Raw genomic sequence first — 56,209 nt, 5'->3', positions numbered from 1 at the left:
GACCATGGCGGCTGCCACCAGAAACATCACGATGGCGCTGGTGCGGGCCGAGGACTGGAAGATGCCTGCCAACTGGCGCACGCCGATCTCGCGGTAGACGAACATCGCTACCAGCAGGGCATACACGGCCGCGACCACGGCCGCCTCGGTCGGGGTGAACACGCCCATGCGCAAGCCCACGAGGATGATGAGCGGCAGGCCCAGGGCCCAGACGGCTTCGCGCAGCGCCTTGAGCAGTTCGGCGCGTGAGGCTCTGGGCGGGGGCTGCACTTTCTCGTTGCGCACCAGCCACCACCAGGTGAGCGCGAGCGACAGGCCCAGCAGCAGGCCTGGCACGATGCCCGCGAGGAACAGCTTGCTGATGGACACGTTGGCGGCCACGCCGAAGATCACGAGGCCAATGGACGGCGGAATGACCGGGGCGATGATGCCGGCCGATGCGATCAGGCCGGCAGAGCGGGCCTTGTCGTGCCCGGCAGCCACCATCATCGGCAGCAGCAGCGAGGCGAGGGCTGCGGCGTCGGCGACAGCCGAGCCCGAGACGGCGGCCAGTAGCACGGCGGCCATGATGGTCACGTAGCCCAGGCCGCCAGGCATGTGGCCCACCAGCGCCAGCGCCAGCTTGACGATGCGCCGCGACAGGCCGCCGACATTCATGATCTCGCCCGCCAGCATGAAGAAAGGCACGGCCAGCAGGGGAAAGCTGTCGGCACCATTGATGACGTTCTGCGCCAGGATCTGCGCGTCGAACAGGTCCAGGTGCCACATCAGCGCAGCGCCGCTGAGCAGCAGCGCGTAGGCGATGGGAATGCCGATCGCCATGGCGAACAACAGGGAGCCGAGGAAGATGGCAACGGTCATGGGGAGGGTGTCCTGAGGGCGGCGCGGAGGATCAGGGGCGCTTGGCAGCTGCAGGCGCATCGCCCGCGTTGCGCTGGACCAGCGCGGACAGTTCCTCGCTCTCCTGCACCATGACCAGGTTCTGTTCGGACAGCGGGGTGAACAGCGTGCGCAGCAGGTCGCGCAGCAGGATGGCGATGCCCGAGGCACCCATGAGCACGCCGCTGGCATAGAAGATGGCCACCGAGGCACCGGTGACGGGGGCCTCGGTCTCCCAGTTGATGAGCATCTGCGCCCAGCTGCCCGACAGCAGCAGCCAGGAAACGAAGATCATCGCCACCTGCGCCAGCGCCAGGCAGGCGCGCTTGCTGGCGGGCGGCAGGCGCGAAACCAGCATGTCGGTGCCCAGGTGGCCGTGCTCGCGCAGTGCCACGATGGAACCCATGAAGGTGAGCCACACGAACAGCCAGCGCGAGAGCTCTTCGGAGATGGTAATGCCCGAGTTGAGCGCATAGCGCGCCACCACGTTGCCGAAGACCAGCACCACCATCAGGGCCAGGCACAGGCCTGCCAGCATGTCGAGCAGGCGGGTGTATCGCCCCAGCAGGCGGTCGGTCCATTCCAGCATCGCGAGTCTCCGGTCGTTGTGAGGTGAATTTTGTACGAACTGGTTAGTATTTAATCTGGGTACAAACCCTGAGCCCGGCATCTCCCGGGTGCCTGTGCTGCGACAGAGACACTCAGAGGTTGGGAATTTTTTGGCCGTGACCGAGGGGCGCGCCAAAACGCCTCGGATCGAGGAGGCTGTCGGACTTGGAAATCGTCGGCTGCAAATCGGCCGCAGCGATCCATCTTTCACCGCCTTTTTGCCCCATAGCCCGGCTATGGGGCTGCAAATCCGGCAAAAACTGTCCTCGCTGGGGCCGATTTTCGCTTTCGACGCTCCAAGTCCGACAGCCTCCTAGGCGCAAAGCACAGCCATAGCTCGGGCTATGGCGAGCATTTGCAACGACGAGCCGGGGTGTTTTGGCGTGCAAAGCGGGCATGGACGAAAGATTCCCAGCCTCTCAGGGACGCAGGAAGCGCACGATCATCTCGACGATGGAGTCACGCCGCTCGACCATGGCGGCGGGCGCATCGAGCGTGCGCTTGAAGATGGCGCCGAAGGTGTGCCGGTTGGAGACGTTGAAGAAGCACAGTGCCGAGATCGACATGTGCAGGTCGACCGGGTCCACGTCGGGGCGAAAGACCCCGGCGGCCACGCCGCGCTGGTAGACCTTGTGCACCGCATGGATGACCGGGATATTGAGCTCCTGGATGGTCGTGGAGCGGCTGATGTACTCGCCACGGTGCATGTTCTCGTTCATCACCAGGCGGATGAAGTCGGGGTTGGCCAGCTGGTAGTCAAAGGTAAAGCCCACCAGCGTGCGCAGGGCTTCCTCGGGCGCCAGGTCTTCCAGGTGCAGGTCCGATTCGATCTGCCGGATGCGGCGGTAGGCTTCTTCAAGCACCCGCAGGTACAGGCCCTCCTTGCTACCAAAATAGTAGTAGATCATGCGCTTGCTGGTACTGGTGAGCGCCGCGATCTCGTCGATGCGGGCGCCAGCCAGGCCCTTGTCCGCAAACTCTGCCGTGGCCACCTGCAGGATGTTGGCCATGGTGCGGTCCGGGTCGTTCACGCGCACACGCTCGGCGCCGGGCGTGGCCGCAGCCGCACGCGCAGCGCGCTGCCGCGCCGGGCGGCTGTCACCGGCGGAGGGCGGGGGGTTTTGAACCGTTTCGTCCATATGCGCCAAGCATACGGCAAGGGCAGGGCTTGGCCCCCTGCGGCGCGATCAGGAAGGCTTGGTGTCGGCGAAGCTCGGGCGCTGCATGAGCTTGTCCAGCAGCTTGCCCAGGTTGGGGTATTCGCTGCGCCAGGCCACGTCGGGGAAGCGGAACTCCAGCCAGCCCAGTGCGCAACCCACGGCGATGTCCGACAGGCTCAGGTGGATGCCGCTGCAGTAGGGTTTGTCGCCCAGGCCCTGGCTCATGGACTTGAGGCTGTCGTTGACCTTGCGCATCTGCCGGTCGATCCAGGCCTGGCTGCGCTCGCTGTCCTTGCGGTGGGCCCAGGTGGCTTCCAGGCGCGCGAGGATGGCCGCGTCCATCAGGCCATCGGCCAGGGCTTCCCAGGTCTTGACCTCGGCACGCTCGCGGCCCTGGCTGGGGATGAGCTTGCCCACGGGAGAGAGGGTGTCCAGGTATTCGACGATCACGCGCGAGTCGAACACGGCTTCGCCGCCCTCCATCACTAGGCAAGGCACCTTGCCCAAGGGGTTGGACGTGGCGATGGCCGTGTCGTCAGCCCAGACGTTTTCCTGCACGAACTGGTAGTCGAGCTTCTTTTCGGCCATGACGACGCGCACCTTGCGTACATAAGGGCTGGCGGAGGCTCCGATCAATTTCATGGGGTGGTTTCCAGTGCGCGGGATATGCTGACGTTACACGAGCGATTCTATCGGCTGAGACCCATGGCGCCTGCCCCGCAAGCCCCCCGCATGGGGGATACCGGGGAGCGCAGGAACTCCTGTAGCGGCGTGTCACCAGGGCCGCAGCGCCCTGGTGCAGATTTGCAACAGCTTGTCTGCGGCGCACCGGACCACCGGGTGCACCGGCCGGATGGGGGTTTCCCCGTGCGTGCAGCCTACAATCTGGCCCCATGAGCCTGTCCACCATCACCGCCCTGTCGCCGCTCGACGGCCGCTATTCCAACAAACTCGCCGCCCTGCGCCCGATCATGAGCGAGCACGGCTACATGCACCGGCGCGTGCAGGTGGAAGTGGCGTGGTTCATCGCGCTGTCGGACGCCGGATTTGCCGAATTCAAGCCGCTGACCACGGGCGCGCGCGCCTACCTGCTGGGCCTGGTGAAGAACTTCTCGGAGGCCGATTCGGCTGCCATCAAGGACATCGAGAAGACCACCAACCACGACGTGAAGGCCGTGGAGTACTGGATCAAGAGCAAGTTCGAGGCGCGCCCCGAGCTGGAAAAGGCCGCCGAGTTCGTGCACTTTGCCTGCACCAGCGAAGACATCAACAACACCAGCCACGCGCTGCAACTGCGCTCGGGCCGTGACCAGGTCGTGCTGCCGGGTCTGGACCGCGTGGTGCTCAAGTTGCGCGAGATGGCGCATGCCTACGCCGACGTGCCCATGCTCAGCCGCACGCACGGCCAGACCGCCAGCCCCACCACGGTGGGCAAGGAAATGGCCAACGTGGTGGTGCGCCTGCAGGCCGCCTGCGAGCGTATCGCCGGCGTGAAGATCCTGGGCAAGATGAACGGCGCCGTGGGCAACTACAACGCCCACATGTCCGCCTGGCCCGATTTCGACTGGGAAGCGTTCAGCAAGAAGGTCATCGAGACGCCCGAGCCCCTGGGCCTGGGCCTGACCTTCCAGCCCTACAGCATCCAGATCGAGCCGCACGACTACATGGCCGAGCTGTTCGATGCCGTGGCGCGTGCCAACACCATCCTGGTGGACCTGTCGCGCGACATCTGGGGCTATGTGAGCCTGGGCTACTTCAAGCAGCGCCTGAAGGCCGGCGAGATCGGCTCCAGCACCATGCCGCACAAGGTCAACCCGATCGACTTCGAGAACGCTGAGGGCAACCTGGGCCTGGCCAACGCGCTACTGCGCCACCTGTCGGAAAAGCTGCCCGTCAGCCGCTGGCAGCGCGACCTGACCGACAGCACGGTGCTGCGCAACATGGGCGTGGCCCTGGGCTATGCCGCCCTGGCCTATGCCTCGCTGCTGACCGGCCTGAACAAGCTGGAGCTCAACGAGGAAGCCCTGGCCGATGACCTGGACGCCTCCTGGGAAGTGCTGGCCGAGCCGATCCAGACGGTGATGCGCCGCTTTGGCGTGCAGGGCGCGTACGAAAAGCTCAAGGAGGTCACGCGCGGCAAGACCGTGACGGCCGAGGCGCTGCACGGCCTGATCCAATCGCTGGAGATCCCGCAGGCCGAGAAGGACCGGTTGCTGGCGATGACGCCGGGCAGCTACACCGGCAAGGCCGCCGCCCTGGCCCGCAGGGCCTGAGCGGTTTCTCCCGCAAGCCCTGTGAATCCGGGGCTGGGCATCGACGCGGACCCGGCACGCTCTCGACGAAAATCACCTGCGCCCTGGGGCGCGGGTGATTTCCTTTTTTCACGGCCTCTGTTGCCTGCGCGCAGGCGTAGGCAGTGGTCCATAGCTCAGTGAGGCGTCATGGCCATCAAATCCACCATCTTCAAGGCGAATCTGCAGATCGCCGACATCGACCACGGCTACTACGCAGACCACGCGCTGACGCTGGCGCGGCACCCGAGCGAGACCGACGAACGCATGATGGTGCGCCTGGCGGCGCTGGCCATCCATGCGCACGACCTCAACGACATCTGCAATGGCGACGGCACACTGGCCTTCGGCGCGGGGCTCTCGGACCCGGACGATCCGGACGCATCGCTGACCGATTTCACGGGCAGGAAGCGCGTCTGGATCGAGGTCGGCCAGCCCGAGGACAAGCCGCTGACCAAGGCCTGCAGCAAGGCCGACAGCGTGGTGGTGTACTGCTTCAACCATGCGGCCGAGATCTGGTGGAAGGGCATCGAGACCAAGCTCTCGCGCCTGGAAAAACTGCAGGTCTGGCGCATTCCCACCGAGGCATCGCAGGCCCTGGCGGCCCTGGCCGAGCGCAGCATGCAGCTGCAGGCCACGGTCCAGGAAAACGCGCTGACCCTGAGCAGCAACCTGGGCAGCGTGGTCGTGGAACCGGTGCGCTGGAAGTAAGCCACCACCACTGCCACCAGCGCGACTGAAGCACGGACGGCCGCCAGCTGCGCCTCGCGGCAAGGATCCGGTCAATCCAGCGGCATGAGGGCCCCGCAGTGCCAGCACTGCTCGAAGCCACCCTCCACAGTTTCACCGCAGCGGCAGACCCAGTGGCGCTGCGGCAGGTTCTGCAGGTCACGGAGCAGAGTGCGCGCGCGGCTGGCGTGCTCGTCGTATTCGAGCCAGATCTCGGGCAGGCACTGGTCGGGCGGCAGGTGGCCGGCGGCAGCGCCCAGGTACTGCCGCTGCACCGAGGCGGTCATGCCGGCCTCGCACAGGATGTCGGCCCAGAGCGTGGCAATCGCGATGTTGGGGGCCTGGGTCAGTCGCAGCATGGCCCCACCATACCGGTTTGGCCGCGCGACGTACAGTGGTGCAGCGACCTGGAGCTCAGGCTTGTGCCACCGAGACCTGCCGTGGTCCTGCGGAGGGCCCTTCTGCGGCCCGTTCGGAATAGCGGTTGAAGCGCCAGGCAGAGTGCTCCAGCGTGATGCGGCGCCACACGCTGCGCTTTTCGGCAGGCGTGTAGGCGAGCCAGTGCTGCACCTCGTCGAAGCTGCGGCCGCAGCCCTTGCACTGGTCGTCGCCCTGGCTGGTGGAGCAGATGGCGATGCAGGGGGTGTCGGGCGTGGTCTCGTACCAGCCCTGCCACGCCACCAATGCATCCTCCGGGAAATCCGCTTCATCGATCTCGTCCGCGTGCCGGTAGACCATCAGCGCATACACCCTGGCCAGGGCACGGGTGGCAGGCGCCAGCGTGAAGCCGTCGGGCGAGGGCGAGCGTTCGCGCCAGTGGTTGATGGCGGCCTCGATGTCGGTGATATGGATGCGGGAAGAGGGCATGGCGAAAAAAGGGCCCCCGCCAGCTTCTGCCCGGCGGGGGCCCGGAGGATAACCGGCATTGCCCGGCATGCGGGCAAGCGGGTTACTCAGTTGTTGCCCAGGGCAATGCCCTCGCGCCGCGGATCGGCCCCCCCAGCGTACGTGCCCGCTGCGGGGTTGCGCGAGAGCAAGCCGGCGCTGCCATTGGCGCGCAAGCCGTTGAACGTCACGCCGTGCAGGCCGCTGGCAAAGGTGTCGGTCTGCGCCACGGTATGGCCACGGGCCCTGAGGCCATCGCGGATGGCCGCCGTGTCGATGACCGAGCCCTTCTCGATGGAGGTGGTGGCATTGGTCTGCGCGCCGAAGTTGGGCAGGTTGATGGCCTGCTGCACGTTCAGTCCCCAGTCGGTCATGCCCAGAATGCTCTTGGCGGTGTACTGGATGATGGCGCTGCCGCCGGGCGAGCCGATGGCCCCTTCGAAGTCGCCGGTGGCGGCATTGAAGATGATGGTCGGCGCCATGGAGCTGCGCGGCCGCTTGCCGGGCTGCACGCTGTTGGCGATGGCTTTGCCGGCAGCGTCGGTGGCGGTGAACGAGAAGTCGGTGAGCTGGTTGTTCAAGAGGAAGCCGCGCACCATCTGCAGGCTGCCGAAGCCGTTTTCGATGGTGGTGGTCATCGACACGGCGTTGCCCGAAGCGTCCACGATCGACAGATGGGTGGTGGAGGGCAGGTTCAGCGAGCTGTCGGCACCGCGTGCGGCGACCACGCCGGGGGGCGTGCCGGCCACCGGCGTGCCGATGCTGCGCTGCATGTCGATCAGCCGCGCCCGGCCCTTGAGGTAGTCGGCATTGATCATGCCGGCCTGGGGCACGGCAACGAAGTCGGGGTCGGCCACATACAGGGCGCGGTCGGCATAGGCCAGACGGTAGGCCTCGGAGACGACGTGCACCGAATCGAGCGTGTTGGGCTTCATCGCTGCCAGGTCGAAGCTTTCGAGCATGCCCAGGGTCTGCAGCACGGCGAGGCCGCCCGAGCTGGGCGCGGGCATGCCGCAGACGCGGTACTTGGTGCGGTACACGCCGCACACGGGCTCGCGCACCTTGGCGGTGTAGTTGTTCAGGTCGGACAGCGCCAGCTTGCCGGGGTTGGTGGGGTGGCCCGTGACCTTGGCCACGATGTCGGCGGCGATGGCGCCTTGGTAGAACGCATCGGCGCCGCCAGCGGCGATGGTGCGCAGGGTGGCTGCCAGTTCGGGGTTCTTGAGCAGCGTGCCTGCGTCCTTGGCAGAGCCGTCGGCCTTGAGGAAGTAACTGGCGCCCGGCTCACCCTGGGCTTTGATACGGGCGGCCGAGCCGGCGATGGAGACGCTCATGCGCGGGGAGATGGCAAAGCCGTCTTCGCTGAGCTTGATGGCGGGATCGAACAGGTCCTTCCAGGGCAGTTTGCCGTGCGCCTTGTGCGCGGCTTCGAGCATGCGCAAAACACCGGGCGTGCCGACCGACAGGCCACCGTCCACCGCCGTCAGGAAGGCCAGCGGGTTGCCGTTGGCGCCGATGAACAGGTTGGGCGTGGCGGCCATGGGCGCGGTCTCGCGGCCGTCGTAGGCCAGCAGCCGGTTGGCACCCTTGTCGAAATGCAGCATGAAGGCGCCGCCGCCGATGCCCGACGACTGCGGCTCCACCAGGTTGAGCACCATCTGCACGGCAATGGCCGCATCGATGGCGCTGCCGCCCTTGGCCAGGATGGCAGTGCCGGTCTGCACGGCCAGCGGATTGGCCGCAGCGACCATGTCCTTGTTGGCATAGGCGATGGTCTTGGGCGTGTAGCCCGAGGGCGGCTCGGGCGGCACGTACTGCTCCACCGGCTCGGCGAGGGGGGTGTCGTCGTTGCCTCCGCAGGCAAGCAGTGCAGCCACGGCAGTGGCACTGAGCAGGGCGAGCTGCCAGCGGCGCCCGGTGGTGGAGATGGTCATGGGATGTCGATCCTCGATCCAGGGAAGAGCAGGGGGGATGCAGCATGCGGAATGGCGCAGGTGCACGGCGAAGCCCATGATAGTCACGCTTCTGTCACACCGTAAAGGCAAAAAATGGCACGCCGACATGCAGGGCGGATGTGCTGGTTGTCGCGGATGCTTGCCGTCCACCGTCTGCAGGGCTTGCGTTCAGGGCCCGGCGATGGTCCAATTGCGGCTTCGAAGGGGAGTAGCTCCCGCCACGCATGTACAGCGCGCGTGGCATCGGCCTGTCGTCAGTACGAAGCATCGCTTCCGGCAGCCCGGGTCCAGCGCGCACGCAAGGCGCGGGATCGAGCAAGACCTTTGATGGGCCCTTCTGTGGGCTGATCAAGGCTGCCTTCCCGATTCTCGAACCACCCGCGCAACGCGGGCGAGCCCTTGATCCTCCGACCGCAGGCCCTCTATCCCCAGGATGGACTTGGCGCTACATTGGCGCCAAGCCCTCCTTTTGCCCACTGATATTGAGGAATTTATGGACTTTTTGGCTTCGCCCGAATTCTGGCTCGCGCTGGGACAGATCATCATCATCGACATCCTGCTGGGTGGCGACAATGCGGTGGTCATTGCCCTGGCCTGCCGCAAGCTGCCCCCGGCCCAGCGCACCCAGGGCATCATCTGGGGCACGGCAGGGGCCATCATCCTGCGCGTGATCCTGATCGCCTTCGCGATGACCCTGCTGGCACTGCCGTTCCTCAAGTTCGTGGGTGCCATCCTGCTGGTGTGGATCGGCGTCAAGCTGCTGGCCCCCGATGAGGACGGGCACGGCGATGTGGCAGGCAGCGACAGGCTGCTGGCCGCCATCAAGACCATCATCGTGGCCGATCTGGTGATGAGCGTGGACAACGTGATCGCCATCGCCGGCGCCGCGCAGAACGCGGGCGAGCACCAGTTCCTGCTGGTGGTGCTGGGCCTGTTGATCTCGATTCCGATCATCGTCTGGGGCAGCCAGTTGGTCATCAAGCTGATGGAGCGTTTCCCGTTCATCATCACGCTGGGCGGGATGCTGCTGGGCTGGATCGCCGGCGGCATGCTGGTGACCGACCCGGTCTTCTCCAATCCTGACAAGTGGCAATGGATGCTCAAGATCCCGCAGACCGACATGATCAGGTATGGTGCGAGCGTGGCAGGTGCCCTGCTGGTGCTGGCGCTTGGCAAGATGATCCTGGCGCGCCGCGCTGCTGCTGCTGCCGCCGCCCCCCCCGTGGAACACGGTTGAGCGGACTTCAATGACCCCATGGGCTGACCGCGGGGCGCTCGCCGAGCGCCTTGGGCGGCAGTCCCGGACCAGGGAGCTTACGCATATGGACAAAGTCATCGTGTACGTGGACGACGCAGCCCATGCGCAGCAGATCCTCGCGCCCCTGTTTGCGCGCGGGTCGGCTGGCAATACGCACTGGGTACTGGTGGCGTGCGCGCCACGCATGACCCATCGCATCAGCAAGTGGGTCAGCCACAGCGCGCGCGAGAACTGGCGTGCCAAATGGGCCGACAAGCTGTTCGCCCAGGTGGTGCCCAGCCTCAGGGCCCGCCCCGACCACGTCACCACGGTGCTGGCCAAGGGTCCGCTGCCCGAGCTGACAGACAAGCTGCAGGCCGACATGGGCAGCACCAAGGCACAGGTGGTGGACGCGCGCCGCCCCAAGCTGGATGTGGCTGCCCCCGACACCGGCGCCGTGGTGCCGGCAGGCGGACGCTGGTCGCTGCCAGGCACGCTGAGCAGCCTGTTTGCCAGCGTGGGCTTGCTGATGGTGCTGGGCACCGAGTAAGCCGCCTGCAAGGCCCGGGGGCCGGGACCGTTCCGGCCCGTCGACGCCCCTCCTTTTGCCACAGGCCGATGCTATCCTGTGGGGCATGATCCGACTTCTTCTGAAATGGCTGCTCAGCGCTGCATCGCTGCTGTTCGTGGCCTATGTCTACAGCGGTGTGGTGGTGCAGAGCTTTCCGTCGGCGCTGATCGCGGCCTTCGTGATCGGCCTGTTCAACGTGGTGCTGCGCCCCATCCTGGTGGTGCTGACCTTGCCCGTGACCATCGTGACGGTCGGGCTGTTCCTTTTTGTCATCAATGCGCTCATGTTCTGGGCCGCGGCCAGCGTACTCGACGGCTTCCAGGTCACCGGCTTTGCCGCCGCGCTGATCGGCTCGCTGATCTATTCGCTCTTGGGCGTGGTCATCGAGTCAGCGCTCGGCGGCCTGTTCACGAAGAAGTGATTCCACGGCCTTGAGCCGGGTGTCGATGATCGACGCCTCGAAGTGGTCCGCCGCCGCGCCGCTGCGCCGGGCCAGGTCCTGTCCGGCCTTGAAACGGTCCACCGCCGCAGCATAGTCGTAGCGCGTGGCGTGCGCCTCGGCCTCGGCGCGGACAGCGCGCAGCGGCTGGCCGTTGGCCTGCCACACCGTGGCCAGCAGTTGCCATGCGGTGGCATCCCGCGGGTGGTTGGCGATCCAGGTCTGCAGCGCACCGGCCACCTCGCCCGAGCGCCCGGCCTTGAGCAGTGCGCGGGTGCGCAGCAGCAGCTCCGGCCGGTGCTCGCTGGCCCCGGCCGGCAGCGCGGCCAGGGCAGCGTCGGCATCGCCGGCGGCCAGTTCGATTTCTGCCTTGAGCAACTGCGCCAGACGCTGGGCCGCCGCATCGCCACGGACCTGCGTCTCCAGCAGTGCCCAGGTCGTGCGTGCCGCCTTGGCATCGCGCAACTGGCTGCTGCCCAGGGCCGAGGCATAGAGGATGGCGGCCTTGCGCGGCGCGCTCTGGCTGGAAAAGCCGGTGCTGCCCGGCTCGGCGATCCACTGGCGCAGGGTGTCCACCCCGGGGTTGGAAAGCACCCGCGCCCGCGCAGAGGCCATGGCATGCTCCTGCGTGGAGGCGGGCACGGGCTGCTGATACGCCTTGCCGGGCGGCAGGCGCGACTGCATGTCGGCCATGCGCTGCGTGGTCAGCGGGTGGCTGCGCAGGTAAGGCCAGGAGCCGTTGTCGTTGATGCGGTTGGCCTGCTGCAGCTTGTCGAACATGCTGACAAAGCCCTGGGGAGCGAAGCCTGCGGGCTCCATGAGGCCATAGCCGATGCGGTCGGCCTCGCGCTCCATGTCGCGCGAAAAGTTGAGCTGGTTCTGCATGGCCAGCGCCTGGCCACCCACCACCATGGCCTGCGCGGCACCCGGGTTCTTGCTGGCCGCCAGCGCCCCGAGGATCATGGCGCCCAGCAGCAGGGGCGTCTGCTTGCTCTGCTGCGCGATCAGCCGCGAGATATGGCGCTGCGTGACGTGGCTGAGCTCATGGGCGAGCACCGAGGCCAGCTCGTCGCGCGAAGTCACCACGCCGATGAGGCCCAGGTGCACGCCCAGGTAGCCGCCCGGCAGCGCAAAGGCATTCACCGTGCGGTCGCGCCCGAGCAGAATCTCCCAGGCAAAGCGCTCGTCCAGCTCCGGCGACAGTTCACCCCGCTTGCGCGCGGCGTCCATCAGCGGCAGCCACAGGCTCTGGACATACTCGGACAGCACGGCATCGTCGATGTAGTCGGGGTCGCGGTACAACTCGCGGATGATGCGGTCGCCCAGGCGCCGCTCGCCGCTGGTAGTGAGCTCGCTGCCATCGCCCAGGGTGGGGAGTTGGGCATGGGCCGAGCGCACAGGAAGAAGAACGGCCGCACTGGCCAGTGCGAGCACCACGGGTGCCAGCAACGCGCGCACGCGCGCACGCTCAAGTACGTCGGGGAGGGCTGCCCTGCTTGGGATTTTCCGCATGGACCGTATGATGCCCTGGCGCTCCAGTGTTTCCCCGGCGATTCAACTGGTTACCAAGAAATTGCCTGCCACCCATTCCATAGCAGCCCCCAGCGACCAGATCTCCATGTCCAAGCCCGACCCAACCACCACGCCAACCCTCACCCATTTCGACGCCCAGGGCCAGGCCCACATGGTGGACGTGGGCGCCAAACCTGCCACCCACCGCATCGCTGTCGCCACCGGCCGCATCGAGATGCAGCCCGCGACGCTGGCGATCATCGAAGCAGGCACCGCTAAGAAGGGCGATGTGCTGGGTATCGCGCGGATTGCGGGCATCCAGGCGGCGAAGAAGACCAGCGATCTGATTCCGCTGTGCCATCCGCTTGCGTTGACGCGGGTGGCGGTGGAGTTTGAGGTGGCTGGTGTGCGGCATCCCGGTGCGATCGGGATCGCCTGCACGGCGACGGTGGAGACCGTGGGCCAGACGGGGGTAGAGATGGAGGCGCTGACTGCGGTGCAGATTGCCCTGCTGACGATTTATGACATGTGCAAGGCGGTGGATCGGGGAATGCTGGTTACCGACATACGGGTGGTTCAGAAACGGGGCGGCAAAGGGGACAGCCAGCGCATTTAAAGTGGAGTCGCAGTCAAATTACCGGCATTCGGAGGGCGCATATTTGGCCATCAGAGTACCCAAAGGGCGATTTTTCAACCCCCGTGCCGCCGCATTGTCCGCACTTAGACTGGTGCATGCCCAGTCGACCGCACCCTGAGCTGCATCCGTTGGAATGGCCCCTTGGACATTGGGCGACATCAGGATGGTTTGCCCATTCAAACCAGTGGGTATTCCATTGCCGGCGTTAGCCGCCAGAGTAATTGTCACGGACCAAGGAGATTTCGCTCCAGGGATTTGGATGTCACTGACGTATTTGCTGGTTTTTTGACTTAACGGATAAGCATTGTAGGTCGCGGCAGCGGAATCCAAGCCTGCAGTGCCATTCGCCGTAAAAGCTTCACTCAGTAGTTCTTTTCCTATCGCACCGGCGATGACGGCCTCCGCCACCTTCGCCCGTATGGTGTAGTCTTGGTAGGCTGGAAGAGCGACTGCAGCCAGGATGCCAATGATTGCGACCACAATCATCAATTCGATGAGGGTGAAGCCTCTGTGAAGAACTTGTCGCATGGTTTGTACAGGTAGTTACCAGCCGATAAGCAAAGATCATTCCAACCTGCAAGTGACTGGAATTGCCTTCATCATCGAAGTGATGTCGCCCTGAGCAAAGGCAGTGCATGCTCTTTGACCGCCGTGGCGCCCTGGCTCTTCCGGTCTAAGTCAGCTAGTGCGAACGCACCACCAACCAACTTATCGGCAGATGAGCGTGCTGCATAGGATACTTGGCGTTCCCCATCTGACTGTGCGGCACCTTTCTTGCAGTCTTTTTCACTTTTTGGGATTCCGCACTGGAGCTTTGATTGATGAGCCTTTCCCGTAACAACTATCGTCTTGGGCTTCTGGCCATTTTTGTCTTATCAGGATTCGCTGGTCTGATCTACCAGTCAATTTGGTCACACTACCTGGGGTTGTTGCTGGGGCATGCAGCATACGCACAAGCTCTCGTACTGGCCATCTTCATGGGCGGAATGGCGGCAGGTGCCGCGTGGATCTCCAATGCAGGACACAAGTGGCGCAATCTGGTCAGAGGCTACGCGATCATCGAAGCGGTCATCGGTGTGTTTGGCCTACTTTTCCATTGGATCTTCATCAACATTGCCAAGGCAAGCTACGAATGGCTTCTTCCTATCTTAGGAACGTCTTGGTCCGTTGATCTTGCCCGGTGGGTCATCGCTGCCCTGCTGATACTTCCCCAAACGATTCTGTTGGGGATGACTTTTCCCTTGATGAGTGGCGGCCTGATCCGGCGCTTCCCTGGGCGCGACGGTACCGTGCTAGGTGGCCTGTATTTTACGAACAGCATTGGTGCGGCCCTGGGCGCATTGACAGCTGTTTTCGTGCTGCTTCCATGGGTGGGCCTGCCGGGCGCCATGCTGGCTGCAGCTTTGTTGAATTTTGTCGTCGCTGGTTTGGCTTGGTGGCTTGCTCGCGAGCCCGAGCCTTCAATTCCCGATCAAAAGCTGGTACTCAACAAAAATGATGCTCCGTCAGTAAGGAGCACTCACGAAAATTCGATACTGCGGGTAGTACTGCTAAGCACGGCTCTTTCAGGAGCCGCTTCATTCATCTATGAAATAGTATGGGTCCGCATGCTAAGCCTAGCGGTTGGAAGCACCATGCAATCATTTGAATTGATGTTGGCTTCTTTCATTGCGGGTATTGGTCTGGGTGGCCTCTGGGTTCGAAAGCAAGCAGACGATAGTGAAGCACCGCTGAGGGTAGTTGGCTGCATGCAAATCGGCATGGGTGTCGCCGCACTTGCTTCGTTGGCGGTTTATGCCAATGCATTCGACTGGGTTGGCTGGCTAATTGGAGCATTGGGGAAGACCGAAGGCGGCTATGTATTGTTCAATGCAGGCACCGCTGCTATTTCAATGCTTATCATGCTACCTGCTGCTTTTTTTGCAGGTACAACTCTTCCACTATTTACCGTCGCCCTCTTGCGGAAGGGACATGGGGAACGATCCATTGGCCAAGTCTATGCGTGGAATACTTTGGGTGCCATTCTTGGCGTTTTCGCTGCCACCCATTTCCTCATTCCAGCTGTCGGACTGAAGCTAAGCCTGTGTATCGCTGCCTTGCTAGATTTGGCGATAGGACTTTTCCTACTTCGCTGGCAAGCGGATACCAAACCCCGGGTGTTGTGGTTTACTGTTGCTGCCGGGTTTTCGGCAATAGCGCTCATAGCCGCCATTAGAATTCCGTTTGACCCAATGCAGCTTGCTTCTGGTGTTTTCCGGCATGGCAAATCGCTGATAGAAGCGGGAAGTAAGATTGTATTTTATGAGGATGGAAAGACATCCAGCATTTCGGTCACTGCAGCGCCCAACGGCAGCGTTAGCATTGCCACAAATGGAAAGCCCGACGCCGCCCTTATGATGCAGGAAGGGCGTGCGGCAACAGATGATGAACCGACAATGGTACTCGCCGCAGCGCTCCCGCTAGCAATGCTTGACGCCCCCAAGAAGGCAGGCGTGATCGGTTTTGGCTCTGGATTGACGACTCATACCTTGCTGGGCGACACCCGCCTAACGCAAGTGGATACCATTGAAATTGAAGAGTCAATGGTTAAAGGCGCGCGCGCATTTGGCCCGCGCGTTGAAAGAGCTTACAACGATCCTCGATCGAAAATTATCATTGACGACGCCAAGGCTTACTTCGCAGGTCAGAAATCAAAATATGACCTGATCATTTCCGAACCTTCAAATCCTTGGATCAGCGGTGTTGGCGCTCTTTTCTCTAAAGAGTTCTATCAATTCGTACCCAAGCATCTCAACAGCGGGGGGCTGTTTGTACAGTGGGTGCAACTGTATGAAATCAACGATGCTTTAGTTGGATCTATACTTAAGGGGCTCACACCTGAGTTCGAGGACTATTCTGCATGGATCAGCAATAGCTCAGACTTATTGATCATCGCCAGTCCAAAGGGACCACTTCCCCCGCTGAATTTTTCACACCTTCAGAATAGCGATGTGCTTCTGTCGGAACTAGCCAAGCTCGGAGTGACGGCTACAGAGCATCTTACCTTTCGAAAGGTTGCGGATGCAAAAACACTGCGCGCCTTGAGCAGGCTACACGATGCTCCTACTGCGAGCTCGGACTACCATCCTGTATTGGGTCTCGAAGCACCCCAAAGCCGCTTTCGAGGATCGGTTGCAGAAACAACCATGACCCTGCCATTCCTTAATGCCCTTCTTTTGGAGTCGTTGAGCGTGCGAGAGCCGCTACCCACCAGTATTCCGAAGACAGAAGTGCGTCTGTTTCCAGCAGAAATCTCCACATGGAGAGCTCGCGCCATGGATGCTGATTTGCGAGGGAATGGCACCTCATCCTTCCCATCTGTTGTGCTACTGAAGGCGACAGCCGCCGCATGTGCTAGTCCACCATCCCGGGAACAACTCGCCATGCTGTCGAGCAGCATCAAGGAAGTTGCAGAGCGCAGTATTCCGTTTCTGCCTGCCTCACAGGTGAAGGATGGATGGAAAAAGCCTCAATGGCTGAAGTGCACCGATCTACCACCCGATTTCAATCGCGTTTTTTCATTGCTGGATGCCCGAGCGCGCCGTGACTACGCAGAAATGAAGATCTCTGGCGAAAATTGGCTCCAATCCAAAACAACAGAATCTTATCTGAGTCGGGATTTTGATTCCATCGCACTCTCCAACATAATGTTGGCATTGGCTCATGCAAAAAACTGGAAGGAGCTTCTGAAAAAAGCATTCAGACTTATGGCAGCACCCCGTTAAAAGAGGAATATGAGTTTCAAAAGAAAATACTCGAGGCGATGGTGAAATCAGAATACTCAAGCAGTCAAAAATAAAGACTCAACTGAAGGGTGGGGACTTCAGCCCCACCTGATCAGATTTTTCCCGGAGTAACAAATCTATTCGATCCCTCAGCGCTGAGTGCTGATTGGGGGCTTTGGTGACTGCCTGGTCAAATATGAAGTCAAGTATCTGTGCCTCAGTAATTTTCACAAGGACTTCACAGCGCGCCCTTGTGGTCCTAATATTAATTAGCGCTTTTGAAGCAATGCCTAAACCATTGTTCCATTGCCATCTTGACCAGGCGAACTCCAAGCACCATTTGCCATGAGCATGCTCACAGCAAGCCGGCTGCCCACCACTATGTAGCCTGCGGTATCTTGGCCGACTGATTGATTGCATAGACTGCAAATACTACTATCCACTATTCTGTGGCCTAACAGGCTGAAGAAATACTGTTTTCGGATCGGAAATTTTGCCGTTTCGAGGGTGCCTTACCCCTTGCCAGCGTCAGAAAAGTCGCTTGTAGCGCGTTCTAAGAGGTCGAAGATTTTTGGGAAATGCTGGCCGGGAGGTATTTCTTCAGCCTGCTAAGGAACGTCTGCATAAATCCGTGTAGCCTGTGCTTGTCATCAACCCCGTCAGCTGAGACGATACCCGCATGAAGCAGCAAAGCTTGGAATTGGGATCATCGAGCAAACGCACGCGCAAGCGCGAGTTCCTAGGCGAGATGGAACGCGTTGTTCCTTGGGGTGATCTTGTCTCCTTGATCGCCCCCTACATGCCAGAAGGCCGGCGAGGACGGCCACCGTTTGCCATCGAGGCCATGCTGCCCCGAGTTCGACACCAAATGCTGTAAGCCGTTGATCTGTATAGAGCGAGCCTTTCGGCCTGCCACTACAGCAGGGTCATTTGAGGGAACCTCTAAAAACCTCCCCGCCTGATGCCACCCCAGCCAACGCGACAATCACCGCATGAGCAAACCCAAAGCGCAAGCGCGCAGCGCCATCAAGCTGGACCTCCCGAGTTCGACACCAAATGCTGTAAGCCGTTGATCTGTATAGAGCGAGCCTTTCGGCCTGCCACTACAGCAGGGTCATTTGAGCGTCGTTGGCTGGTTTCTTGATCTTGAGTGCGGCCAGCACTTCGGTCTGGCCGCAGGTGATGGTGGAGAGTCCCTGTATCGGTTGGGCGTCATCAATTTGGACGGTGTGGCGCTGAATGCGTCGCAGCTCAGACAGGGCGGCTTCCGGTGAGAGCAAGCTGCCTGCAAGCTTTAGCCGCGAGCGCATGACGCGGTACAGAATCAACGCCGTGAAGCAGATGCTCGCGTGCGCCTTGATGCGCTCGGGCAGGCGGTGGAAGACCGGGGCGATCTCGATCTCGGACTTCAGCACCCGGAATCCCCGCTCAATATCCGCCAGGCTCTTGTAGCGCGTGAGCACTTCGAGCGGCGTCATGTCTTTGACGTTGGTGACCAGCACCAGCTTGCCGTCCATCGCCTGGGCACGCGCCAGAGCGACTTGGTCGACTTCGTAGGTGAACAGATCGGACTTCAGGTCGACCTTGATGATGCGCGCCAGATGGGCATCGCTGACCTCGTGGAAGAAGCGGGCCTTGGCGCCTGAATCCGAGAGCTTGCGTCCGCGCTGCACCTTGCCCGCGTCCTGCGCGTCCTGCGCGTCCTGCTTGCCCGCGAGCTGCTCAGCACGCTGCAGCAAGGCGTCAATGCGCACTTGGCGCTGAGCCGTCTGCTCCAGCCCTTGCAGGGGATCGTGCGCCACCACCAAGCGATGGCCTTGCCACTGCACTTCCTGCACGACCTGCTCGGTCGCGCCAGCGCACCGCTCGCTCAAAGGCGCCAGGAGCTCTGCGAACTCGCCGTAGCGGCGCCCGGGCACCGCCAGGATGAATTCCAGCGCCTGCGGCCGGCCCCCCAGCGGCAACTTGCTCAACGCTTCAAGATTGTCCAAGGAGAGCAGGCCGCGGTCTGCCACCACCACCAAACGCTTGATGTGCGGGTAGCGCGCCAGCACCTTCTTGAGTGTGGGCTCCAGCGTGGGGGCCTCGGCCGTGTTGCCGTCGAAGACCTCGTGATAGATCGGCATGCCGTCGGCCGTCTGCACCACGCCCAGCATGAACTGGCGCGCGATCACGCCCTCCTTGGACATGCCGAAGTGGCGCACGTCGGCGTCTTGTTGGCTCAGGCCCTCGGCGCGAATCGTGGTCAGGTCGTAGAACACCACCGACAGTTCGTCATCGATGAGCGGACGCAGCAGCCCGGCGATGCAATCGTCCACCGCCGCTTGGTGATCCATCAAGGCATCCATGCTGCGCAGCAGTTGCTGGTGGGTCAGCGCCTCAGGATCGACGCCGGGCATGCTCACCGTCTGCAGCCAGCGCAGCACACCCAGCTTGGAGTCCGGGTCGCACAGCCGGTTGAAGACCATCACGCGTAGCGCCAGCTCGACCGGCGTGGTGAAGCGAGCGCGTCGGAACACTGCCGCCAAGCCATCAAAGCCCAGTTCGTGCCACAACTCGTGAAGCGCCCATACATCGCCCAGCGCCAGTGCTGATTCGAAGCGCAACTGCGGTGTAGCCCCCGTCGCGGCAGGACGACCCTTGGAGCGCAGCAGCCCATTGAGCAGGGCATCGACTTGGCCGCCGTTCTCGTCAACGCGACCCAGTGTGGCAACGGTACGCTGGCGCGGCTTGCCGTTCTCATCACGAAACGACTCCACCAACTGAGCGTAGGTGTGGCCGCCAGCGCGGGTGAGCTTGATGAACATGGCGAGAGTGTAGCGGCTACGCCAATGGCTGCCAACACGCTTAACAGCAGAGATTGCCACTACAGAAAATCAGAAAACCCGCTTCTAAGTGATTGATTCAAATGAAGCCAGCGTCGAGAAATCGACTCAAACCGCGATTTGGTGTCGAACTCGGGGGGCCAAGCCCATCCAGCATTTCGCGAACCGACCACGTAGCGAAGGACTCTATCGCCGCACAACGGAAGCTCTGAAGGCCAGCACTTCCACCACCGAAAGAAAATGGAGTAGCTCTGGTTGAGGGGACCTCTCAAAACCCCCGAAAATTCACATTTCGGTGTTGTAAGTCATTGATTTGTATGGGGCGCCAAATGCGGCGGGCAGGGTTTTGAGAGGTGCCCTTGAGTTGTATGGCCCACTCAGATATCAACCGCCCCCTAAAAACCGTCCAGAGGGGCAAATGCCCTTATGCGCGCGGTAACAGGATCCAAAATTACCACCCAATTCATGCTGGATCGGCTAACTAAAGGAAGCCAGCGCAGCTCATTTGGATCACCAGTTTCACCAACACTTCTTTTGCCAAGTGCAGACTCAATTGCCACTGAAATGATTTCTTGCCGAGTTGGATATTTAGCCTTCAGATCCGCAATAGATTTTGATTTCGCCAAAACCTGTGGAACGCTCAAGGAATACTCCTGCCACCAACTGGGGCGTTGACTAGGCTCTACCCCTTGGAGAGACGCATCGACACTGGCGATTTTCTCCTCAAGTGAACCCTGCCTTTCGTATTCCCATGGTACGCACATCGGACACCCCCCATACCTTAAGCCACTCAGGTATTTTCTCAGCCTCCGGTTCGTAGATGTCCGCGAAGCTGATCAAGCGAAAACGATCCACCTCATACACTAGTGCCAAGGGCCTTGCTTGACCAAGTGTATTCAATCCATAGACAAGTGCCCCGATTTGTAAAATTACAATGATGGAAAGATCAAACGCTATGGCCAAACGTGTCTTGCTTTTTGAATAGACAAGCCAAGTCAAAAACGGCCCTGACACGCAGTCAACGGCAACAATGATCCAGAATATCCTCAGCCCTCCGGCAATTTCTTTATATTCCCCCTGGAAACCATATAAAAAATACCAGGAATGCCACCGAGGCTGCCACGAGCAAAGACAGAAAAAAATGGGCAAGAGGTACCGACAAACCGAAGCGCGGCGGAGCAATTGAGGTCACACCTACAACATGATCATTCATTTCGGAACTCGAATTTGGCCTAAGCATCTACTCATGTCTTGAATAAAAAACGCCCGCAAAGCGGGCGTATTCTTCGAATTCGTTAACTTATTAACGGCATTCAGATGGAGCGTACTTTGCAAGCAGGTTGCCGGTGGGGGGCAGCAGTCAGTTTCAAGCCACAGGTACCAGAGGGTATCTGCAGCTTGCAGAAGCACCCTTTTCTTTCCCTCTCCCCTTCCCCCTCCTTCCCCCTCTCTCTCCCCCTCCCTCCCTTCCCCCCCTTCTCCTCCCTCCCCGGTGGTACTCGTGCAGGCCCAGTCAATGGCGCCTTGTGCGGTAGCCGAAGGAGTGGCCTTTTGGACGTTGGGCGAGAAATTCAGAACCTTGGCATTCAGGCCCGTGGGGATACCATTGCCCGCAGTAGCGGCAATCGATACGGTGATGTTCCATGGGGAAGCCGTTGCGATGACCACATCGTCAACATACTTGGATTGCTTCTGCGAAGAGCTAACCGCTGCATATGCAGTGGCTGCTGCCGTCAGACCAGTAATACCGTCCGTTTGGAATGCTTCAGACATCAGCGACTTGGCTGACGACGCAGCGATAACGGCTTCCGAAACCTTCGCGCGCACCGTATAGTCTTGGTAGGCAGGCAATGCCACGGCAGCCAGAATACCAATGATCGCCACAACGATCATCAATTCGATCAGGGTAAAACCCTTTTGTGCAAAACGCTTCATAAATCACTCCTCGGAGGTCAATTGCAATTCAAAACCTGCAGAAAAATTCTCCAGGCTGGCTCAGCAGAAGCAGGTTCTGTGCCACCCTGCCAGCCCTGCTGTATCGTGCCTGAACCCTCCCCCAAATGGGTCATTTGTCACCGAAGTGTTTCCCAGACCGCTATCCGGGCCTTTGCGCGACATTCTTGTCACACCACAAACGTCACCACCTGCAACACAGTGGTCAGAACACGAACTCGTCCCCGGCCTTGAGCCAATAAATGTCATGGGGCGCGGCGCCCAGTGGCCCTGCGCTTTCGTCGAAGCGGCGGATCTCCTCCATGATGAGCTCGGTCTCCGAGGGCTTGGTGTGGGTGATGTAGATGGGGCAGCGCTTGCCGGGGGTCAGTTGCGCCAGTTCCTGGGCCAGGGTGTGGGGCGACAGGTGCAGGCTACGCTGGGCCAGGGACGTTTCGCGGTTGCTGAAGGCGGTTTCGATGACCAGCATGGCGACGGGCAGGGCGTTGACGCGGGCCCAGAAGCCCGGGTTGCGGCCGGTGTCGCCGCTGAATACCCACCAGCCGGTGGTTCCGGCCACCGCGTAGCCCACGGCGGGCACCGTGTGCACGGCGGGCAGAACCTCCAGGTGAACCCCCTCGACATTCAGGCGCTCGCCCACCGAAATGGTCTGGTACTGCAGAAAGGGCTGGTCGGACGTGGGGATGCTGCTGAAGTCGGGCCAGATGACGTTGTTGAACACATGGGCCTGCAATGCGGCGATGGTGCCGGGCAGCGCATGGACCTGCACGGGGCTGCTGCGCATGGACGACACGGCATCGAGCATCAGCGGCAGCGCCGCGACATGGTCCAGGTGGGAGTGCGTGAGGAACACATGGTCGATGCGGCGCATTTCGTCCAGCGCCAGATCGCCCACCCCCGTGCCGGCATCGATGAGGATGTTGTCGTTGACCAGGAACGAGGTGGTCCGGCAGTCTTTGGCAATGGCCCCGGAGCACCCCAGTACGCGAACCTTCATGTCATGCAGTCCTGTTTGCTGTCGTCTCTTGGGTTGTCGGTGCAGGTTGCGGCCATTGTCCTACTTGGTGTCGAATTGGGTGGCACCGTCCCAATCCGGCTGAAAGGGTAACACCCGCAGGGCCTGAATGCGGCCCGAGTACAGCGAATACAGGATGTTTGCAGGTTCCGATGCGTGCAAATTCCGCAAAAGCAGGGCACAAGCATCCCATTCCTGGGCCCGGTAGGTGGCGAGGAACCGGTGCCACAGGGCCAGTTGCTGCTCCCGCTCGGGCGGCAGCGGCTCCGCCGCCGTGCCCACGGGCGTGTAGATGGTGACGGCCTGGGCCTTGCCCTTGACGCGCACGCGGTCCAGTTCCTGCCATATGAAACCGGGGGCCATGGCACGCGTCGTGTCGCTGACCACCATGGTCACGCCGTAGGTCTTGGACAGGCCCTCCAGCCGGGAGCCCAGATTCACCGCATCGCCGATCACCGTGTAGCTGCGCCGGATGTCCGAACCCATGTCGCCCACGCACATGGTGCCGGTGTTCAGGCCGATGCCCACCCCGATCTCCGGCAGGCCCTTGCTGCGGTGCTCTTCGTTGAGCTGGGCGATCGCCCGGGTCATGTCCAGCGCCGCTGCCACGGCCAACTGGGCGTGCCCGGGGGTGGCCACGGGTGCGCCCCAGAAGGCCATCACACAATCGCCCATGTACTTGTCGATGGTGCCCTGGCGGCGGCCCCGGATGATCTGGGTCAGGCGGCTGAACACGCCATTGAGCAGGGCCTGCAGTTGAAGTGGCTCCATGCGTTCGGAGAGCGCCGTGAAGCCACGCATGTCGCAGAACATCACCGTCAGCTCCTGGTTGGCGGCATCCATGGTGTAGCGCTCGGGCTCCTTGAGCATCTCGTCCACCAGTTCCGGGGGCACGTAGGTGCCGAACAAGGCAGCAAGCTCCCGCTTGGAGCGGCTCTCCACAAAGTACCCGTAGACCATGTTCAGCGTGAAAGCGGACAGCGCCAGCACCAGGGCCGTCGCCAGGGGCATCACCAGGCCATGCGACTGGTACAGCCAGAGATTCAACCCCACCAGCCCCGCGACCACCCCGGCGCTGAGCAGAACCGCCCAGCCCGCTGTCAGCAGGGGCAATGAAAATGCCAGTAACAGCCCCGTGGCCACCAGTTGCAGGACATCGAAATCGGGGGCGTAGTCCGGCTGGAGCACGTTCGCGCCGTCCAGGAAGGCGGACAGCAGATTGGCGTGCGTCTCCACACCGGGGTAGGTGCGCCCTACGGGCGTTACACGCAGATCGACCAGGCCTGGCGCCGTGGACCCCACCAGCACCAACTGGCCCTTCAGGCTGCCCTGCGGCAATCGCCCTTCCAGCACGTCACTGGCGGAGATGTAGCGAAACGAACCACCTGCAACGTCACCTGGGCCGCGGTAGGGCACCAGCGTCGCCAGGTTGGGATCGACCGGCAAACGGATCCGGCTCTGGCCTTGGCGCAGCAGGATGCCCTGCAACACGTCGTGGTCCAATTCAGACGACGCATAGATGGGCTCCACGTCCCTCACACCCGTCGCCACGCGCAGCATCGCCAAGGCCAGCGACTCGTAGTAGCGGCCCCGGAACTCGGCCAGCAGAGGCAGGGAGCGCACGACCCCATCGGGATCGGTGATCGAATTGAAGAAGCCCGCCGCAGGCGCCGCCTGTGCCAGCACACCGATATTGCTGCCATGGCCCTGCCAGGACGTAGCCCTCAGGGGCTTGCCACGCAGCCGATCCAGGGGCAGCGCAGGTTCGGGCAAGACGCCACGGGCCTGCCCGTCCCGGTCGCTCGTGAAATAGTAGCCCAGCACCACCGGCCGGCCCTGCAGCGACTGGGCAAACAAGGCGTCGTAGTCCAGCTCTGGCGCCAGCCGCGCCAGCTGTTCGGCAAACCCGGGATTTCCATTCAGCGGACCCTGCGCCAGGCGCTGCAGGCTGGCCAGCCCCGAACTGCCGTCGGGCTCGGCAAAGATCACGTCGAAGCCGAGCACGGACACCTGTTGGCGCTCGAGCAGTTCGCGTGCGAAGCGGGCCATCTTGTCCCGGCCCCAGGGCCACTGCCCGATGCGCTCCAGGCTGCGCTCGTCGATGTCGACGATGGTGACGCGCTCGTCCATGGTGCCCGGCATGGTGGCGCGCAGGCGGGTGTCGTAGATGATGTTTTCCAGCCGCTCCAGCACCTGCAGGTGCAGGACTCCGCCCACGTGAAGCAGGGCGAACAGCAGTGGCAACAGCGTGACGGCGATGCGGCGCCAGCGGCGCGCCAACCAGGAGCCAGGCCGTGGCCGCATCAGAATGCCTCAGCTCGGTGGTGCCCGGCGCTGGGCGGACAAGGGGCCGAGCCAGGCAAACGGCACAGCGCGCCCGTCAGGTCTGCTCGAACTGCATTTCGGTGCCGGCCAGCTCCAGCTTGTCGCCGTGCTTGAGCGGCACCGGCGACAGCCCGATGGCCGAGCCGTTGAGCAGCGGCATGTCCGGACCTTCCACGTGCGCCAGCACGAACCCGTGGTGGCGCTTGGTGATGGAGGCCACGGCCACGCCCGGCTTGCCGATGGTGGTCACCACCTTGAGCAGCGAGACCTCGCGCCCGGCGGCGGCGCCGGACATGACCTTGATCACCGCCGTGATCGGTGCGGGTGGCGGGGCACCCGGCAGCCCGGCCGGACGCGATACGGCGCCCAGCGGTGGCACCATGCCCGGCTTGAAGATCATGGTCTTCTCGAAGTTCTCGCCCTCGGCCTCGTGCAGAAAGCGGATCTTGTACTTGCCCACTTCCACCGTATCGCCATTGCGCAGCTCCTGGCGCTTGACGGCCTTGGCATTCACATAGGTGCCGTTGGTGCTGCCAAGGTCCTCGATCTCCACGTCATTCCCGACCATGTGGAAGATCGCGTGCTCGCCACTCACCGCCAGGTTGTCGATCACGATATCGTTGTATGGCCTGCGTCCAAGGGAGGTGCGGTCCTTGGTCAACTGAACTTCCTTGATGACGACGCCGTCGATCGAAACGATCATTCTGGGCATGATCCACTCCTGATTTGAGATTTGTTATGGGCCGGCACCGTCAGGCAGCGCCCAGCAGGCGGGACATCAGGCTGCGCTTCTTGCCCCCCGCGCCGGCCTGTACCAGCAGTACGCTAACGTTATCACGACCGCCGTGTGCATTGGCGGTATCAATAAGCAATGTGGTTTTTTCCTCCAGCGGGAGGGCTGCACGCACCATCTCCGCCAGATCGGCATCGGACACCATGTCCGTGAGCCCGTCCGAGCACATCAGGAACAGGTCGTGGGGTGCCACCTGGAACTCATTGACTTCCATGAGCACGTTCGGCTCCACGCCCAGGGCCCGGGTGACCAGGTTGCGGTTGGAGGAGATCGCCGCCTGGTGCGGCGTGAGGATGCCGGCATCCACCTGCTCCTGCAGCCAGGAGTGGTCGCGGGTGATCTGCTGCAGCACCCCGCCGCGCAGGCGGTAGCAGCGCGAATCGCCGATATGCCCCAGGATCAGCCGCGAGCCCTGGAAGATGCCCGCCACCAGCGTGGTGCCCATGCCGGCGTACTGGGGGTTCGACAGCGACGCCCCGAGAATGGCGTGGTTGGCATTTTCCACGCAGATTTCGAGCGCGCGGCGCACATCCGTCGCCTGGGGGGTGCTGCCGGCCTGGGCCAGCCAGCGGGCCATTTCTGTGCGGATGAAGGTCGTGGCCATGCCGCTGGCCACTTCGCCTGCGTTGTAGCCTCCCATGCCATCGGCCAGGATGGCCAGTTGGGCATCCCGGTCGATCGCGACGGCGTCTTCATTGTTGCTGCGCACCCGCCCCCGATCGGTGCGCGCAAAGAAATCGTAATTCATGGATTGAGCGGCACAGGCCTCACCGGGCGCTGGCTGGCGGCAGCGGGGAACCCCCATCTACAGGATATTCCATCACCGTTTCCTGAAAATCCGCCATGTCGTGCCCTGTTGCCTTGCGAGCCGCATCATAGACGACTGTCCGCTGGTTTGGGCCGGATTCCGTGCCCGCCAGCGCCGCCAGCGCACGCCGTATCTCGGCCGCAAACTGGCGCCCCGTCTGGTAACGGGCCTCGGGGCGCTTCATCATCGACAGCGCCACCACCTCGGCCACTTCGGCCGGCAGCTCGGGCCGCAGCGTGCGCACGTCGGGCGCGGGAACGCTGGCGATCTTGTGCATCAGCTCGGGCATGGAGGCCCCGCGCAAGGGCAGCGAGCCGGTGAGCATCTGGAACAGGGTCACCCCGAGCGAATACAGGTCCGAGCGCCCATCCACCTTCTTGCCCGCGAGCTGTTCGGGCGACATGAAACTCGGCGTGCCCAGCACCAGGCCCGTACGGGTCTTGTTCGAGTCGGTGAGGCGCGCAATGCCGAAGTCCGTCACCTTGACCGCATCGGTTGCCGCATCGAACATGACGTTGGCCGGCTTGATGTCACGGTGCACCACCTGGTTGGCATGGGCATAGTCCAAGGCCTCGGCCACGCGGGCCGCCACCGACAGGGCCAGCGGCACTGGCAGCAGGTTGCCCTCCTTGCAGAAGGGCGACAGGTCGGTGCCCTTGAGAAACTCCATGGAGATGTAGGCCAGGTCATGCTCCTCGCCCGCATCGAAGATGGTCACTATATAGGGATGCTGCAGCCGCCCGGCCGTCTCGGCCTCGCGAAAGAAGCGCGCACGGGCGTCGATCAGCCCATCGCCCTCGAACTCCTGCCCCAGGGCCAGCGTCTTGATGGCCACCATGCGGCCGATCTTGGGATCGCGCCCAAGGTAGACCACGCCCATGGAGCCCTTGCCAATCTCCTTGGTGATCTCGTAGCGCCCCAGCATGGGCAGGCCGATGGTCGCATCGCCTGGCAGGCGCGGCTTGGCGGACACGCTGGGCATGGGCATCGGAGCCGAACTGGGCGGCGCCGTGTCGGGCTGGCCCGAGGCGGACTTGGCCCGGGCGCGCATCTTGCGGTAGCGCAGCTTGGCATCCTTGTACTGGCGGTCGTGGCGCAGGATGCGCTCGTACACCAGCTTGGCCATGGCGTAGTTGCGCTTGCGCTCGAAATCCTGGGCCAGGTGGTACAGGTTGTCCTTGAGGGCCTCGGTCATGGGCAGGCGGCGAAAGTGCTCGAACGCCTGCTCCAGCTTGCCCTGGCCGTGCAGCGCCAGGCCCAGCATGCGCTTGGACTCGGCCGCTTCGGCCGACTTCGCGCGCGAAGCACCGCCCTGGCCGCGCAACTTCAGCGCCAGCATGGTGAGTTGCCCCACGGCCACCGCCAGCGCGGCGCCCAGCAGCGAGAACGACAGCAGCGCATGCTCCAGCGCCAGCCACTGGGCACCGACCAAGGCCAGCAGCAAGGCCACGCTCACGGCCAGGCCGGCCAGGGCGCTCACCTGTGGCAGTGCCAACGCCAGGTAGAGCACGGCGGCCGCAATGGCCAGCCAGGCCACCGGCGCCGCCCAGTCCGGGGCGGTCACGGCATGGCCCTGCCGGATGGCGGACACCATCTGTGCCAGCACCTCCACCGGGTACAGCGACTGGCCCCCCGGAGTTGCCATGGGCGCCGCCTGCGCGGCCGACGTGAAACCCACCAGCACCGTCTTGCCCTGGAAGCCGGAGGCGCCTGGCGCCGCAGTGAGCACCTGCGCGAAGGCCGTCCGGGCAAACACCGGCTGCCCACCGTCCTGGGCACGGAACAGGGGGCGCAGCACCGAGGTGCTGTCCGTGGCAATGCCCAGGCTGCCCAGGCGCAACCAGGGCGCGCTGGCCTGCAGGCGCAGATCGGCCTGTCCCAGCTGCAGGCTGCGCAGCGCCGTCAGCAGCGCGACCGATGGCACGGCCGCATTGTCATGGGCCAGCAACAGGGGCATGTGGCGCAGCACGCCATCCGGGTCGGGCGCCAACTGCAGGTGGCCAATCGCGGATGCCGCTGCCCCCAGGGTGGCGGAGGGATGCCGCCCGGAGGCTGCCGGCACGGCATGCTCGCCCGGATCGGGCAGCACGCTGCGGCGCACGTACGAGGGCAGCGGTGCCGCAGGGCCGGTGGCCGCGTACTGCGACACCAGCACCACATTGCCTGCACGCTGCAGGCTCAGGGCCAGCCGGGCATCGCCTGTCGGCGCGGCGATTTCAGCGCCCGACACGCCAGCGGCCGTTGGCTCGCCAGGCGCGGCGGGGATGGAGGCTGGCAAGGGGCGTGCCGGCGTTTCCGGCAGCGGCATGGTGTAGGCGATGGCCCGGGCACCGGCAGCCGTGAGTTGGTCCACGAAGCGTGCGTGCACCTCGGGCTGCCAGGGCCAGGGGCCCAGGGCCTTGAAGCTGCGCTCATCGATGCCGACCACGGCCAGATCGGCCGCAGGCTCGGCCGATGCACTGCCAACGGCCGCGTCGTAGATGGCCATGTCCAGCCGGTGCACCCAGCCCATCGCGCTGGCACCGGCCACCACGATGGCGGCCACCAGTGCGCAGACAAAGCCATCGGTACGCCACCAAACGAGCTGCTGTGCCGATGTTGTTCTGCCCACTTGCTATCGATCCACGGAGGTAATGAGATACCTTTAGAAGCAATTTCCAAGCCCGGCCCCGGCCGGCCCTTGGCGCGCCCCAGACCCCATGGTCGCGGCCCTAGCCTGCCGTTCTTGTCGCTGGCACGCAACGCCTGGCGCTGCAGGTGCCATTTTTGTCAGGTCGATACCGCGGCGCGGCTGGCGCGGCGTTGCCAGAGTTTGCCACCGCCCACCACCAGGATGGCACCCAATGCCGCAGCCACATAGTGCAGCGAAGGATGCGCGGCCACCAGGCCCTGCAGTGCGGTATCGCCAGCAATGGTCTCGCCCGCCACCCAGCCGATGAGGGCCGCGCCCAGCACCACGATCACCGGGAAGCGCTCCATCAGCTTGATCATCATCGTGCTGCCGAACACCACCAGCGGAATGCTGATGGCCAGGCCCAGGATGAGCAGCGTGGTGCTGCCCTGGGCTGCGGCGGCCACGGCGATCACGTTGTCCAGGCTCATGACGAGGTCGGCCACGAGGATGGTGCGCACAGCGGCCATCAGGCTGCCATAGGTCCTGGATTCGCCCTCGTCCTCGTCGCTGTCGCTCAGCAGCTGAAAGCCGATCCACAGCAGCAGGCAGCCGCCCACGACCTGCAGAAAGGACAGTGCCAGCAGCTTGGCCGCCACCACCGTGAGCAACACGCGCAGCACCACCGCCGCGCCCGAGCCCCAGAACACCGCCTTGCGCTGCTGCTCCGGGGGCAGCGAGCGTGCCGCCAGGGCGATCACCACCGCGTTGTCACCCGAGAGGATGATGTTGATCCAGACGATCTTGACCAGGCCGATCCAGAAATCGGCCGATTGCAGAAATTCCATAGCCATGACTCCACTGTTATGAATGCAAGAAGCGCCCGGAGCCGGTGTTCCGGTTCCGGGCGCTTCTCTTTTTTGGAGCGGCCAGTGTAGGGGGCGCTATCGCCCGGTGCGTCCGTAATTGTGCTTACGGACGACAGGCAGGCGTGCTTACTTCAGCTGGGCCTTGAGCAGCTTGCCCAGTTCCGAAGGGTTGCGCGTGATGATGAAGCCGGACTCTTCCATGATGGCCAGCTTGGCGTCGGCCGTGTCGGCACCACCGGAGATCAGCGCGCCGGCATGGCCCATGCGCTTGCCGGGAGGCGCCGTCACGCCCGCGATGAAGCCGACGATAGGCTTCTTCATGTTGGCCTTGCACCACTGGGCGGCTTCGGCTTCATCGGGTCCGCCGATTTCGCCGATCATGATCACGGCGTCGGTGTCCGGGTCGTCGTTGAAAGCCTTCATCACGTCGATGTGCTTCAAGCCATTGATGGGGTCGCCACCAATGCCCACGGCGCTCGACTGGCCCAGGCCCACTTCGGTCAGCATGGCCACGGCTTCGTAGGTCAGCGTGCCGGAGCGGCTGACCACGCCGATACGGCCCTTGCGGTGGATGTGGCCGGGCATGATGCCGATCTTGATCTCGTCGGGCGTGATCAGGCCGGGGCAGTTGGGGCCCAGCAGCAGCGTGCGCTTGCCACCGGCGGCTTCCTTGGCCTTCATCTTGTTGCGCACTTCGAGCATGTCGCGCACTGGAATGCCTTCGGTGATGCAGATGGCCAGGTCCAGGTCGGCCTCGACGGCTTCCCAGATGGCGGCAGCAGCGCCTGCGGGCGGCACGTAGATCACCGACACGGTGGCGCCGGTCTGCGTCGCGGCTTCCTTGACGGAGGCGTAGATCGGGATGTTGAAGATCGACTCGCCGGCCTTCTTGGGGTTCACGCCCGCCACGAAGGCGTTCTTGCCGTTCGCGTATTCCTGGCACTTTTCAGTGTGGAACTGGCCGGTCTTGCCCGTGATGCCCTGGGTGATGACCTTGGTGTCTTTGTTGATGTAGATCGACATGTGTGTTCTCCGGGCTTACTTGACGGCAGCAACGATCTTGGTCGCAGCTTCGGCCATGGTGTCTGCGGCGATGATGGGCAGGCCGGACTCGGCCAGCATCTTCTTGCCCAGCTCTTCGTTGGTGCCCTTCATGCGCACGACCAGCGGCACGTTCAGGTTCACGGCCTTGCAGGCCGTGATCACGCCGGTGGCGATGGTGTCGCACTTCATGATGCCGCCGAAGATGTTGACCAGGATGCCTTCGACCTTGGGGTTCTTGAGCATGATCTTGAAGGCTTCGGTCACCTTCTCGGGGGTCGCACCGCCGCCCACGTCCAGGAAGTTGGCCGGCTCGCCGCCGAACAGCTTGATGGTGTCCATGGTGGCCATGGCCAGGCCGGCGCCGTTGACCAGGCAGCCGATGTTGCCGTCCAGGCTGATGTAGGCCAGGTCGAACTTGGAGGCCTCCACTTCGGCTGGATCTTCTTCGTCCAGGTCACGGAAGGCCACGATCTCGGGGTGGCGGAACAGGGCGTTGGCGTCGAAGTTGAACTTCGCATCCAGGGCCATCAGGTCGCCCTTGGAGTCGCAGTTCAGCGGATTGATTTCCACCAGCGACGCGTCGGTTTCCATGTAGCACTTGTAGATCTTCGCGAAGATGTCCACGGCCTGGTCGACGGAAGCGCCGGTCAGGCCAATGGCGGCGGCAACCTTCTTGCTCTGCTCGGGGGTGATGCCGGTCAGGGGATCGATCATCTCGGTGATGATCTTCTCGGGCGTGGAGTGGGCCACTTCCTCGATGTCCATGCCGCCTTCGCTCGAAGCGATCAGCGCGACCTTCTGCGTGCCGCGGTCGGTGACCAGCGAGACGTACAGTTCGTTCTTGATGTCGGCGCCGTCTTCGATGTACAGGCGGCGGACCTTCTGGCCTTCAGGGCCGGTCTGGTGCGTCTTGAGCTGCATGCCCAGGATTTCGCCAGAAATGCGCTTGACGTCCTCGATGGATTTGGCGACCTTGACGCCGCCGCCCTTGCCACGGCCACCGGCGTGGATCTGGGCCTTGACGACCCACACGGGGCCGCCCAGTTTCTGGGCTGCTTCGACGGCTTCTTGCACCGTGAACGCGGGAATGCCACGCGGAACGGGCACACCAAAATTGCGCAAGATTTCCTTGCCTTGGTATTCGTGAATCTTCATGAGGTCTCTCTCAGGGAAGGGTGGTAGTTACCCGTTTACCATGAACAGTTGTCTGGCCGCGGGCTTGGGACATGGCAACCGGCGACTGTATCATGCTGCGACGCACCATCCCTTGTGCCTAACACGTACAGCGTTGACGTCCATCCATTCTTACCCCCGGCAGTCCACGCTGCCAGACCAGCAGGAGCATCCCATGTCCAGAGTCTTTATTGATGGCGAAGCCGGCACCACGGGCCTGCAGATCCGCGAGCGCCTGCAGGCCATGCCCGAGGTCGAACTGGTCAGCATCGCGCCCGAACTGCGCAAGGACCCCGCCGCCAAGCGCGACCTGATCGCCGGCGTGGATCTGGTCGTGCTGTGCCTGCACGACGACGCCGCGCGCGAGACCGTGGCCATGGTGGACGGCATCGAGCAATCCACCGGCCGCAAGATCAAGATCATTGATGCCAGCACCGCGCACCGCACCGCACCCGGCTGGGTGTTCGGCTTTCCCGAGCTGAGCGCCGGCCAGCCCGAGGCCGTGGCCGCCGCCACGCGCGTGGCCAACCCCGGCTGCTATGCCACGGGCGCCATCGCGCTGCTGCGCCCTCTGGTCGACGCCGGCCTGGTGCCGGCCGACTTCCCGCTGGCGCTGCCCTCGGTCAGCGGCTATTCGGGCGGCGGACGCACCATGATCGAGGCATACCAGAAAGGCGAGGCCCCGCTGTTCGAGCTGTATGCCCTGGGCCTGGCGCACAAGCACCTGCCCGAGATCATGCGCTACACCGGCATCACGCGCCGGCCCATCTTCGTGCCGTCGGTGGGCAATTTCGAACAGGGCATGCTGGTGCAACTGCCCCTGCACCTCGACACCCTGCCTGGCGCCCCCAAGGCCAGCGACCTTCACGACGCCCTGGCGGCGCACTATGCCAAGAGCAACACCCCGGAGCAATGGGTCAGCGTGCTGCCGGCCACCGCTGACAGCAAGCTCGATGCCCTGGCGCTCAACAACACCAACAAGCTCGAGTTGCGCGTGTTCGCCAACGAGACCTACCGCCACGCGGTGCTGGTGGCACGCCTGGACAACCTGGGCAAGGGTGCCAGCGGGGCGGCGGTGCAGAACCTCAAGCTGATGCTGGGCATCTAAACTTCATCATCCCCCGCGCCGCGCACCACGCGGCGCACCACGTCGCCCGAGAAGCCCCGCGCCATCAGAAAACGCACCTGCCTAGCACGCCCCTGCGGGTCGGCCGCAGGCTCGCCGAAGCGGCGGCGCCACACCTCGCGGGCGCGGTCCAGTTCCGTGTCCTGCAGTTGCGCCAGTGCCTGCTGCACGGCCTCGCCGCCGATGCCCTTGGCCTGCAGCTCCTGGCGGATGCGCGCCGCCCCCATGCGAGCCGCGCGCTGGTGCACCACCGAGGCCACCACACGCTCTTCGCTGATGAAGTCCCTGGCCTCCAGCTCGTTCAGCACGGCCTCGAGGTCCTCGCCCTCCTGCACATGCGGGCGCAGCTTGCGCAGCAGCTCGGCGCGCGAGTGCTCGCGCTGGCCCAGCAGCCGCAGCGCGCGGCCCTTCAGGGAAACGGTGTCAAAGCCCATGGGTTTGGTTGGCAGGCCGCCAGGCAATGGTCCAATGCACAGCGGCCATTGCCGCAACACTGCGCAATGGCCGCCCGGGTGTGATGCGCTGGCGCCCAATGCGCCGCCGCATCACTCGTCCGAATCGCCTGCCGGGGCAGCCGCTTGCAGCCCGTCGGGCAGCAGCGCAATGCCCAGCCCTTCGCGCACCTTGTTCTCGATCTCGCGGGCGAGGTCGGGGTTCTCACGCAGGAACTCGCGCGCGTTGTCACGGCCCTGGCCGATCTTCTCGCCGTTGTAGGCGTACCAGGCGCCCGACTTCTCGACGATCTTGGCGGTCACGCCCATGTCGATGATCTCGCCTTCGCGGCTGATGCCCTCGCCGAAGAGGATGTCGAACTCGGCCGTCTTGAAGGGCGGGCTCACCTTGTTCTTGACCACCTTGACCTTGGTCTCATTGCCGATGGCTTCATCGCCCTTCTTGATGGTGCCGGTGCGGCGGATATCGAGGCGCACCGAGGCGTAGAACTTGAGCGCATTGCCGCCCGTGGTGGTTTCGGGGCTGCCGAACATCACACCGATCTTCATGCGGATCTGGTTGATGAAGATGACCGTGCAGTTGGTCTTCTTGATGGTGGCCGTGAGCTTGCGCAGCGCCTGGCTCATCAGCCGGGCCTGCAGACCGGGCAGGGCATCGCCCATCTCGCCTTCGATTTCGGCCTTGGGCGTGAGCGCGGCGACCGAGTCGATGACGATCAGGTCCACGGCGCCCGAGCGCACCAGGCTGTCCACGATCTCCAAGGCCTGCTCACCCGTGTCGGGCTGGCTGATCAGCATGTCGGACAGCTGCACACCGAGCTTCTGGGCGTACTGCACGTCCAGCGCGTGCTCGGCGTCGACGAAGGCACAGGTGCCGCCCAGCTTCTGCATCTCGGCAATCACCTGCAGGGTGAGCGTGGTCTTGCCCGAGGATTCCGGGCCATAGATCTCGATCACGCGGCCGCGCGGCAGGCCGCCCACGCCCAGGGCGATGTCCAGGCCCAGCGAGCCGGTGGAGACAACCTGGATGTCCTCGATCACCTCGCCTTCGCCCAGGCGCATGATGGTGCCCTTGCCGAATTGCTTCTCGATCTGGGCGAGCGCGGCCGCCAGCGCCTTGGCCTTTTCGGTGTTGACGGGAAGGGCGGGGTTGGTGCCTTTGACTGCGACGTCCATGGGAAAACTCCTTGAGAAACAACGGGTTGGGTGTTTGCACTTCGTCTGCAGTTAACTACAGGCTGGATGCTTGAACAGTAGTTTATGCGAGGCAGTGAACGCCCGCAATCGACTATTTAGTCAGTTTGCCTGACAATATCGCATGCCTGATTTCTTGCCCACGGCACCGCCGCCCACCCCCGCCGAGGATGGCTGGCGCCAGACCCACCTGGGCCGCCTGCTCGGCCACGCCATGCGCCGCTTCGACGCCCGGGTGCTGCAGCTCATGGCGCACAACGTGGAGGTGCCGCTGGCCCTGTCCAACCTGGCCGCACGCGACCAGGTGAGCGCGGCGCACGTACACATCACGCGCCACCTGGCGTTGCAGGGCGACCGCCTGACCGACCTGGCCCAGCGCGCCGGCATGAGCAAGCAGGCCATGGCCACCCTGGTGGACCAGTGCGAGGCCTGGGGCCTAGTCCTGCGCACGGCGGACCCGCTGGACGCCCGCGCGCGGCGCGTGTGCTTCACGCCCACGGGCCTGGCGTGGCTGCAGGCCTTTCGCGATGCGGTGGCCCAGGCCGAGGCGGAGTTCCGTGCCGAGGTGGGCAAGGACGTGGCCACGGTGGTGGCCATCGGGCTGGAGGCCTATGCGGGCGGTGATGCCGCCGGCACACAGGCGCCGTGAGCCGCGTTCAACTGGCCGACGGCACCTGGGACCGTGCGGCCGCCACCAGCCTGGCGGCATCGACCCCCAGGGCGCGCAGCGTGCGCGCTGCCACGCCCTGCGGCATGCTGGCAACAACGGCCACCACGTGCGCCCCCAGCAAGGGGCCTGCCTGCTCCTTGCTCGATCGGGCGAGCGCCTGCACCAGTTCCTGGCCCGAGGGCTGGGCGCGGTACAGCCCGGCCGCCGCAGGAGCCTGCAGCACGGCCGCTGGCGGCAACGGGGCCTGCACCCCCACGGATTGCAGGGCGTCGCGGTATTGCCGCTCGATGGCCTCGCCCACCGCCGCCGGGTCGGCCCCAACACTCTCGAACGCCCGCCGCGCCGAGCCATCGGGCAGGTCGATGGCAGCGAGCAGGAAATGCTCGGCGCCCGGCACCGCCTGGCCACGCGAGCGAGCATGGGCCTCGGCACCCGTGCACAGCCGGCTCAGGGTGCGCATGCTCTGGAAACGGTGCTGCAGTTGGCGGAACATGGTGAAACTCCTTGTCTCAGGATCTGGGAACATGGGCGGACAGCCGCTTGTGCGCGGCCTGCTTGCTGACACCCAGGGCCTGTGCGATCTGCGCCCAGGACCAGCCCTGCGCGAGCGCGGCAGCCACCGCCCCCGCCTCCAGCCGGTCGGCCACCAGCCGCAAGGCCACCACGGCGGCCAGCGCGGCCTCGGGGTCTTCGGGCGAGGGAAGGGGGGAGGGAGCCTGCATGTTGTCAACTTTAGTTGACAACGCAGCGCCTGTCAACCATGGTTGACGAGTGGGAAAGCCCAGGTGCCTATGCAGGCGGCAGCGCGGCAGCGGATGCGGGCTCTGCGCAGGCCAGCAGCCACTGTCGGAACTGCTGCAGGGTCTGCAACTGGTTGCGCCCCTCGGGATAGCAGAACCAGTAGCCGACCTCGCTCTGGTAGCCGCAGCCGGGCAGGGGTTCGCGCACCAGGCCGCTGGTGATCTCGTCCTGCACCAGGCAGCGTGGCACCAGCGCCAGGCCCATGCCGGCCATCACCGCGCGGATCATCGACTGGAACTGGTCGAACTGCGGCCCCGCCAGCGGGTTGAGCCCCTGCACGCCATGCGTTTCGCTCCAGCGCAGCCAGGCCTCGGGCACCGTGACGTGGCGCAGCAAGGTGTGGCGCGCCACGTCGCGCGGGTGGTCGATGGCCCAGTCCGCCACACGGGTGCGCGGTGCGATCAGCGCCACGTCCTGGCCCGTGAGGTAGTGGGCATGCGCGCCGGGCCAGTGGCCGTCGCCGAAGAGGATGGCGCAGTCGAGCTCGGGGCGCTCGAAGTTGTAGCTGTGCACATAGGGCACGAAGTGCAGCGTGACCTGCGGGTGCTGCTGCTGGAACTGCGGCAGCCGCGGAATGAGCCATTTGGCCGCGAAGGTCGGCAGGCTCGACAGGTGCAGCGCGCCCCCGCCGTCGTCGCTGGTGATGAGCTCCAGCGTGGCCGCCTCCAGTTGCGCCAGCACGGCACGCACGGCCTTCTCGTAGCGCTCGCCCGCAGGCGTGAGCGCCAGGCGCTTGCGGCTGCGCTCGAACAGCGGCACGCCCACCCAGCCCTCCAGCTCCTTGACCTGCTTGCTCACCGCGCTCTGCGTCAGGTGCAGGGCTTCGGCCGCGCGCGAGACGCCGCCGAACCGGGTCACGGTGGAAAAGGCCCGCAGCAGGTGCAGGGGTGGCGAAAGGCGTCTGAGGGAGGACATCGTAAGTTCTCAAATCATTCCATATCGGAATGTTATCAGGCACATCCATTGCTTGGTAGAGGGTACCGGATCATTTAATCTCAAACCCCCTCCATAGGAAATCCACCCATGAAACGCCGTCACCTGCTCACCACCCTGGCTGCCGCATCTTTCGTTCCTGGAATGTCTTTTGCGCAAGATGCCAAGCCTCTGCGCATCGTCGTGCCCTTCCCGCCCGGGGGTGCCACCGACATCACCGTGCGCGCACTGCAGGAGTCGCTGGCGCGCATCCTCAAGCAGCCCGTGGTGCTGGACAACCGCGCCGGCGCAGGCGGCTCCATCGGCATGGCCGAGGTGGCACGCGCCCCGGCGGACGGCCTCACGCTGGGCGTGGCCACCCTGTCCACCCACGGTGTGAATCCCGCCGTCTACAGCAAGCTGCCCTACAACCCGATCAAGGACTTTGTGGGCGTGACCGAGATCGTCAAGGCCCCCGGCGTGGTCGTGGTGAACCCGACTGCACTGCCGGTCAAGGACTTCGCCGACCTGGTGAAGTACCTCAAGGCCAACCCCGGCAAGGTGTCGTTCGCGACGCCCGGCAACGGCACCATCGGCCACATGTGGGGCGAGCTGTTCAAGAGCAGCACGGGCACCTCCATGGTGCACATCCCCTACCGTGGTGCAGGCCCGGCCATCAACGACGTGCTGGCCGGCCAGGTGGCGGTGTACTTCGACCAGGTGGCCTCCTCGCTGCCGCACATCAAGGCCGGCAAGCTCAAGGCGCTGGCCGTCTCGTGGCCCACGCGGCTGGACGTGCTGCCGGACGTCCCCACCTATGCCCAGCTGGGCTTTGCCAACAGCAACGATCCCTCGTGGTTCGGCCTGGTGGCCCCTGCCGGCACGCCCGCCGCTGCCGTGGACCGCATCCAGCAGGCCGTGGCGCAGGCATTGCAGGAGCCGACCGTGCGCGAGCGCCTGGCCGGCCAGGGCCTGTACCCCTCGGGCACCACGCCCAAGGAGTTCTCGGCCCAGTTGGTGCGCGAGATCGAGAAGATGAAGCGCGTGGCGGCCTACGCCAAGATCGCGCTCGACTGACACACACCCCACCGGTCCGCTGAACAAGGGGGCCGGCAAAGGCCGCAGCCGGTGGAGCTGCGCAAGCCCTTTCAGGGATAACCATAGTCTCCAACCGGTCCGGGCGGCTAGGCCGGCCGCCCCTTATTGCGCACACTCTGCCTATGCATGCCGCTTTGAAACTGATCAACCGACGATTCCAGCAGGCCCAGCCCGGTGCCACCGGTTCCCCCGGCACCCCGCTGGCGCCTGCGGCAACCTTCACCTACCTGCCCGGCACCAGCGCGCTGGTGCTCGACTCGCCGCACAGCGGCACCCGCTACCCCGACGACTTCGGCTCCGCCTGCGACCTGCCCACGCTGCGCCGCGCCGAAGACACCCACGTCGAGAAGATCTACGACTTCGCCCCCGCGCTGGGCGTGGCCTGGGTGGAAGCCCATTTCCCGCGCATCTACCTCGATGCCAACCGCGACACCACCGAACTGGACACCACGCTGCTCGACGGCGAGTGGACCGACCCCATCTCCACCGACCCGCGCGTGCTCTCCAAGGTGCGCCTGGGCAAGGGCCTGATCTGGAAGTTCACCGACGAAGGCGAACCCATCTACAACCGGCTGCTGGGCGTGGACGAGGTGCGCGCACGCATCGACCGCTGCTGGCGGCCCTACCACGGCGCCGTGCAGCAGGCCATCGCCGCCGCGCACGCCCGCCACGGCTACAGCATCCACATCAACTGCCACTCCATGCCCGCCGTGGCCGCGAGCCACGCCACCGACTTCCCGGGCCTGGTGCATGCCGACTTCGTGGTCGGCGACCGCGATGGCACGACCGCCGACCCGGCCCTCTCGGCCCTGGTCTGCGCGCACCTGCGCGAGCGCGGCTACAGCGTGGAATACAACCACCCCTACAAGGGCGTGGAACTGGTACGCCGCTACAGCGACCCGGCCGCGCACCGCCACAGCATCCAGCTGGAGATCAACCGCAGGCTGTACATGGACGAGACCACCCTGGCCCAGCACCCGCAAGGCATGGCCCGGCTGCGCACCGACCTGCGCGCGCTGGTGGACAAGCTGCTGGCACACGACCCGCGGGCCTGACCGGGCACCAGCGGGCCGCTGCGCCCTGTCGGCGGCGCGCGCCTAGAATCCAGGGAAAGGCCCGGCAGCAGACCGAAGCCGCCCACCAGGAGACAACCCGCATGCGCATCCTCATTGCCGAAGACGACCAGGTGCTGGCCGATGGCCTGCTGCGCACCTTGCGCAGCTCCGGCGCCGTGGTCGACCACGTGGCCAGCGGCAGCGAGGCCGATGCCGCGCTCTTGACCAACAACGAGTTCGACCTCTTGATCCTGGACCTGGGCCTGCCGCGCATGCATGGCCTGGAAGTGCTCAAGAAGCTGCGCAGCCGCGGCTCGGCGCTGCCGGTGCTCATCCTCACCGCAGCCGACAGCGTGGAAGAACGCGTCAAGGGCCTGGATTTCGGTGCCGACGACTACATGGCCAAGCCCTTCAGCCTGCAGGAACTCGAAGCCCGCGTGCGCGCCCTGACGCGCCGCGGCATGGGCGGCACCAGCAGCGCCATCAAGCACGGCCCGCTGGTCTACGACCAGGCGGGCCGGGTGGCAACCATCGACGGCAAGATGGTCGAGCTGTCGGCGCGCGAGCTCGGCCTGCTCGAAGTGCTGCTGCAGCGCGCGGGCCGCCTGGTGAGCAAGGAGCAACTGGTCGAGCGCCTGTGCGAGTGGGGCGAGGAGGTGAGCAACAACGCCATCGAGGTGTATATCCACCGCCTGCGCAAGAAGATCGAGCGCGGCCCGATCCGCATTGCCACGGTGCGTGGACTGGGCTACTGTCTGGAAAAAATCCCAGGCTGACCCTTCCCCCGGCACTTCCAGCTCCACACCTTACACCTTGAAAATCTTCCAGCGCGAGCAGCGCTCCCTGTTCGGCGAGATCCTGGACTGGATGCTCACCCCGCTGCTGCTGCTGTGGCCCGTGAGCCTGGCGCTGACCTGGCTGGTGGCCCAGGGCCTGGCCAACAAGCCCTTCGACCGGGCGCTGGAGTACAACGCCCATGCCCTGGCCCAACTCGTGGGCGTGCAGAAGGGCACGGTGCAGTTCAACCTGCCCCAGCCGGCCAGCGAAATCCTGCGCGCCGACGATTCCGACGTGGTGTACTACCAGGTCAAGGGCGTGGGCGGCGAATTCCTCTCGGGCGAGCGCGAATTGCCAGCGCCCCCCTCCGACGAAGTGCCCATGCCCGGCGAGGTGCGGCTGCGCGATGCCGAGCTGCGCGGCATCGACATCCGCGTGGCCTACATCTGGGTGCGCCTGCCCCTGAAGGACAGCCCGCTGGCCCTGGTACAGGTGGCCGAGACGCGCGAGAAGCGCAGCGTGCTGGCCACCGAGATCATCAAGGGCGTGATGCTGCCGCAGTTCGTGATCCTGCCGCTGGCCGTGCTGCTGGTGTGGCTGGCGCTGGCGCGCGGCATCCAGCCGCTGAACCAGCTGGAGCAGCGCATCCGCGCGCGCAACCCCGACGACCTGTCGCCGCTGGACGACCGCACCGTGCCGCTGGAGGTAGCGCCGCTGGTCTCCTCGGTGAACGACCTGCTCACGCGCCTGCACGACTCGCTGGCCACGCAAAAGCGCTTTCTGGCCGATGCCGCGCACCAGCTCAAGACGCCGCTGGCGGGCCTGCGCATGCAGGCCGACCTGGCCCAGCGCGAGGGCACCAGCACCGAGGAACTCAAGCGCTCGCTGCAGCAGATCGGCCGCTCCAGCATCCGGGCCACGCACACCGTCAACCAGCTGCTGGCCCTGGCGCGCGCCGAGGGCAGCGGCGTGGGCTTTGCGCGCCAGCCCTGCGACCTGGCGCGTCTGGCCATCGAGGTGGTGCGCGATTCGGTACCGCGCGCGCTCGAAAAGTACATCGACCTGGGCTACGACGGCGCCGAGCCCGGCTCGCCCGGCGTGTGGGTGGACGGCAACCCCACGCTGCTCAAGGAGCTGGTGCGCAACCTGGTGGACAACGCGCTCAACTACACCCCGTCGGCACCGGAGCGGCCCGGCGTGGTCACCGCGCGCGTGCTGGCCGACACCTTTGGCCGCGTGCTGCTGCTGCAAGTGGAGGATTCGGGCCCGGGCGTGCCCGAGTCCGAGCGCGACCTGGTCTTCCAGCCTTTCTACCGCGCGCTGGGCAGCGACGCCGACGGCTCGGGCCTGGGCCTGCCCATCGTGCTGGAGATCGCACGCAAGCACGATGCCGAGGTGCAGCTCGAAGACGCCCATCCGGGTATGCAGCCGCCGGGGGCGCGCTTCAGCGTGCGCTTTGCGGCCACCGAGCACGCGCCCCCCTGAGCCTGGGGCCTTGGCCCGCGGCGGCGACCGGGAGCACCGGTTTCAGGCATCATGGAAATCCCGTTCTGCCGGATGCCCCATGCCCCCTCCCGCTTCGCCCCCGCGCCGCTTTCGCAACACCGATGCAGAGGTCGTGATCGGCAACTTCCCCTGGTACGAGATGGCCTGGCGCTCGCTGCGCGGCGACTTCAAGCCGCGCAGCGCGCCCACCGGAGGTTATGCGCGCTTCGTACGCGACTGGACCCAGCCCGTGGACCATGCGCTGCTGGCGCAGCGCCACGAGGCGCCGGTGGTCACCTGGCTGGGCCATGTCTCCCTGCTGCTGCAGGTGGCGGGGCTGAATGTGCTGATCGATCCCACGCTGGCCAGCCATGCCGGCCCGCTGGGCCGATTCGGCGCGCCGCGGCGCGTACCGCCGCCGCTCACGCCCGAGCAGTTGCCACGCATCGACGCGGTGCTGGTCTCGCACAACCACTACGACCACCTGTGCAGCGCCACTTTGAGACGCCTGCGCGCGGCCGGACAGTCGCCGCGCTTCATCGTGCCCCTCGGGCTCAAGGACTGGTTCGTACGGCGCGGTATGGACAACACGACCGAACTCGACTGGTGGCAGTCCGTGGAGCTGGCGCCCGGCGTGCAGGTGCACTTCACGCCCGCCCAGCACTGGAGCCGCCGCAGCCTGAACGACACCAATGCCTCGCTCTGGGGTGGCTACCTGCTCGAATGGACCCGGCCGGGTGCAGCGGCTGCGCCCTGGCGCTTCCTGTTTCCGGGCGACACGGGCTACAGCGGCGACTTCAAGGCCATCCGCGAGCGCATTGGCGCCGTCGATTTCCTGGCCCTGCCGATCGGCGCCTACCTGCCGCGCGACTTCATGAAGCCCATGCACGTGAACCCGGCCGACGCCGTGCAGCTGATGCTGGACGTGCAGGCGCGCCAGGCCATGGGCGTGCACTGGGGCACCTTTGCCCTCACCCAGGAGGCCTTCGACCACCCGCCGCGCGACCTGGCCGCCGCCTTGGCCGAGCGCGGCGTGCCCGCCGAGCGCGTGTGGCTGATGCGGCACGGGGAGACGCGGGCCATCCCGCTGTAGGCGCGGCAAGGCGGGGACATTCCTGCCAGGACTATGCTGAGTGCCAAACGTCGTTATCCACGGCGGCACGAACTCTCCAGAATGGGCCTTTCACTACCGACAAGGCCCCCGATGAAACGACGCACTCTGTTGGCCGGGGCCGTTCCCCTGCCATGGGCAGCAGGCCAAGCGTGGGCCCAATCCACGGCAGATGCGCGCCCGGCGCGGCTGCTGGTTCCGTTTGCAGCCGGCGGTGCCACCGACATCACGGCACGCGCCATCGCCGGCCCGCTGTCGCAGCGGCTGCAGCGCAGCATCACCGTGGAGAACCGCCCCGGCGCAGGCGGCGCCAACTGCATGGCCGAGGTCGCGGCCGCCGCGCCCGATGGGCTGACCCTGGGCATCGCCACGCTGTCCACGCACGGCGTCAACCCGGCGGTCTACCGCCACCTGCCCTACACCATCGACGCCTTCACGCCCATCACCGAAATCGTGAAGGCCCCCGGCGTGCTGGTGGTGCACCCCGACCTGCCGGCGCGGGATTTCGCGCAGTTCATCCGCTACGTGAAGGCGCAGCCGGGCAAGGTGGCCTACGCCTCGCCCGGCAACGGCACCATCGGCCACATGTGGGGCGAGCTGCTCAAGAGCACCACCAACACCTTCATGACCCATGTGCCCTACCGGGGCGCGGCACCGGCGCTGGCGGACGTGGTCGCGGGCAAGGTGCCGGTGTATTTCGACCAGGTGGCCTCGTCGCTACCGCACATCCAGGCCGGCCGGCTGAGGGCCCTGGCCGTGTCGTGGAAGGAACGGCTGGCAGTGCTGCCGGGCGTTCCCACCTATGCCGAGCTGAGCCTGTTTTCCAGCAACGACCCGTCCTGGTTCGGCCTGGTCGCTCCGGCAGGCATGCCCGCCGCCATGGCGCGGCAGTGGCGCGATGCCGTGGCTGCGGTGCTGCAGGAACCCGGCGTCAAGACCCAGCTGGCGGACCAGGGGCTGTTCGGCTCGGGCAGCCTGCCCGACGAATTCGGCGCGCAGATCCGCAAGGAAGTCGACAAGATGCGGCGCGTGAGCCGCTTCGCGCGCATCGTGCTGGACTGAAGGCCCTGGATGGCACAGGCGCCATCCCAGGGCTAGTGTTCTGTCCCGCAAATAGATGCCAAAAATGAAACCGATGGATTTCGCGCCAGGGCAAGGCGCAAACCGCAGCGATGGCCGTAGCTATCGCGAGGATTTGCAACACAACCCTGGCGTGAAAGAAGCGGTTTTATTGGCATTTGTTTGCGGGACAGGACACTACCCCACCGCCCGCACCGACATCAGCGCCATGAAGAGGTAGCCCTTGTCGGTGGGCGCACGGTACACCCCGCGCGCGCCGAGCACCTGCGCGGCCACGCCCGAAAGCTCCCAGCCGTCCGTCACGTCCGCATTCCAGCGCGGCACGGTCAGCGGCAGAAAGCCGTGCACCTCGCCCCATTCGCGCACGGCCGGGATGCGGGTCGATACCTTGGCGTGGTTGCTGAAATTGGCCCAGGCCCAGAGCCAGGTGCCGCTGGCCTTGGAGACCGAGCCGATGAACTCGATGTCCGCCACGACCCGGGGAGCCCCCGCGTGCGAGAAGGTCAGCGTGCCCTGTGCCTGGTCGTAGTCCCAGCGTTCGAAGCGCGAGATGCCGTGGTCCGATTCGAGCGCCTGCTGCTTGTCGACCAGCGCATGGTGGGCATCGACCACGGCGTCCTCCCAGGCGTGCTGCTGCGGCTCGGCCATGGCGCCGACGCTCTGGGCCATGGCGCCCTGGTAGCAGTGGTGGCAGAGGATCTTGAGGTCCAGGCAGCCCTCGTTGCGCTCGTTCCACTCGCCGCCTTCCTTCATCAGCTCGGCATTGCAATCGGCGCACCAGGCGTCGGGGAAGGGGTAGTCGGCTTCGGGTGCGTCACAGAACCAGCGCTGCGCGGGGCTGCGGTGCAGGTGCCCGCAGACATAGGTGGGCGTGGCTTCGCCGTGCTCGCCACACTGGATGGAGGAGGCTTCTTCGGTCATGGGATCGGGTTCGCAAGAAAAAAGGGACGGCATCGGACGCCACCGCGTGCAGGGCCCGCAGGCGCCGGCAGCTCAGCTGCAGCTGCGCAGCGCCTTGCCGGCCAGCGCGCTGCGCAGCATGTCGAGTTGCGGGCGCAGCGCGTCGGTCACGGCGGGCAGGCGCAGGGTGAAGCCCGTGGTTTCGGGGCGTTCCTGGACCACGCGGGCGGTGCGCACGCCCTTCTCGCCCAGGGCCGCCAGCTCGCGCTTGGCCGCCTCCTCGGTGGCAAAGCGGCCCAGGGACAGGCCGATCTCCAGCGTGCCGCCGGGGCGGTCGAAATCCACCTTGCGGGCACGCAGCTCGGCGCGCTTCTTGTCCAGGGCCTCCTGGTCTTCGAAGCGGCCCATGTAGACCATCCAGCGGGCCGGCAGGGGCGTGGACTCCAGCGCCCAGCTGCCCTGCGGCAGGCCGCCAGCGGCGGTGCGCAGGGCATCGGCCTGGCGTTCGTCGAACACGCCGGCCTGCAGGCACTCAGTGGCCGAGGGGGCCGGCGCGGCTTCGGCCACGGGGGGCGGCGGAGCCGGGTTGGTCGGCCGGGCCCGCAGGATCTGCAAGGTCTCGGGACGCAGTTGCTGACCCAGGCGCTGGGGCTCGCCCTCCTGCACGGGCGCAAAGCCCCATTCGCGCAGATGCCCTTGCGACCAGGCGTAGTAGCCGCCATTGGCCAGCAACAGGATCAGGATGAGCAGGCGCAGCATGCAGTTCCTTGCCTCATGACGGCAGCGCGGGGCTGGGCCGCACGCTGATTTCCGAACTCGTGATGGCCTGCATGCCACTGGCGGTCTGCACCAGCAGTGCGCCGTCTTCGCCCACCCCGTGGGCCGTGCCCGCCTGCCCGTCGCTCAGGGTGACGGCCCGGCCTTGCAGGATGTCGCGCTGCGCGAAGCGGGCCTGCATGGGCGAAAAGCCGTAGCCCTCGAAGGCCTGCAGCATGGCCACCAGGGGCGGCACGATGCGCAGCAAGGCCTCGGGAGCCGTGAGGCCGGGTTGCACCTCCTGCAGGCTGGCCGGGGGCATGCTCATGCCCTCGCCACTGCGCGGCGACACGTTGATGCCGATGCCCACCACCACATAGCGGGGGGCGGCGCCAGCGCGCGGCGCATCCGGGCTGGCGTCCTGCGGCGCGACAAAGCTGGCGGTCTCGACCAGGATGCCGCCGAGCTTGCGGTCGCCGGTGGTCCACAGGTCATTGGGCCACTTGAGGCCGACGCGGGGCGGCTGGCCTTCACCGGCAGGCGGCAGCACCGGCTGCAGGCTCTCGGCCACGCTCACCCCCACGGCCAGGGACAGGCCCGACCAGTCGGCCGGTGCCAGGGGCAGCCCCAGGCTCATCATGAGCGAGGCGCCCACGTCGCTCTGCCAGGCGCGTCCCAGGCGCCCGCGCCCTGCAGTCTGCTGCTCGGCCACGAGCAGGGTGGGGTCGCACAGGCCGGCGCGCGCACGGCGCATGAGTTCGGTGTTGGTGGAGTCGATGCTGGGCAGCACCTCGATGGAAAAGCCGGGCAACTGGGGCACCACGGCTTCCCAGAGGGCTTCGGCGGGCCAGTGCATGGCGAGCGCGGTCATGAGCGGGAATCCCGTGCGGTCTTGGAGGCCTTCACGGCGCCATCGCTCTTTTTGTTACCTTTTTTACGCGGGGGCGCGGCCGGCTCGGGCGGCATCGGGGGGCGCCAGCCGCGCTTGGGCGCCAGCAGGGTGCCCCGGCAGTTGTCGCTGCCGCACCAGCAGGGATACTCGGCCTTGAGCTTCTTGGTGTAGGGTTCGTCGATGATCAGGCCGTAGTCGTAGTTGAGCTCTTCACCAGCGGCGATGTTGCGCAGCGCGGTGATGAAGATGCGGCCATCGCGCTCATCCGCGTAGCAGTTGGGGTTGCAGCTGTGGTTGATCCAGCGCGAGGAGTTGCCACCGAACTTGGCGTCGATCACGCGGTCTTCATCCACATGGAAGTAGAAGGTATGGTTGGGCTGCAGGGGATCGTGGGGGTGCCGGTCCTGGGCTTCCTCCCAGCCGATGACCTCGCCCGTGTACTCGACAAGGACTTCGCCCTCTGCAATATCCTGCACGGCAAACACGCCATTGCCATGCACACCCGAGCGCCTGGTCTGGATGCGGCGGCCCGGTGGGCTGGAAGGGGCGGCAGGCGATGCGGTGCGGGGCATGGCAAAAACTCTGTTAACTTGAATATGCACACATGCGCGTGCGCGTGTACGCGTGAGGCAACGAATTGTAGAAGCGACCGGCCGAATGCCGGACAGCCAGACTGGCGAGAAACCAAAAAATGACCAAGACCCTGGTAATTGCAGAAAAACCCTCGGTGGCGCAGGACATCGTGCGCGCACTGACCCCGGTGGCGGGCAAGTTCGAAAAGCACGACGACCACTTCGAGAACGACCGCTATGTAGTCACCAGCGCCGTGGGCCACCTGGTGGAGATCCAGGCGCCCGAGGAATTCGACGTGAAACGCGGCAAGTGGAGCTTTGCCCACCTGCCGGTGATCCCGCCGTACTTTGACCTCAAGCCCGTGGACAAGACCAAGACGCGCCTGAACGCGGTGGTCAAGCAGGCCAAGCGCAAGGACGTGACGCAGCTCATCAACGCCTGTGACGCGGGCCGCGAGGGGGAGCTGATCTTTCGCCTGATCGAGCAGTACGCCGGTGGCGCCAAGCCCCTGGGCAAGCCCGTCAAGCGCCTGTGGCTGCAGTCCATGACGCCCCAGGCGATCCGCGACGGCTTCGACGCCCTGCGCAGCGAGCAGCAGATGGCGGGCCTGGCGCATGCGGCCCGCAGCCGCAGCGAGGCCGACTGGCTGGTGGGCATCAACGGCACGCGGGCCATGACGGCCTTCAACTCGCGCGACGGCGGCTTCTTTTTGACCACCGTGGGCCGGGTGCAGACGCCCACGCTGTCGCTGGTGGTGGAGCGCGAGGAGAAGATCCGCAAGTTCGTGAGCCGCGACTACTGGGAAATCCACGCCAGCTTCGCCGCCGAGGCGGGCGAATACCCGGCCAAGTGGTTCGACCCGAAGTGGAAGAAAAACGAGGACGTGGAAATGCGCGCCGACCGCGTCTGGTCGCAGCGCGAGGCCCAGGCCATTGCCGACGCCGTGCGCGGCAAGCCGGCCACGGTGACCGAGGAGAGCAAGCCCACGACCCAGGCATCGCCCCTGCTGTTCGACCTGACCAGCCTGCAGCGCGAGGCCAACGGCAAGTTCGGCTACTCAGCCAAGACCACGCTGGCGCTGGCGCAAAGCCTGTACGAGCGCCACAAGGCGTTGACCTACCCGCGTACCGATTCGCGCGCGCTGCCCGAGGACTACCTGCCCGTGGCGCGCCAGACCTTCGAGATGCTGGCCGACAGCAGCATGCGCCACCTGGCGCCGCATGCGCGCACGGCGCTGACCAACAACTACGTGCGCCCGTCCAAGCGCATCTTCGACAACAGCAAGGTGAGCGATCACTTTGCCATCATCCCCACGCTGCAGGCACCGAGCGGCCTGTCGGAGGCCGAGCAGAAGCTGTACGACCTGGTGGTGCGCCGCTTCATGGCGGTGTTCTTCCCGAGTGCCGAGTACACGGTGACGACGCGCATCAGCACGGCCGTGGGCCACAGCTTCAAGACCGAGGGCAAGGTGCTGGTGCGCCCCGGCTGGCTGGCCATCTACGGCAAGGAAGCGGCCGATGAGGTCGAAGGCGGCAAGGACGGCGACAAGGGCCAGAACCTGGTGCCCGTGAAGCCCGGCGAGACCGTGCAGACCGAGCAGGTGGACCCCAAGGGCCTCAAGACCAAGCCGCCGGCACGCTACTCCGAAGCCACGCTGCTGGGCGCGATGGAAAGCGCCGGCAAGCAGATCGACGACGACGAGCTGCGCGAGGCCATGCAGGAAAAGGGCCTGGGCACGCCCGCCACGCGCGCGGCCATCATCGAAGGCCTGCTGACCGAAAAATACATGCTGCGCGAAGGCCGCGAGATGATCCCCACGGCCAAGGCGTTCCAGCTCATGACGCTGCTGCGCGGGCTGGAAGTCGAAGAGTTGTGCCGCGCCGACCTCACGGGCGAGTGGGAATTCAAGCTCTCGCAGATGGAAAAAGGGCAACTGAGCCGCGAATCCTTCATGGCCGACATCGCCGCCATGACCGAGCGCATGGTCAAGAAGGCCAAGGAATACGACCGCGACACCATTCCCGGTGACTACGCCACGCTGGCCACGCCCTGTCCCAACTGCGGCGGCGTGGTGAAGGAAAACTACCGCCGCTTCGCCTGCGTCGGCAAGCCAGGCACCGAGCCTTGCGGCTTCAGCTTCGGCAAGTCGCCTGCGGGCCGCACCTTCGAGACCGCCGAGGCCGAAGCCCTGCTGCGCGACAAGAAGATCGGGCCGCTGGAGGGCTTTCGCTCCAAGGCGGGCTGGCCCTTCACCTCCGAGATCGTCATCAAGTACGACGACGAGGCGCACAACTACAAGCTTGAGTTCGACTTCGGCGACGACAAGAACGCCGAGGAATCGGGCGAGCTGGTGGAGTTTGCCGATGCGTCCCTGGGCCCCTGCCCGATCTGCAGCGCTGGCGTGCACGAGCACGGCGCCAACTACGTGTGCAGCAAGGCCGTGCCCACCGCCGCCCAGCCCACGCCGAGCTGCACCTTCAAGAGCGGCAAGATCATCCTGCAGCAACCCGTGGAGCGCGAGCAGATGCACAAGCTGCTGGAGACGGGCAAGACCGATCTGCTGGACAAGTTCGTCTCGATGCGCACGCGCCGCGCGTTCAAGGCCTTCCTGGCCTGGGACAAGGAGGCCGGCAAGGTGAACTTCGAGTTCGCGCCGAGCAAGTTCCCGCCGCGCAAGCCAGCCGCCGGTGCGTTTGCCGGCAAGACGGCCGGCGCCGCCGCCAAGGCCCCGGCCAAGGCGGCCGCCGCGAAGAAGGCACCTGCCAAGAAGGCCGCAGCCACCAAGACCGCCGCCGCCAAGGCGCCGCGCAAGGCCGCCGTCGGCGCCGCCCCCAGCGCCGCGCTGGCTGCCGTGATCGGCAACGAGCCGGTGGCCCGGCCCGAGGCCGTGAAAAAGCTCTGGGAGTACATCAAGGCGAACAACCTGCAGGACCCCAAGGACAAGCGCACCATCGTCGCCGACGACAAGCTGCGCGCGGTGTTCGGCAAGGACAGTGCAGGCATGTTCGAGCTGGCCGGCATCCTGGGCCAGCACCTGGGCTGACGCAGAAGCATGCGCAGCGCCCGCGAACGCACCGCCTGGACCATCGCCGTCGTGGCGCTGGTGGCGGGCGCGGCCGTGGCCTGGTGGAAAGCCGACCAATGGCTGCCCCAGGCCATTCCCTGGGTCGAGAAGGCGTGGGGCAGGCTGATGCGCCCCGGGGACGACTCCCTGCCGCCTGAGAAGAAGGGCGCGCAGGGCGCCACGGGCGCACGTGGAACGGCATCAGCCCCTGCGCCCCAGCTGCGCAAGTGCATCCAGGAGGGGCGCACGGTCTACACCGACCAGCCTTGCGCGCCCGGCGGCCAGGAGCACAAGGTGAATGGCGAGGTCACATCCTTCCCGCGCTCACCGTAACGACCAGCCCGTCAGACCATGCGGCGTTCGGTCACCAGAAAGGCCGTGATCTCCGCCAGGAAGGTCCTGGCATGGGCCATGGTGCGCTGGCCCTCAGGTGACGCAAATGCAGCGGCCAGTACCTCGGGACTTTCGAACCACAGCTCCACGATGCCGTCGATGGGCAGATCGCCATAGCCGCAGGGCTGGCCCTTCACGCGCTCGCGTTCGGTCACCACGTTCTGGCGGTAGCCGCTCACGCCGGGTATGGTGCGCAACAGGTCGGCGTGCACGCGCCATTCGCGCCTGAAATCGTCCTCCGAGATATCGGCGCGGCGGCGCAGGGTGGAGATGCGCTTGAGCAGCCGGGCGCGGGCCGCAGGGTCGGAGGGCAGGGCGATGACCTCGGTCTGCTCGGTAGTCACGATGTGAAGGCCCGACAGGAAATGCTGTTCGTCGGCGACCAGCTCGGCGGCCAGGTTGCCTTGCCCGAAGGCAGCCTCTGACCGCTGCTCCCCGTCGAGCCACAGCTGCGAGAAACCGTCAAAATCCCACGGGCCGCGCGCGTAGTCGATGCCGCGCTGCAGCCGGTCGGTCACCAGGTTTTGCCAGTAGGCCCGCAAGCCGGGCACGCGCGCCGCCAGTGCGCCATGGTGGTCGCGCCAGTAGGCGTCGAAGCGCTCGGTGCTCCAGTCTGGCTGCTTTCTGATCAGGCCCATCCTCACACGGCTGGGGATGTGGTTGCTGCTCATCGTGTCTCCTTGTGGTTGTCACTGGTGAAGGACGTACCGTCCGCCTGATCGGCACGCGCACGCGCCAGGCCCGGCGCCCGCTTGGCCAGCCAGACACCGTGGCGCACGGGCCAGCGTTCGTAGCCCGGGTCGGCCCCCAGGGCGGAGGCGGCGTGGTGGGGCCAGTAGGGGTCGCGCAAAGCCTCGCGGCCCAGGGCAATGAGATCGGCCTGGCCGCGGTCCAGGATGTCCTCGGCGTGCGCGGCATCGACGATCATCCCCACGGCCTGGGTCTTCACCTGAGCCTCGGCGCGGATGCGCTCGGAAAACGGCACCTGAAAACCCAGGCCGCGTGGCACGGGCAGGGCACGTGTCTCCTCGGTCAGGCCGCCGGAGGAGCAGTCGATCACATCGACGCCGCACTGTGCGAGTTCACGCGCCAGCACGATGGAATCCTCCACGTCCCAGCCGCCCTCGCCGCTGCCGTCCACGACCGAGAGGCGGGCGAACAGCGGCTTGCGGGCCGGCCACACGGCACGCACCCGGCGTGCGATGGTGAGGGCCAGGCGCATGCGCCCCTGCAAACTGCCGCCCCATTCGTCGCTGCGGCGGTTGGAATGGGGGGAGAGAAAGCTGGCCACCAGGTAGCCATGGCCGAAGTGCAGTTCAACTACGTCCACGCCGGCTGCGTCGGCGCGCACGGCGGCGTCGGAAAATCGCTGCACCGCCTCTTCGATACCGGCGGCATCGAGCGCGGTAGGCGCGGACCACCCCGGCCCGGCGGGCAAGGCGCTCGGGCCCAGGCGCTGCCAAGGCTCGGTATCGGCGGCCATGGTCGCCTCAGCCAGGGCGGCACCGCCTTCCCACAGGGGCTGGCTGCCCGCCTTTCGGCCTGCATGCGCGAGCTGCACGCCGATGGCACTGCCATTGGCATGCACGAAATCGACCACGGACTTGAGCGCGTCAACATGGCTATCCTTCCAGAGCCCGAGGTCAGCGGTACCGATGCGCCCACGCGGGTCCACGGCCGTGCTTTCGGTCAGGATCAGGCCTGCGCCGCCCAGGGCGAACTTGCCCAGATGCACCAGGTGCCAGGGGGTGGCATGACCGCCATCGGCGGCGTGCTGGCACATGGGAGAGATGACGGTGCGGTTGCGCAGGGTGAGCCCGCGCAGGGCCAGGGGCTGGAACAGCAGGGGAGGTTGCGAGTTGGTCATGGTCAGAGAGAAGATTCAGGGCACGGCGGGCGCCACGGCCACGGGCCGGCGCGTGCCCAGCCAGGTACCACCCATCACGGCAGCAAATCCCACGAGATGCCACAGCGTGAGCTGCTCGCCCAGCAGCAGGGCGGCAAAAAGCACGCCGAACACCGGCACCCAGTACAGGAAGACGGCAGTACGCGCCACGCCGATGGTGGCGATGGCCTGGTTCCAGATGACGTTGCACAGCGCCGTGGCGAAGATGCCCGAGAACAGCACCAGCACCCACGGCCACCAGCCCGGGAACAGCGTGGCCACCGTCACGTCCGAGGGGCCCAGCGCCAAGTGCACCACCAGCAGCACGGTGCCGATGCAGTAGGTAATCCAGCAGAGGGTGAGCGGATGGATCTGGCGTGCGAGGCGCTGCACCAGTGCCCCGCCGGCAGCAAAGCTCACCACCGAGCAGATGATGAGCAGGTCGCCCACGCCCGCGCTGGACAGGCCCGACCCCGGGTGGCTGAGCACCACCGCCGCCACGCCGGCAAAGCCAAGCAGCACGCCGCAGCCGCGCTGCAGCGTGAGCGGCTCGCGGAACAACAGCGCAGCCAGCAGGGCCGAGGCCAGGGGACTCAGCGCCATCACCAGCGCCGCATTGGTCGCCGTGGAGCGCTGCAGGCCCTGGGCGAACAACACCTGGTTGGCATACACCATGAACACGGCGCACAGTCCCATCGCCGCCCACTGGCGTACAGTGAACCGCATGCGCGCGCAGCGCTTGACCACGACGATGGCGGTGAGCGCGATGCAAGCCACCAGCATGCGCACACAGGCCAGCATGGTGGGCTCGAACCAGGCGGTCAACCATTTCACGGACGTGAGGTTCAGGCCCCACAAAGCCATCGCACCGATCAGGACGGCCTGCACGGCCAGGGACTGGCGGTCGTTCACGGGCATGGGTTCAGGACTCCTGCAGGCGCCAACATAAGGACGTCACCCGTGCGATGCACGGGCGTTGCCATGGATGCCGACCACGCGCGCACGGCGCGGCCAGGAATGGGCGCTCAGCCTTCGAGTGATTTCCACATCTGCACGTCGCGCTCGGCGGTCCAGATGCGCGGGTCTGGGTACTGCGTGGCTTCGTCGTACGCCCGCGTCACGTCGAATGGCATGCAGTGGTTGAAGATCACCCAGTGGCCGTATTGGGGTTGCAGTTTGGCGAAGGTGGCTTCGTAGACCTTGCGCAGGTCTTCGCCCTTGGCAGCGCTGGCCTTGACGCTCTCGTACAGGTCGCTGATGAAGGCGCGCGTGCCGGCCAGGCCTTCCTGCACCTGCGCCGGGGTCTGCAGGGCGGCGCCCCGGCCTGGCACCAGCTTCTCGGGCTTCAAGGCCGCCAGGTTGTCCAGGGTCTGCGGCCAGTCCTTGAAGTAAGCGTCACCCGCATACGGCGTGGCACCGAACTCCACCAGGTCGCCCGAGAAGAGGATCTTTTCCTGCGGCAGCCAGGCCACGGTGTCGCCCTTGGTGTGGCCGCGGCCCAGCTGCAGGATCTGCACTTCGAGCGCGCCCAGCCACAGTGTCATCTTCTTGTTGAAGGTCATGGTCGGCCAGGTCAGACCGTCGGGCACGCTTTCCACGTTCTGGAACAGGCGCGGGAAGCGGCCGATCTCGCTGTCCTTGTCGAACTGGCCGCGCTCGACGATCAGGTCGCGCGTGTCTTCGCTGGCAATGATGTGCTCGGCCCCGTAGGCGCTGGCACCGAGCACGCGCACCGCGTGGTAGTGGGACAGCAGCACGTACTTGATGGGCTTGTCGGTCACTTCGCGGATGCGGCGGATCACGTCCTGCGCCATGACGGGGGTGGCCTGGGTGTCGATGACCATCACGGCATCGTCGCCGATGATGATGCCGGTGTTGGGGTCGCCCTCGGCGGTGTAGGCGTAGGCGTGCTCGGACAGCTTGTCGAAGCTCACCTTCTTGACTTCCAGGTCGGCGGCGGAGGCGAAGGTCTTGGTGGTCATGGGTGTCCTTGGTTGTCTGGGGTGAGGGGTACAGGTCAGTGCGTGCCCAGGTAGGCGGCCTTGACCTTGGGGTTGTTGAGCAGCGCCACGCCTGAGCCTTCGAGCGTGATAAGGCCCGTTTCGAGCACGTAGGCGCGGTCGGCCACGCCCAGGGCCTGCTTGGCCATTTGCTCCACGAGCAGGATGGTCAGGCCAGCATCGCGCAGCTGGCGGATGGCGTCGAAGATGTCCTTGATGATCAGGGGCGCCAGGCCCAGCGAAGGCTCGTCGAGCAGCAGCAGGCGCGGCCCGCTCATGAGTGCGCGGGCAATCGCCAGCATCTGCTGCTCGCCGCCCGAGAGCGTTCCGGCCAGTTGGTGCTCACGCTCCCTGAGGCGCGGAAAGCGCACGAACTCGCGCTGGATCGAGGCCTCCAGCGCCGCAGCGCCCTCGGCCCTGCGCGAGTAGGCGCCGAGCATCAGGTTCTCGCGCACCGTCTGGTCGGCGAACACGCCGCGCCCCTCGGGCGACATGGCCACGCCCAGGCCCACGCGCTGGTGCGCCGGCACCAGGGTGCAGTCCTTGCCGTCCACGAGGATGCGGCCCTCGCCCACCGGCTCCAGGCCGCAGATGCTCTTGAGCAGCGTGCTCTTGCCCGCGCCATTGGCACCGATGATGGTCACCACCTCGCCCTGGCGCACTTCCAGGCTCACGCCCTTGACCGCCTCGATGGCGCCGTAGGACACCTTGACGGATTCGATTTTCAACATGCTCATGTTCTCGGTTCAGGTGGCGGCCACGGCGTCGTCGTCAACGCCCAGGTATGCGGCGATGACACGCGGGTTGGCCTGCACCTCGGCGGGCTTGCCCTCGGCGATCTTGATGCCGTAGTCGAGCACGATCACATGGTCCGAGATCGACATCACCAGGTCCATGTGGTGCTCCACCATCAGGATGCTCACGCCGCACTTTCCAATGCGCACCAACAGTTGGCCCAGCTCAGCCGTCTCCTGCGGATTCAGGCCGGCGGCAGGCTCGTCGAGCAGCAGCAGCTGCGGCTCGGTGGCCAGTGCGCGCGCCAGTTCCACGCGCCGCTGCAGGCCGTAGGGCAGGCTGCCTGCGGGCTGGTGCGCCAGGTGCGACAGGCCCACCAGGTCGAGCAGTTGGATGGCGCGCTCGCGCGTGGCCACCTCCTGGCGGCGCGCTAGCGGCAGCGACAACAGCGAGGAGAAGAAACCGTTGCTCATGCGGCTGTGCCGCCCCAGCATCACGTTGTCGAGCACCGACAGGTCGGCGAACAGGCGCAGGTTCTGGAATGTGCGGCCCATGCCCAGGCAGCAGATGGTGTGCACTTGGCGGCCCACGATCTCCTGGCCCAGGAAACGGATGGAGCCCTGGTCGGGATCGACCACGCCAGTGAGCATGTTGATCATGGTGCTCTTGCCCGCGCCGTTGGGCCCGATCAGTGCGTGGATGTGGCCACGCTGAAGGCCAAACGACACGTCCTGTGCGGGCTTCACGCCGCCGTAGGACTTGCTCACACCCTGTACCACCAGCAGCTCGCCGCTGCCGTCGGGGCCGATGCGCATAGGCGCGGCACTGCCACCGGTCACGAGCCCCGCCTTCTTCGACTTCTGGAACCATTGGGACAACAGGCCCATGATGCCGCCGGGCATCACGTACAGCGCGAACAGCAGCAGGAAGCCGTAGAGAAAATGCTGCGCCGAGGGCCAACGCGCGAGCAGTGCATCCACCAGCGTGAGGATCACCGTGCCCACGAGCGGGCCGTACATGGAGCCCGCGCCGCCGAACAGCACCAAGAGCAGGATGAAGATCGACAGGTGGAAGGTAATGAAATCGGAGTTGATGTACTGGTTCTGCTGCGCCACCAGGGCACCGGCGATGCCGCAGGTGACGGCCGCGACCACGAAGGCGATGAC

General features: G+C 65.3%; 51 protein-coding genes and 2 pseudogenes (2 of these 53 cut by a window edge). 18 read left to right on the top strand and 35 right to left on the bottom strand.

The genetic code is table 11. From position 1 onward, the window contains the following. From U5N23_RS01025 to U5N23_RS01010, 4 genes are all read right to left on the bottom strand, one after another. Positions 1-861: the 5' portion of a TRAP transporter large permease subunit gene (locus U5N23_RS01025; protein WP_322591016.1), read on the bottom strand. It extends 420 nt beyond the left edge of the window; the window shows 861 of its 1,281 coding nt (coding positions 1-861); it begins with the start codon at positions 859-861; its stop codon lies off the left edge, out of view. A 31-nt stretch (positions 862-892) separates the two neighbouring features. Next, on the bottom strand, positions 893-1,468 hold the full coding sequence (locus U5N23_RS01020; RefSeq protein WP_322591015.1) for a TRAP transporter small permease: 576 nt from the start codon (positions 1,466-1,468) through the stop codon (positions 893-895). 439 nt (positions 1,469-1,907) lie between these two features. Continuing rightward, positions 1,908-2,627 carry a TetR/AcrR family transcriptional regulator gene (locus U5N23_RS01015; RefSeq protein ID WP_322591014.1) on the bottom strand — a complete coding sequence of 240 codons (720 nt, stop codon included), beginning with the start codon at positions 2,625-2,627 and terminating at the stop codon, positions 1,908-1,910. A gap of 48 nt (positions 2,628-2,675) precedes the next feature. Then, complete coding sequence (locus U5N23_RS01010; RefSeq protein WP_322591013.1) at positions 2,676-3,290, bottom strand: glutathione S-transferase N-terminal domain-containing protein; 615 nt, start codon at positions 3,288-3,290, stop codon at positions 2,676-2,678. A 251-nt stretch (positions 3,291-3,541) separates the two neighbouring features. Between U5N23_RS01010 and purB the strand changes: the two genes are divergently transcribed. Together purB and U5N23_RS01000 are read left to right on the top strand one after the other, a co-directional pair. After that, positions 3,542-4,921, top strand: a complete 1,380-nt coding sequence (gene purB / locus U5N23_RS01005) for an adenylosuccinate lyase (protein ID WP_322591012.1) — start codon at positions 3,542-3,544, stop codon at positions 4,919-4,921. A 168-nt stretch (positions 4,922-5,089) separates the two neighbouring features. Beyond that, positions 5,090-5,650: a YaeQ family protein gene (locus U5N23_RS01000; protein WP_322591011.1), complete on the top strand. Its 561-nt coding sequence runs from the start codon at positions 5,090-5,092 to the stop codon at positions 5,648-5,650. Positions 5,651-5,721: 71 nt separating this feature from the next. On the opposite strand, the gene U5N23_RS00995 is transcribed toward U5N23_RS01000, so the two are convergent. The 3 genes from U5N23_RS00995 to ggt form a co-directional block, all read right to left on the bottom strand. Continuing rightward, positions 5,722-6,027, bottom strand: a complete 306-nt coding sequence (locus U5N23_RS00995; protein ID WP_322591010.1) for a DUF2007 domain-containing protein — start codon at positions 6,025-6,027, stop codon at positions 5,722-5,724. A gap of 55 nt (positions 6,028-6,082) precedes the next feature. Then, positions 6,083-6,535, bottom strand: a complete 453-nt coding sequence (locus U5N23_RS00990; protein WP_322591009.1) for a DUF3717 domain-containing protein — start codon at positions 6,533-6,535, stop codon at positions 6,083-6,085. Positions 6,536-6,621: 86 nt separating this feature from the next. After that, positions 6,622-8,487, bottom strand: coding sequence for a gamma-glutamyltransferase (gene ggt, locus U5N23_RS00985; protein WP_322591008.1), 1,866 nt, complete (start codon positions 8,485-8,487; stop codon positions 6,622-6,624). A gap of 514 nt (positions 8,488-9,001) precedes the next feature. Here ggt and U5N23_RS00980 point away from each other — a divergent pair. The 3 genes from U5N23_RS00980 (at position 9,002) to U5N23_RS00970 (ending at position 10,737) form a co-directional block, all read left to right on the top strand. Next, the gene (locus tag U5N23_RS00980) at positions 9,002-9,745 is read left to right on the top strand and encodes a TerC family protein (protein WP_322591007.1); all 744 of its coding nucleotides are present in this window, start codon (positions 9,002-9,004) and stop codon (positions 9,743-9,745) included. Positions 9,746-9,830: 85 nt separating this feature from the next. Then, on the top strand, positions 9,831-10,295 hold the full coding sequence (locus tag U5N23_RS00975) for a hypothetical protein (protein WP_322591006.1): 465 nt from the start codon (positions 9,831-9,833) through the stop codon (positions 10,293-10,295). Between the two features lie 88 nt (positions 10,296-10,383). Beyond that, positions 10,384-10,737, top strand: a complete 354-nt coding sequence (locus tag U5N23_RS00970; RefSeq protein WP_322591169.1) for a phage holin family protein — start codon at positions 10,384-10,386, stop codon at positions 10,735-10,737. Here U5N23_RS00970 and U5N23_RS00965 read toward each other — a convergent pair. Further along, positions 10,705-12,267 (bottom strand): M48 family metalloprotease, encoded by a 1,563-nt coding sequence (locus U5N23_RS00965; protein WP_322591005.1) that lies wholly within the window; start codon positions 12,265-12,267, stop codon positions 10,705-10,707. The two genes, U5N23_RS00970 and U5N23_RS00965, sit on opposite strands and share 33 nt — an antisense overlap. Before the next feature lie 106 nt (positions 12,268-12,373). Between U5N23_RS00965 and moaC the strand changes: the two genes are divergently transcribed. Further along, positions 12,374-12,883: a cyclic pyranopterin monophosphate synthase MoaC gene (moaC, locus tag U5N23_RS00960; RefSeq protein ID WP_322591168.1), complete on the top strand. Its 510-nt coding sequence runs from the start codon at positions 12,374-12,376 to the stop codon at positions 12,881-12,883. Between the two features lie 18 nt (positions 12,884-12,901). Here the strand turns inward: moaC and U5N23_RS00955 are convergent, their stop codons facing one another. Beyond that, positions 12,902-13,432 carry a pilin gene (locus U5N23_RS00955; RefSeq protein ID WP_322591004.1) on the bottom strand — a complete coding sequence of 177 codons (531 nt, stop codon included), beginning with the start codon at positions 13,430-13,432 and terminating at the stop codon, positions 12,902-12,904. A gap of 293 nt (positions 13,433-13,725) precedes the next feature. Here U5N23_RS00955 and U5N23_RS00950 point away from each other — a divergent pair, with 293 nt between their 5' ends. Both U5N23_RS00950 and U5N23_RS00945 read left to right on the top strand, forming a co-directional pair. Then, the gene (locus U5N23_RS00950) at positions 13,726-16,668 is read left to right on the top strand and encodes a fused MFS/spermidine synthase (RefSeq protein WP_322591003.1); all 2,943 of its coding nucleotides are present in this window, start codon (positions 13,726-13,728) and stop codon (positions 16,666-16,668) included. Between the two features lie 679 nt (positions 16,669-17,347). Next, positions 17,348-17,518: pseudogene (locus tag U5N23_RS00945) on the top strand (IS5/IS1182 family transposase); the annotation flags it as partial. 253 nt (positions 17,519-17,771) lie between these two features. On the opposite strand, the gene U5N23_RS00940 reads toward U5N23_RS00945, so the two are convergent. From U5N23_RS00940 to sucC, 11 genes and pseudogenes are all read right to left on the bottom strand, one after another. After that, positions 17,772-19,475, bottom strand: coding sequence for an IS1634 family transposase (locus U5N23_RS00940; RefSeq protein WP_322591002.1), 1,704 nt, complete (start codon positions 19,473-19,475; stop codon positions 17,772-17,774). A 413-nt stretch (positions 19,476-19,888) separates the two neighbouring features. Continuing rightward, a complete protein-coding gene (locus U5N23_RS00935) occupies positions 19,889-20,137 on the bottom strand; it encodes a hypothetical protein (protein ID WP_322591001.1) in 249 nt (82 codons plus the stop codon). Positions 20,138-20,984: 847 nt separating this feature from the next. Continuing rightward, positions 20,985-21,428, bottom strand: a pseudogene (locus tag U5N23_RS33055) (pilin); the annotation flags it as partial. A gap of 223 nt (positions 21,429-21,651) precedes the next feature. Beyond that, on the bottom strand, positions 21,652-22,443 hold the full coding sequence (locus U5N23_RS00925; protein ID WP_322590999.1) for a 3',5'-cyclic-nucleotide phosphodiesterase: 792 nt from the start codon (positions 22,441-22,443) through the stop codon (positions 21,652-21,654). 60 nt (positions 22,444-22,503) lie between these two features. Then, positions 22,504-24,765: an adenylate/guanylate cyclase domain-containing protein gene (locus U5N23_RS00920; RefSeq protein WP_322590998.1), complete on the bottom strand. Its 2,262-nt coding sequence runs from the start codon at positions 24,763-24,765 to the stop codon at positions 22,504-22,506. A 76-nt stretch (positions 24,766-24,841) separates the two neighbouring features. Continuing rightward, positions 24,842-25,498, bottom strand: a complete 657-nt coding sequence (locus U5N23_RS00915; RefSeq protein ID WP_322590997.1) for an FHA domain-containing protein — start codon at positions 25,496-25,498, stop codon at positions 24,842-24,844. Between the two features lie 40 nt (positions 25,499-25,538). Further along, a complete protein-coding gene (locus U5N23_RS00910) occupies positions 25,539-26,327 on the bottom strand; it encodes a Stp1/IreP family PP2C-type Ser/Thr phosphatase (RefSeq protein WP_322590996.1) in 789 nt (262 codons plus the stop codon). A 19-nt stretch (positions 26,328-26,346) separates the two neighbouring features. After that, positions 26,347-28,998 carry a serine/threonine-protein kinase gene (locus U5N23_RS00905; RefSeq protein WP_322590995.1) on the bottom strand — a complete coding sequence of 884 codons (2,652 nt, stop codon included), beginning with the start codon at positions 28,996-28,998 and terminating at the stop codon, positions 26,347-26,349. Between the two features lie 158 nt (positions 28,999-29,156). Continuing rightward, a complete protein-coding gene (locus U5N23_RS00900) occupies positions 29,157-29,846 on the bottom strand; it encodes a TerC family protein (RefSeq protein WP_322590994.1) in 690 nt (229 codons plus the stop codon). Positions 29,847-29,993: 147 nt separating this feature from the next. Beyond that, positions 29,994-30,890 (bottom strand): succinate--CoA ligase subunit alpha, encoded by an 897-nt coding sequence (sucD, locus tag U5N23_RS00895; RefSeq protein WP_322590993.1) that lies wholly within the window; start codon positions 30,888-30,890, stop codon positions 29,994-29,996. A 15-nt stretch (positions 30,891-30,905) separates the two neighbouring features. Continuing rightward, positions 30,906-32,066 carry an ADP-forming succinate--CoA ligase subunit beta gene (sucC, locus tag U5N23_RS00890; protein WP_322590992.1) on the bottom strand — a complete coding sequence of 387 codons (1,161 nt, stop codon included), beginning with the start codon at positions 32,064-32,066 and terminating at the stop codon, positions 30,906-30,908. A 193-nt stretch (positions 32,067-32,259) separates the two neighbouring features. Between sucC and argC the strand changes: the two genes are divergently transcribed. Next, on the top strand, positions 32,260-33,192 hold the full coding sequence (gene argC, locus U5N23_RS00885; RefSeq protein ID WP_322590991.1) for an N-acetyl-gamma-glutamyl-phosphate reductase: 933 nt from the start codon (positions 32,260-32,262) through the stop codon (positions 33,190-33,192). On the opposite strand, the gene recX is transcribed toward argC, so the two are convergent. Both recX and recA read right to left on the bottom strand, forming a co-directional pair. After that, positions 33,189-33,644: a recombination regulator RecX gene (recX, locus tag U5N23_RS00880; RefSeq protein WP_322590990.1), complete on the bottom strand. Its 456-nt coding sequence runs from the start codon at positions 33,642-33,644 to the stop codon at positions 33,189-33,191. The genes argC and recX overlap by 4 nt on opposite strands. Before the next feature lie 111 nt (positions 33,645-33,755). Next, entirely contained in the window at positions 33,756-34,838 is a 1,083-nt protein-coding gene (gene recA, locus U5N23_RS00875; protein WP_322590989.1) for a recombinase RecA, read from the bottom strand. A 142-nt stretch (positions 34,839-34,980) separates the two neighbouring features. Here recA and U5N23_RS00870 point away from each other — a divergent pair, with 142 nt between their 5' ends. After that, a complete protein-coding gene (locus tag U5N23_RS00870; RefSeq protein WP_322590988.1) occupies positions 34,981-35,505 on the top strand; it encodes a MarR family winged helix-turn-helix transcriptional regulator in 525 nt (174 codons plus the stop codon). Between the two features lie 7 nt (positions 35,506-35,512). Here the strand turns inward: U5N23_RS00870 and U5N23_RS00865 are convergent, their stop codons facing one another. From U5N23_RS00865 to U5N23_RS00855, 3 genes are all read right to left on the bottom strand, one after another. After that, complete coding sequence (locus U5N23_RS00865) at positions 35,513-36,019, bottom strand: Clp protease N-terminal domain-containing protein (RefSeq protein ID WP_322590987.1); 507 nt, start codon at positions 36,017-36,019, stop codon at positions 35,513-35,515. Positions 36,020-36,035: 16 nt separating this feature from the next. Beyond that, on the bottom strand, positions 36,036-36,248 hold the full coding sequence (locus U5N23_RS00860) for a helix-turn-helix domain-containing protein (RefSeq protein ID WP_322590986.1): 213 nt from the start codon (positions 36,246-36,248) through the stop codon (positions 36,036-36,038). A gap of 67 nt (positions 36,249-36,315) precedes the next feature. Next, entirely contained in the window at positions 36,316-37,242 is a 927-nt protein-coding gene (locus U5N23_RS00855; RefSeq protein WP_322590985.1) for a LysR substrate-binding domain-containing protein, read from the bottom strand. Between the two features lie 108 nt (positions 37,243-37,350). Between U5N23_RS00855 and U5N23_RS00850 the strand changes: the two genes are divergently transcribed. From U5N23_RS00850 to U5N23_RS00825, 6 genes are all read left to right on the top strand, one after another. Further along, entirely contained in the window at positions 37,351-38,316 is a 966-nt protein-coding gene (locus U5N23_RS00850) for a tripartite tricarboxylate transporter substrate binding protein BugE (protein WP_322590984.1), read from the top strand. 143 nt (positions 38,317-38,459) lie between these two features. Beyond that, the gene (locus tag U5N23_RS00845) at positions 38,460-39,392 is read left to right on the top strand and encodes an N-formylglutamate amidohydrolase (protein WP_322590983.1); all 933 of its coding nucleotides are present in this window, start codon (positions 38,460-38,462) and stop codon (positions 39,390-39,392) included. A gap of 101 nt (positions 39,393-39,493) precedes the next feature. Beyond that, positions 39,494-40,168 (top strand): response regulator transcription factor, encoded by a 675-nt coding sequence (locus U5N23_RS00840; protein ID WP_007860685.1) that lies wholly within the window; start codon positions 39,494-39,496, stop codon positions 40,166-40,168. Positions 40,169-40,205: 37 nt separating this feature from the next. Continuing rightward, positions 40,206-41,654 (top strand): sensor histidine kinase, encoded by a 1,449-nt coding sequence (locus U5N23_RS00835; RefSeq protein WP_322590982.1) that lies wholly within the window; start codon positions 40,206-40,208, stop codon positions 41,652-41,654. 79 nt (positions 41,655-41,733) lie between these two features. Then, positions 41,734-42,747, top strand: coding sequence for an MBL fold metallo-hydrolase (locus U5N23_RS00830; RefSeq protein ID WP_322590981.1), 1,014 nt, complete (start codon positions 41,734-41,736; stop codon positions 42,745-42,747). A gap of 111 nt (positions 42,748-42,858) precedes the next feature. Further along, on the top strand, positions 42,859-43,827 hold the full coding sequence (locus U5N23_RS00825; protein ID WP_322590980.1) for a tripartite tricarboxylate transporter substrate-binding protein: 969 nt from the start codon (positions 42,859-42,861) through the stop codon (positions 43,825-43,827). Positions 43,828-44,022: 195 nt separating this feature from the next. On the opposite strand, the gene U5N23_RS00820 is transcribed toward U5N23_RS00825, so the two are convergent. The 4 genes from U5N23_RS00820 to U5N23_RS00805 form a co-directional block, all read right to left on the bottom strand. Continuing rightward, complete coding sequence (locus U5N23_RS00820; protein ID WP_322590979.1) at positions 44,023-44,766, bottom strand: DUF6882 domain-containing protein; 744 nt, start codon at positions 44,764-44,766, stop codon at positions 44,023-44,025. 72 nt (positions 44,767-44,838) lie between these two features. Next, positions 44,839-45,504 carry an SPOR domain-containing protein gene (locus U5N23_RS00815; RefSeq protein WP_322590978.1) on the bottom strand — a complete coding sequence of 222 codons (666 nt, stop codon included), beginning with the start codon at positions 45,502-45,504 and terminating at the stop codon, positions 44,839-44,841. 13 nt (positions 45,505-45,517) lie between these two features. Next, on the bottom strand, positions 45,518-46,372 hold the full coding sequence (locus U5N23_RS00810; protein WP_322590977.1) for a biotin--[acetyl-CoA-carboxylase] ligase: 855 nt from the start codon (positions 46,370-46,372) through the stop codon (positions 45,518-45,520). Next, positions 46,369-46,965: an SET domain-containing protein gene (locus tag U5N23_RS00805; RefSeq protein WP_322590976.1), complete on the bottom strand. Its 597-nt coding sequence runs from the start codon at positions 46,963-46,965 to the stop codon at positions 46,369-46,371. The genes U5N23_RS00810 and U5N23_RS00805 overlap by 4 nt, the downstream gene beginning before the upstream one ends. Positions 46,966-47,084: 119 nt before the next feature. On the opposite strand from U5N23_RS00805, the gene U5N23_RS00800 reads away from it, so the two are divergent. Continuing rightward, the gene (locus U5N23_RS00800; RefSeq protein ID WP_322590975.1) at positions 47,085-50,009 is read left to right on the top strand and encodes a DNA topoisomerase III; all 2,925 of its coding nucleotides are present in this window, start codon (positions 47,085-47,087) and stop codon (positions 50,007-50,009) included. A gap of 9 nt (positions 50,010-50,018) precedes the next feature. After that, positions 50,019-50,363, top strand: a complete 345-nt coding sequence (locus U5N23_RS00795) for a DUF4124 domain-containing protein (RefSeq protein WP_322590974.1) — start codon at positions 50,019-50,021, stop codon at positions 50,361-50,363. 11 nt (positions 50,364-50,374) lie between these two features. Here U5N23_RS00795 and U5N23_RS00790 read toward each other — a convergent pair whose 3' ends face one another. From U5N23_RS00790 to U5N23_RS00765, 6 genes are all read right to left on the bottom strand, one after another. Then, positions 50,375-51,094, bottom strand: coding sequence for an EthD family reductase (locus U5N23_RS00790; protein WP_322590973.1), 720 nt, complete (start codon positions 51,092-51,094; stop codon positions 50,375-50,377). Then, entirely contained in the window at positions 51,091-52,290 is a 1,200-nt protein-coding gene (locus U5N23_RS00785; RefSeq protein ID WP_322590972.1) for an NADH:flavin oxidoreductase/NADH oxidase, read from the bottom strand. Before U5N23_RS00785 ends, U5N23_RS00790 begins: the two co-directional genes overlap by 4 nt. Before the next feature lie 15 nt (positions 52,291-52,305). Next, positions 52,306-53,226 (bottom strand): DMT family transporter, encoded by a 921-nt coding sequence (locus U5N23_RS00780; RefSeq protein WP_322590971.1) that lies wholly within the window; start codon positions 53,224-53,226, stop codon positions 52,306-52,308. Positions 53,227-53,333: 107 nt separating this feature from the next. Beyond that, positions 53,334-54,290 carry an MBL fold metallo-hydrolase gene (locus tag U5N23_RS00775; RefSeq protein ID WP_322590970.1) on the bottom strand — a complete coding sequence of 319 codons (957 nt, stop codon included), beginning with the start codon at positions 54,288-54,290 and terminating at the stop codon, positions 53,334-53,336. Positions 54,291-54,325: 35 nt separating this feature from the next. Then, entirely contained in the window at positions 54,326-55,039 is a 714-nt protein-coding gene (locus tag U5N23_RS00770; protein ID WP_322591167.1) for an ABC transporter ATP-binding protein, read from the bottom strand. 15 nt (positions 55,040-55,054) lie between these two features. Next, positions 55,055-56,209: the 3' portion of a branched-chain amino acid ABC transporter ATP-binding protein/permease gene (locus U5N23_RS00765; protein ID WP_322590969.1), read on the bottom strand. The gene runs 618 nt beyond the window's last position; 1,155 of the gene's 1,773 nt are visible here — the last part of the coding sequence; its start codon lies beyond the right edge, outside the window; it ends in the stop codon at positions 55,055-55,057.

Origin of the sequence: Acidovorax sp. (genome assembly GCF_034519795.1) — a bacterium.
Taxonomy (GTDB): Bacteria; Pseudomonadota; Gammaproteobacteria; order Burkholderiales; family Burkholderiaceae_C; genus Acidovorax.
Note: the sequence above shows the minus strand (reverse complement) of the source record. Positions and strands in the feature narration are given on the sequence as shown.

What these genes read in the sequence shown, in the direction of transcription:
- U5N23_RS01020 (WP_322591015.1), bottom strand. Translation starts at nt 1,468, where the DNA reads ATGCTGGAATGGACCGACCGCCTGCTGGGGCGATACACCCGCCTGCTC.
- U5N23_RS01015 (WP_322591014.1), bottom strand. Translation starts at nt 2,627, where the DNA reads ATGGACGAAACGGTTCAAAACCCCCCGCCCTCCGCCGGTGACAGCCGC.
- U5N23_RS01010 (WP_322591013.1), bottom strand. Translation starts at nt 3,290, where the DNA reads ATGAAATTGATCGGAGCCTCCGCCAGCCCTTATGTACGCAAGGTGCGC.
- purB (WP_322591012.1), top strand. Translation starts at nt 3,542, where the DNA reads ATGAGCCTGTCCACCATCACCGCCCTGTCGCCGCTCGACGGCCGCTAT.
- U5N23_RS01000 (WP_322591011.1), top strand. Translation starts at nt 5,090, where the DNA reads ATGGCCATCAAATCCACCATCTTCAAGGCGAATCTGCAGATCGCCGAC.
- U5N23_RS00995 (WP_322591010.1), bottom strand. Translation starts at nt 6,027, where the DNA reads ATGCTGCGACTGACCCAGGCCCCCAACATCGCGATTGCCACGCTCTGG.
- U5N23_RS00990 (WP_322591009.1), bottom strand. Translation starts at nt 6,535, where the DNA reads ATGCCCTCTTCCCGCATCCATATCACCGACATCGAGGCCGCCATCAAC.
- ggt (WP_322591008.1), bottom strand. Translation starts at nt 8,487, where the DNA reads ATGACCATCTCCACCACCGGGCGCCGCTGGCAGCTCGCCCTGCTCAGT.
- U5N23_RS00980 (WP_322591007.1), top strand. Translation starts at nt 9,002, where the DNA reads ATGGACTTTTTGGCTTCGCCCGAATTCTGGCTCGCGCTGGGACAGATC.
- U5N23_RS00975 (WP_322591006.1), top strand. Translation starts at nt 9,831, where the DNA reads ATGGACAAAGTCATCGTGTACGTGGACGACGCAGCCCATGCGCAGCAG.
- U5N23_RS00965 (WP_322591005.1), bottom strand. Translation starts at nt 12,267, where the DNA reads ATGCGGAAAATCCCAAGCAGGGCAGCCCTCCCCGACGTACTTGAGCGT.
- moaC (WP_322591168.1), top strand. Translation starts at nt 12,374, where the DNA reads ATGTCCAAGCCCGACCCAACCACCACGCCAACCCTCACCCATTTCGAC.
- U5N23_RS00955 (WP_322591004.1), bottom strand. Translation starts at nt 13,432, where the DNA reads ATGCGACAAGTTCTTCACAGAGGCTTCACCCTCATCGAATTGATGATT.
- U5N23_RS00950 (WP_322591003.1), top strand. Translation starts at nt 13,726, where the DNA reads ATGAGCCTTTCCCGTAACAACTATCGTCTTGGGCTTCTGGCCATTTTT.
- U5N23_RS00940 (WP_322591002.1), bottom strand. Translation starts at nt 19,475, where the DNA reads ATGTTCATCAAGCTCACCCGCGCTGGCGGCCACACCTACGCTCAGTTG.
- U5N23_RS00925 (WP_322590999.1), bottom strand. Translation starts at nt 22,443, where the DNA reads ATGAAGGTTCGCGTACTGGGGTGCTCCGGGGCCATTGCCAAAGACTGC.
- U5N23_RS00920 (WP_322590998.1), bottom strand. Translation starts at nt 24,765, where the DNA reads ATGCGGCCACGGCCTGGCTCCTGGTTGGCGCGCCGCTGGCGCCGCATC.
- U5N23_RS00915 (WP_322590997.1), bottom strand. Translation starts at nt 25,498, where the DNA reads ATGCCCAGAATGATCGTTTCGATCGACGGCGTCGTCATCAAGGAAGTT.
- U5N23_RS00910 (WP_322590996.1), bottom strand. Translation starts at nt 26,327, where the DNA reads ATGAATTACGATTTCTTTGCGCGCACCGATCGGGGGCGGGTGCGCAGC.
- U5N23_RS00900 (WP_322590994.1), bottom strand. Translation starts at nt 29,846, where the DNA reads ATGGAATTTCTGCAATCGGCCGATTTCTGGATCGGCCTGGTCAAGATC.
- sucD (WP_322590993.1), bottom strand. Translation starts at nt 30,890, where the DNA reads ATGTCGATCTACATCAACAAAGACACCAAGGTCATCACCCAGGGCATC.
- sucC (WP_322590992.1), bottom strand. Translation starts at nt 32,066, where the DNA reads ATGAAGATTCACGAATACCAAGGCAAGGAAATCTTGCGCAATTTTGGT.
- argC (WP_322590991.1), top strand. Translation starts at nt 32,260, where the DNA reads ATGTCCAGAGTCTTTATTGATGGCGAAGCCGGCACCACGGGCCTGCAG.
- recX (WP_322590990.1), bottom strand. Translation starts at nt 33,644, where the DNA reads ATGGGCTTTGACACCGTTTCCCTGAAGGGCCGCGCGCTGCGGCTGCTG.
- recA (WP_322590989.1), bottom strand. Translation starts at nt 34,838, where the DNA reads ATGGACGTCGCAGTCAAAGGCACCAACCCCGCCCTTCCCGTCAACACC.
- U5N23_RS00870 (WP_322590988.1), top strand. Translation starts at nt 34,981, where the DNA reads ATGCCTGATTTCTTGCCCACGGCACCGCCGCCCACCCCCGCCGAGGAT.
- U5N23_RS00865 (WP_322590987.1), bottom strand. Translation starts at nt 36,019, where the DNA reads ATGTTCCGCCAACTGCAGCACCGTTTCCAGAGCATGCGCACCCTGAGC.
- U5N23_RS00860 (WP_322590986.1), bottom strand. Translation starts at nt 36,248, where the DNA reads ATGCAGGCTCCCTCCCCCCTTCCCTCGCCCGAAGACCCCGAGGCCGCG.
- U5N23_RS00855 (WP_322590985.1), bottom strand. Translation starts at nt 37,242, where the DNA reads ATGTCCTCCCTCAGACGCCTTTCGCCACCCCTGCACCTGCTGCGGGCC.
- U5N23_RS00850 (WP_322590984.1), top strand. Translation starts at nt 37,351, where the DNA reads ATGAAACGCCGTCACCTGCTCACCACCCTGGCTGCCGCATCTTTCGTT.
- U5N23_RS00845 (WP_322590983.1), top strand. Translation starts at nt 38,460, where the DNA reads ATGCATGCCGCTTTGAAACTGATCAACCGACGATTCCAGCAGGCCCAG.
- U5N23_RS00840 (WP_007860685.1), top strand. Translation starts at nt 39,494, where the DNA reads ATGCGCATCCTCATTGCCGAAGACGACCAGGTGCTGGCCGATGGCCTG.
- U5N23_RS00830 (WP_322590981.1), top strand. Translation starts at nt 41,734, where the DNA reads ATGCCCCCTCCCGCTTCGCCCCCGCGCCGCTTTCGCAACACCGATGCA.
- U5N23_RS00825 (WP_322590980.1), top strand. Translation starts at nt 42,859, where the DNA reads ATGAAACGACGCACTCTGTTGGCCGGGGCCGTTCCCCTGCCATGGGCA.
- U5N23_RS00820 (WP_322590979.1), bottom strand. Translation starts at nt 44,766, where the DNA reads ATGACCGAAGAAGCCTCCTCCATCCAGTGTGGCGAGCACGGCGAAGCC.
- U5N23_RS00815 (WP_322590978.1), bottom strand. Translation starts at nt 45,504, where the DNA reads ATGCTGCGCCTGCTCATCCTGATCCTGTTGCTGGCCAATGGCGGCTAC.
- U5N23_RS00810 (WP_322590977.1), bottom strand. Translation starts at nt 46,372, where the DNA reads ATGACCGCGCTCGCCATGCACTGGCCCGCCGAAGCCCTCTGGGAAGCC.
- U5N23_RS00805 (WP_322590976.1), bottom strand. Translation starts at nt 46,965, where the DNA reads ATGCCCCGCACCGCATCGCCTGCCGCCCCTTCCAGCCCACCGGGCCGC.
- U5N23_RS00800 (WP_322590975.1), top strand. Translation starts at nt 47,085, where the DNA reads ATGACCAAGACCCTGGTAATTGCAGAAAAACCCTCGGTGGCGCAGGAC.
- U5N23_RS00795 (WP_322590974.1), top strand. Translation starts at nt 50,019, where the DNA reads ATGCGCAGCGCCCGCGAACGCACCGCCTGGACCATCGCCGTCGTGGCG.
- U5N23_RS00790 (WP_322590973.1), bottom strand. Translation starts at nt 51,094, where the DNA reads ATGAGCAGCAACCACATCCCCAGCCGTGTGAGGATGGGCCTGATCAGA.
- U5N23_RS00785 (WP_322590972.1), bottom strand. Translation starts at nt 52,290, where the DNA reads ATGACCAACTCGCAACCTCCCCTGCTGTTCCAGCCCCTGGCCCTGCGC.
- U5N23_RS00780 (WP_322590971.1), bottom strand. Translation starts at nt 53,226, where the DNA reads ATGCCCGTGAACGACCGCCAGTCCCTGGCCGTGCAGGCCGTCCTGATC.
- U5N23_RS00775 (WP_322590970.1), bottom strand. Translation starts at nt 54,290, where the DNA reads ATGACCACCAAGACCTTCGCCTCCGCCGCCGACCTGGAAGTCAAGAAG.
- U5N23_RS00770 (WP_322591167.1), bottom strand. Translation starts at nt 55,039, where the DNA reads ATGTTGAAAATCGAATCCGTCAAGGTGTCCTACGGCGCCATCGAGGCG.